Annotated in this window: 50 protein-coding genes and 1 other RNA gene (1 of these 51 running past the window's edge); 42 read left to right on the forward strand and 9 right to left on the reverse strand. The window is 37.1% G+C overall.

Features of this window, described 5'->3' with window-relative positions:
- From AC5KOD_RS16740 to AC5KOD_RS16805, 14 genes are all read left to right on the forward strand, one after another.
- On the forward strand, positions 1-354 hold a 354-nt coding region (locus tag AC5KOD_RS16740), incomplete at its 5' end, for a transposase (RefSeq protein ID WP_496915725.1).
- A 79-nt stretch (positions 355-433) separates the two neighbouring features.
- The gene (locus AC5KOD_RS16745; RefSeq protein ID WP_496915726.1) at positions 434-2,602 is read left to right on the forward strand and encodes a glycoside hydrolase family 3 N-terminal domain-containing protein; all 2,169 of its coding nucleotides are present in this window, start codon (positions 434-436) and stop codon (positions 2,600-2,602) included.
- A gap of 34 nt (positions 2,603-2,636) precedes the next feature.
- Positions 2,637-5,987 (forward strand): GH36-type glycosyl hydrolase domain-containing protein, encoded by a 3,351-nt coding sequence (locus AC5KOD_RS16750; RefSeq protein WP_496915727.1) that lies wholly within the window; start codon positions 2,637-2,639, stop codon positions 5,985-5,987.
- Positions 5,988-6,172: 185 nt separating this feature from the next.
- Complete coding sequence (locus AC5KOD_RS16755; RefSeq protein ID WP_496915728.1) at positions 6,173-7,120, forward strand: ABC transporter permease; 948 nt, start codon at positions 6,173-6,175, stop codon at positions 7,118-7,120.
- 15 nt (positions 7,121-7,135) lie between these two features.
- The gene (locus tag AC5KOD_RS16760; RefSeq protein ID WP_496915729.1) at positions 7,136-8,035 is read left to right on the forward strand and encodes a carbohydrate ABC transporter permease; all 900 of its coding nucleotides are present in this window, start codon (positions 7,136-7,138) and stop codon (positions 8,033-8,035) included.
- Between the two features lie 17 nt (positions 8,036-8,052).
- Positions 8,053-9,681, forward strand: coding sequence for a type 2 periplasmic-binding domain-containing protein (locus AC5KOD_RS16765; RefSeq protein ID WP_496915730.1), 1,629 nt, complete (start codon positions 8,053-8,055; stop codon positions 9,679-9,681).
- A 158-nt stretch (positions 9,682-9,839) separates the two neighbouring features.
- Positions 9,840-10,484 (forward strand): DUF624 domain-containing protein, encoded by a 645-nt coding sequence (locus tag AC5KOD_RS16770; protein ID WP_496915731.1) that lies wholly within the window; start codon positions 9,840-9,842, stop codon positions 10,482-10,484.
- Positions 10,485-10,509: 25 nt separating this feature from the next.
- Positions 10,510-11,466 carry a LacI family DNA-binding transcriptional regulator gene (locus tag AC5KOD_RS16775; RefSeq protein WP_496915732.1) on the forward strand — a complete coding sequence of 319 codons (957 nt, stop codon included), beginning with the start codon at positions 10,510-10,512 and terminating at the stop codon, positions 11,464-11,466.
- Positions 11,467-11,644: 178 nt separating this feature from the next.
- The gene (locus AC5KOD_RS16780) at positions 11,645-12,691 is read left to right on the forward strand and encodes an NAD(P)/FAD-dependent oxidoreductase (RefSeq protein ID WP_496915733.1); all 1,047 of its coding nucleotides are present in this window, start codon (positions 11,645-11,647) and stop codon (positions 12,689-12,691) included.
- A 182-nt stretch (positions 12,692-12,873) separates the two neighbouring features.
- The gene (locus AC5KOD_RS16785) at positions 12,874-14,355 is read left to right on the forward strand and encodes an aldehyde dehydrogenase family protein (protein WP_496915734.1); all 1,482 of its coding nucleotides are present in this window, start codon (positions 12,874-12,876) and stop codon (positions 14,353-14,355) included.
- A 277-nt stretch (positions 14,356-14,632) separates the two neighbouring features.
- The gene (gene pyrG / locus AC5KOD_RS16790; protein ID WP_496915735.1) at positions 14,633-16,234 is read left to right on the forward strand and encodes a CTP synthase; all 1,602 of its coding nucleotides are present in this window, start codon (positions 14,633-14,635) and stop codon (positions 16,232-16,234) included.
- Between the two features lie 215 nt (positions 16,235-16,449).
- A complete protein-coding gene (locus tag AC5KOD_RS16795) occupies positions 16,450-17,316 on the forward strand; it encodes a class II fructose-bisphosphate aldolase (protein ID WP_209527326.1) in 867 nt (288 codons plus the stop codon).
- Between the two features lie 1,193 nt (positions 17,317-18,509).
- On the forward strand, positions 18,510-18,980 hold the full coding sequence (locus AC5KOD_RS16800) for an RrF2 family transcriptional regulator (RefSeq protein ID WP_496915736.1): 471 nt from the start codon (positions 18,510-18,512) through the stop codon (positions 18,978-18,980).
- A 22-nt stretch (positions 18,981-19,002) separates the two neighbouring features.
- On the forward strand, positions 19,003-21,723 hold the full coding sequence (locus tag AC5KOD_RS16805) for a YhgE/Pip domain-containing protein (protein WP_496915737.1): 2,721 nt from the start codon (positions 19,003-19,005) through the stop codon (positions 21,721-21,723).
- Positions 21,724-21,916: 193 nt separating this feature from the next.
- On the opposite strand, the gene AC5KOD_RS16810 is transcribed toward AC5KOD_RS16805, so the two are convergent.
- A complete protein-coding gene (locus AC5KOD_RS16810) occupies positions 21,917-22,948 on the reverse strand; it encodes a lactonase family protein (protein ID WP_496915738.1) in 1,032 nt (343 codons plus the stop codon).
- Positions 22,949-23,190: 242 nt separating this feature from the next.
- Between AC5KOD_RS16810 and AC5KOD_RS16815 the strand changes: the two genes are divergently transcribed.
- Entirely contained in the window at positions 23,191-23,547 is a 357-nt protein-coding gene (locus tag AC5KOD_RS16815; protein WP_496915739.1) for a PTS glucitol/sorbitol transporter subunit IIA, read from the forward strand.
- A 16-nt stretch (positions 23,548-23,563) separates the two neighbouring features.
- A complete protein-coding gene (locus AC5KOD_RS16820) occupies positions 23,564-24,739 on the forward strand; it encodes an AI-2E family transporter (RefSeq protein WP_496915740.1) in 1,176 nt (391 codons plus the stop codon).
- Between the two features lie 50 nt (positions 24,740-24,789).
- Here AC5KOD_RS16820 and AC5KOD_RS16825 read toward each other — a convergent pair whose 3' ends face one another.
- The 3 genes from AC5KOD_RS16825 to AC5KOD_RS16835 all read right to left on the reverse strand — a co-directional run bounded on the left by AC5KOD_RS16825 (position 24,790) and on the right by AC5KOD_RS16835 (position 28,277).
- Complete coding sequence (locus AC5KOD_RS16825) at positions 24,790-25,410, reverse strand: FMN-dependent NADH-azoreductase (RefSeq protein ID WP_496915741.1); 621 nt, start codon at positions 25,408-25,410, stop codon at positions 24,790-24,792.
- Between the two features lie 149 nt (positions 25,411-25,559).
- Entirely contained in the window at positions 25,560-26,753 is a 1,194-nt protein-coding gene (locus AC5KOD_RS16830) for a GGDEF domain-containing protein (protein ID WP_496915742.1), read from the reverse strand.
- 21 nt (positions 26,754-26,774) lie between these two features.
- On the reverse strand, positions 26,775-28,277 hold the full coding sequence (locus tag AC5KOD_RS16835) for an AcpB/EbpR/MafR family transcriptional regulator (protein WP_496915743.1): 1,503 nt from the start codon (positions 28,275-28,277) through the stop codon (positions 26,775-26,777).
- A gap of 582 nt (positions 28,278-28,859) precedes the next feature.
- Here AC5KOD_RS16835 and AC5KOD_RS16840 point away from each other — a divergent pair.
- From AC5KOD_RS16840 to AC5KOD_RS16850, 3 genes are all read left to right on the forward strand, one after another.
- Positions 28,860-29,207 carry a zinc ribbon domain-containing protein YjdM gene (locus tag AC5KOD_RS16840; protein WP_496915744.1) on the forward strand — a complete coding sequence of 116 codons (348 nt, stop codon included), beginning with the start codon at positions 28,860-28,862 and terminating at the stop codon, positions 29,205-29,207.
- Positions 29,208-29,326: 119 nt separating this feature from the next.
- Positions 29,327-30,022 (forward strand): zinc metallopeptidase, encoded by a 696-nt coding sequence (locus AC5KOD_RS16845; RefSeq protein WP_496915745.1) that lies wholly within the window; start codon positions 29,327-29,329, stop codon positions 30,020-30,022.
- A gap of 61 nt (positions 30,023-30,083) precedes the next feature.
- Positions 30,084-30,419: a hypothetical protein gene (locus AC5KOD_RS16850; protein WP_496915746.1), complete on the forward strand. Its 336-nt coding sequence runs from the start codon at positions 30,084-30,086 to the stop codon at positions 30,417-30,419.
- A gap of 38 nt (positions 30,420-30,457) precedes the next feature.
- Here the strand turns inward: AC5KOD_RS16850 and AC5KOD_RS16855 are convergent, their stop codons facing one another.
- A complete protein-coding gene (locus AC5KOD_RS16855) occupies positions 30,458-31,321 on the reverse strand; it encodes a helix-turn-helix domain-containing protein (protein WP_496915747.1) in 864 nt (287 codons plus the stop codon).
- Positions 31,322-31,503: 182 nt separating this feature from the next.
- On the opposite strand from AC5KOD_RS16855, the gene tadA reads away from it, so the two are divergent.
- The 3 genes from tadA to ffs all read left to right on the forward strand — a co-directional run bounded on the left by tadA (position 31,504) and on the right by ffs (position 33,821).
- Positions 31,504-32,016 (forward strand): tRNA adenosine(34) deaminase TadA, encoded by a 513-nt coding sequence (tadA, locus tag AC5KOD_RS16860; protein WP_496915748.1) that lies wholly within the window; start codon positions 31,504-31,506, stop codon positions 32,014-32,016.
- Positions 32,012-33,673: a MutS-related protein gene (locus tag AC5KOD_RS16865; protein WP_496915810.1), complete on the forward strand. Its 1,662-nt coding sequence runs from the start codon at positions 32,012-32,014 to the stop codon at positions 33,671-33,673. The genes tadA and AC5KOD_RS16865 overlap by 5 nt, the downstream gene beginning before the upstream one ends.
- 60 nt (positions 33,674-33,733) lie before the next feature.
- Positions 33,734-33,821: signal recognition particle sRNA small type (ffs, locus tag AC5KOD_RS16870), an RNA gene on the forward strand.
- Between the two features lie 715 nt (positions 33,822-34,536).
- Here ffs and AC5KOD_RS16875 read toward each other — a convergent pair.
- The 4 genes from AC5KOD_RS16875 to AC5KOD_RS16890 all read right to left on the reverse strand — a co-directional run bounded on the left by AC5KOD_RS16875 (position 34,537) and on the right by AC5KOD_RS16890 (position 38,511).
- Entirely contained in the window at positions 34,537-34,941 is a 405-nt protein-coding gene (locus AC5KOD_RS16875; RefSeq protein ID WP_496915749.1) for a VOC family protein, read from the reverse strand.
- 404 nt (positions 34,942-35,345) lie between these two features.
- Positions 35,346-36,089 carry a TPM domain-containing protein gene (locus AC5KOD_RS16880; protein WP_496915750.1) on the reverse strand — a complete coding sequence of 248 codons (744 nt, stop codon included), beginning with the start codon at positions 36,087-36,089 and terminating at the stop codon, positions 35,346-35,348.
- Between the two features lie 38 nt (positions 36,090-36,127).
- A complete protein-coding gene (locus AC5KOD_RS16885; protein WP_496915751.1) occupies positions 36,128-37,252 on the reverse strand; it encodes a TFIIB-type zinc ribbon-containing protein in 1,125 nt (374 codons plus the stop codon).
- Positions 37,253-37,284: 32 nt separating this feature from the next.
- Positions 37,285-38,511, reverse strand: coding sequence for an SPFH domain-containing protein (locus AC5KOD_RS16890; RefSeq protein ID WP_496915752.1), 1,227 nt, complete (start codon positions 38,509-38,511; stop codon positions 37,285-37,287).
- Between the two features lie 254 nt (positions 38,512-38,765).
- On the opposite strand from AC5KOD_RS16890, the gene dnaX reads away from it, so the two are divergent.
- The 20 genes from dnaX to AC5KOD_RS16990 form a co-directional block, all read left to right on the forward strand.
- Entirely contained in the window at positions 38,766-40,511 is a 1,746-nt protein-coding gene (dnaX, locus tag AC5KOD_RS16895) for a DNA polymerase III subunit gamma/tau (protein WP_496915753.1), read from the forward strand.
- A 30-nt stretch (positions 40,512-40,541) separates the two neighbouring features.
- On the forward strand, positions 40,542-40,856 hold the full coding sequence (locus AC5KOD_RS16900) for a YbaB/EbfC family nucleoid-associated protein (protein WP_496915754.1): 315 nt from the start codon (positions 40,542-40,544) through the stop codon (positions 40,854-40,856).
- Between the two features lie 117 nt (positions 40,857-40,973).
- Positions 40,974-41,570: a recombination mediator RecR gene (recR, locus tag AC5KOD_RS16905; protein ID WP_496915755.1), complete on the forward strand. Its 597-nt coding sequence runs from the start codon at positions 40,974-40,976 to the stop codon at positions 41,568-41,570.
- A 68-nt stretch (positions 41,571-41,638) separates the two neighbouring features.
- On the forward strand, positions 41,639-42,280 hold the full coding sequence (gene tmk, locus AC5KOD_RS16910) for a dTMP kinase (protein ID WP_496915811.1): 642 nt from the start codon (positions 41,639-41,641) through the stop codon (positions 42,278-42,280).
- Positions 42,281-42,364: 84 nt separating this feature from the next.
- On the forward strand, positions 42,365-42,694 hold the full coding sequence (darA, locus tag AC5KOD_RS16915) for a cyclic di-AMP receptor DarA (RefSeq protein ID WP_496915756.1): 330 nt from the start codon (positions 42,365-42,367) through the stop codon (positions 42,692-42,694).
- Between the two features lies 1 nt (position 42,695).
- Positions 42,696-43,640, forward strand: coding sequence for a DNA polymerase III subunit delta' (gene holB, locus AC5KOD_RS16920; protein WP_496915757.1), 945 nt, complete (start codon positions 42,696-42,698; stop codon positions 43,638-43,640).
- 32 nt (positions 43,641-43,672) lie between these two features.
- Positions 43,673-44,515 carry a PSP1 domain-containing protein gene (locus AC5KOD_RS16925; RefSeq protein ID WP_496915758.1) on the forward strand — a complete coding sequence of 281 codons (843 nt, stop codon included), beginning with the start codon at positions 43,673-43,675 and terminating at the stop codon, positions 44,513-44,515.
- The gene (locus tag AC5KOD_RS16930) at positions 44,508-44,846 is read left to right on the forward strand and encodes a DNA replication initiation control protein YabA (RefSeq protein ID WP_496915759.1); all 339 of its coding nucleotides are present in this window, start codon (positions 44,508-44,510) and stop codon (positions 44,844-44,846) included. The genes AC5KOD_RS16925 and AC5KOD_RS16930 overlap by 8 nt, the downstream gene beginning before the upstream one ends.
- A gap of 155 nt (positions 44,847-45,001) precedes the next feature.
- On the forward strand, positions 45,002-45,883 hold the full coding sequence (rsmI, locus tag AC5KOD_RS16935; protein WP_496915812.1) for a 16S rRNA (cytidine(1402)-2'-O)-methyltransferase: 882 nt from the start codon (positions 45,002-45,004) through the stop codon (positions 45,881-45,883).
- A 351-nt stretch (positions 45,884-46,234) separates the two neighbouring features.
- Positions 46,235-47,074: a hypothetical protein gene (locus AC5KOD_RS16940; protein WP_496915760.1), complete on the forward strand. Its 840-nt coding sequence runs from the start codon at positions 46,235-46,237 to the stop codon at positions 47,072-47,074.
- A gap of 27 nt (positions 47,075-47,101) precedes the next feature.
- Positions 47,102-48,670, forward strand: coding sequence for a glucosaminidase domain-containing protein (locus AC5KOD_RS16945; protein WP_496915761.1), 1,569 nt, complete (start codon positions 47,102-47,104; stop codon positions 48,668-48,670).
- Positions 48,671-48,688: 18 nt separating this feature from the next.
- Positions 48,689-50,179 carry a hypothetical protein gene (locus AC5KOD_RS16950; RefSeq protein WP_496915762.1) on the forward strand — a complete coding sequence of 497 codons (1,491 nt, stop codon included), beginning with the start codon at positions 48,689-48,691 and terminating at the stop codon, positions 50,177-50,179.
- Between the two features lie 98 nt (positions 50,180-50,277).
- A complete protein-coding gene (locus tag AC5KOD_RS16955) occupies positions 50,278-50,979 on the forward strand; it encodes a GntR family transcriptional regulator (protein ID WP_496915763.1) in 702 nt (233 codons plus the stop codon).
- A 118-nt stretch (positions 50,980-51,097) separates the two neighbouring features.
- Positions 51,098-52,396 (forward strand): PTS sugar transporter subunit IIC, encoded by a 1,299-nt coding sequence (locus tag AC5KOD_RS16960; protein WP_496915764.1) that lies wholly within the window; start codon positions 51,098-51,100, stop codon positions 52,394-52,396.
- 55 nt (positions 52,397-52,451) lie between these two features.
- Positions 52,452-52,727, forward strand: a complete 276-nt coding sequence (locus tag AC5KOD_RS16965; RefSeq protein WP_496915765.1) for a hypothetical protein — start codon at positions 52,452-52,454, stop codon at positions 52,725-52,727.
- A complete protein-coding gene (locus AC5KOD_RS16970; RefSeq protein ID WP_496915766.1) occupies positions 52,724-53,806 on the forward strand; it encodes a DUF871 domain-containing protein in 1,083 nt (360 codons plus the stop codon). The genes AC5KOD_RS16965 and AC5KOD_RS16970 overlap by 4 nt, the downstream gene beginning before the upstream one ends.
- Positions 53,807-53,841: 35 nt before the next feature.
- The gene (locus AC5KOD_RS16975; protein ID WP_496915767.1) at positions 53,842-54,951 is read left to right on the forward strand and encodes an amidohydrolase/deacetylase family metallohydrolase; all 1,110 of its coding nucleotides are present in this window, start codon (positions 53,842-53,844) and stop codon (positions 54,949-54,951) included.
- Positions 54,938-56,035 carry a DgaE family pyridoxal phosphate-dependent ammonia lyase gene (locus AC5KOD_RS16980; RefSeq protein ID WP_496915768.1) on the forward strand — a complete coding sequence of 366 codons (1,098 nt, stop codon included), beginning with the start codon at positions 54,938-54,940 and terminating at the stop codon, positions 56,033-56,035. The genes AC5KOD_RS16975 and AC5KOD_RS16980 overlap by 14 nt, the downstream gene beginning before the upstream one ends.
- 23 nt (positions 56,036-56,058) lie before the next feature.
- On the forward strand, positions 56,059-56,799 hold the full coding sequence (gene dagF, locus AC5KOD_RS16985; RefSeq protein ID WP_496915769.1) for a 2-dehydro-3-deoxy-phosphogluconate aldolase: 741 nt from the start codon (positions 56,059-56,061) through the stop codon (positions 56,797-56,799).
- Between the two features lie 11 nt (positions 56,800-56,810).
- Positions 56,811-57,671, forward strand: partial view of a sugar kinase gene (locus tag AC5KOD_RS16990; protein ID WP_496915770.1) — the 5' portion only. The gene runs 150 nt beyond the window's last position; the window shows 861 of its 1,011 coding nt (coding positions 1-861); it begins with the start codon at positions 56,811-56,813; its stop codon lies beyond the right edge, outside the window.

The following is a 57,671-nucleotide window of genomic DNA, read 5'->3' on the forward strand; positions in this document are numbered from 1 at the left end:
CATTATACTAAAGACAAGCTTTCAAGTGAGAAAACGAAAGAAATCTATAAACAACGTAAAGTTGATGTAGAACCCGTTTTCGGAAATCTGAAGGCTAATTTAGGTTTCACTCGATTTCATGTTAGAGGGCACCAAAAGGTGACCAACGAAATAGGATTTGCCTTAATGGCACTAAACTTGAAAAAATTGGTCATAAATTGGCCTAATCTACTCAATGTACACAAAATATCTTGGCGATTATCAGTTATTCTGATTGTCACCAAGATATTTTTCTGTTTTAAGAGAGTTTTGTCCCACCCTCTTTTTGAGTTAGTTTATACAAATATAAGAGACACTCAGAAAATAAATTGTTGAAAAACGCTTGCAATTTAGTTGAATCTGGTTATAATAAAAGTATAAATCGAAACGTTTCGATAGATTGGAGAATAAGTTTATGGAGAAAAGTCAATTACAGGAGTTACTAAACGAAATGACTTTGTCTGAGAAAATTGGTCAGTTACAGCAAGTGACGGGGGATTTTTATACAGCGGATTCTGCTGAAATTACTGGCCCACTCAGCAACAATTTATTATCTCAAGAGGACTTGAAAAATGTTGGATCAGTTCTGGGCTTGTCTGGTGCTCAAGTAACTAATGAGGTCCAAAAAAAATATCTAGCAACGAGTCGTTTGCAGATCCCTTTATTGTTTATGGCGGATATTGTTCATGGTTACCGAACTATTTTTCCCATACCGCTTGCTTTGGCGACCAGCTGGAATCCAGAATTAGTTAAGGAAACGGCTAGAATTGCGGCGAAAGAATCTGCGGTTTCTGGTTTACATGTGACCTTTTCTCCGATGGTTGATTTAGTTCGTGATCCGCGTTGGGGCAGAGTGATGGAGTCGACAGGAGAGGACCCTTTACTGAATTGTTTATATGCTGAAAGTGTGGTTCAAGGGTATCAAGGACCAGGTAATGACCTTGTAAAAAATGGGGAGCACATTGCGGCTTGTGTGAAACATTTTGCGGCTTATGGAGCACCAGAAGGAGGACGCGAATACAACACGGTTAATATGTCAGATCGTGAGTTACGTGAAAATTACTTGCCTTCTTACAAAGCTGCAATCGATGCGGGGAGTAAGTTAGTAATGACCTCCTTTAATACAATTGACGGTGTACCTGCTACAGTGAGTAAGTATTTGAATCGACAAATTTTACGACATGATTTTCAATTTGATGGCGTTCTTATTTCCGATTGGGCTGCGATGGTTGAGACTATTAATCATGGTGTTGCAGAAAATCAGCGAGAAGTTGCTAAACTTTCAATTGAGGCGGGCGTAGATATTGAAATGATGACATTTTGTTATCATCAATTTTTAAAAGAATTAATCAAAGCCCATGAGTTTGATGAAGCATTATTAGATGAAGCTGTGGGGCGCATTTTAGAATTAAAAAACGCGTTGGGATTATTTGAAACCCCTTATCGTTCTGCCAGTACTACGCGTGAAACTGAACTGGTTTATTCAGAGGAGCATCAGCAATTAGCTTTGGGCGCAGCGGAGGAAAGTATTGTTTTATTGGAGAATAAGGACAAGATTTTACCACTATCCACTACTGAAAGAGTCGCGTTTATTGGCCCATTTGTGACAAGTTCTGATATTTTAGGGACTTGGAGTTGGAAAGGAGATGTCAATGAAACATCGTCAGTGGCAGATGTGCTAAGCACTAAGTATTCAGAGGCCAGCACTCTTATTAGTCCCATTTCAGATGTCTTTCAAGTAACAGCTGAAGAACTGGCTGCGGCTAAAAAGGCGGCGAAAGATGCTGATAAAGTGGTAGTTTTACTAGGTGAAACCTCTCAAATGAGCGGCGAGGCGAGTAGTCGTACGAGCATTAAATTACCTGAAGCTCAGTTGAGCTTAGTGGCGGAGTTGCAGACTGTAGGCACACCTATTGTTGTCGTCAGCTTTAACGGACGACCGTTAGATTTATCTGATTTGAGTCAGAATGTTTCTGGGTTGGTCGAAGCGTGGTTTCCAGGCACAAAAGGTGCGCAGGCCTTGCTTAACATACTTTATGGCAAGGTGTCACCTAAAGCTCGTCTAACAATGAGTTTTCCGAGAAATGTGGGACAGATCCCTGTTTATTACAATCATTTTAATACAGGACGGCCAATTAATTTCGATGATTTAGGTAATAAATACGTATCAAAATACTTAGATGTGCCGAACACGCCACTGTATCCTTTTGGTTATGGACTAACATATACGACTTTCGGTTATCAGAAATTTCAAGTAGAGGTTAAAAAAGGAAAAGTTCCTTCCATTCAGTGTCAGGTAACGGTCAAAAATACAGGATCAATCGCAGGAACTGAATTGGTTCAGTGGTATGTTCGGGATTGTGTGGGACAAGTTGTTCGGCCAGTTAAAGAGCTAAAAGGATTCGAGTCAGTCGAATTAGAGGCGGGAGAAGAAAAAACGATTGATATACTTATTTCTTTTTCGGAGCTGGGATATGTTCATCAAGATTTGAAGCGATACGCTGATGACGGCGAATTTGAAGTGATGGTCGGTAGTAATAGTGAGTCTGTTTTGACTAAGCGAGTAACATTATCAACGAAGTAAGCTCGGAGTATTCTAATGTGAAAAGGAGTGTACTATGAATAAGCTATGCCTAAAAGAAGGAATGACTTCTTTTGAATTTTTAAGTACAGGTGATCTAGCGCAAGCCAATGTTGGCCGTGCTCAGATTAATCAAGTAAAAGGGAATGTGTTTGACGGGGCAATGACGATGATTTATCTCCGAATTAAACAAGGGGACAAATTAATGAGCTACCCTTTAACGGGTGTTCGGTCAGCGAGTGTTTTCACAGTTGGTATCAATCAAGTCAAATGGCACGGACAAGTATCGGGGATCGATTATCGCGTTGTTTTCTCATTAGGGCGTGACAATACGTGGTTTTGGGATATTTATCTGACCGGTGAGGGGCAGTTGGTTGATGTTGTGATGGGACAGGATATTGGCTTAGCCAGTCAGGGAGCCTTATTATCAAATGAAGCCTATGTCTCACAATATGTTGACTATCAATTATTCACTGATACAAATCTAGGCTACGTCGTTTGTGCCCGTCAAAATCAAGATCAAGGTGGCTTTCAACCTTATCTTCAACTAGGTTCGTTAACAGGAGCCACTCATTATTCGACAGATGGGTATCAATTTTTTGGCAAAGAATTTATCGAAACTAATCAACCAAGTGCTTTAGCAGCTTCAACATTAGCAGATGAAATTTATCAATATGAATTGGGGTATGTGGCTTTACAAAGTAGCGAGCAGACCTTGTCTGGATCAGAATCGACACATATTAATTTTTATGGTTTAGCACAGGAAAATCATTCTGAAAAAGTATCTGACTTACAGTATCGAGACCAATTATTGAGTAGTTACGAAACGATTCGAAAGAATGAGGTTCGTACTGAACCAATTGATCAAACGATTCGCTCGAAAGAAGCCTTTAATGTGATTAATGGTTTAACATTAACGGCTGATGATTGTGATGAGTTGTATCCTGAGCGTCACTTGGTAGAAGAAGATGGTGGAGAGCTTTTGTCATTTTTTGGAAGCGACAATGAACATGTGGTGTTACAAGCAAAGGAAAGGTTGGTCGAACGCTCTCATGGTCATATTATTATGAGTGGCAAGCAAATCGATGCTCGTGATGAAGTGTTGACATCTACTTCGTACATGTATGGCGCGTTTCAAGCTCAAGTAGTTCTTGGCAATACGTCGATGAATAAATTTGTTAGTAATGTCCGCAATCCTTTGAATTTTTTTAAGACGACAGGTCAACGGATTTATGTAAAAACGGCTGACAGCTATCAGTTGCTTGCCCTGCCTTCTTCTTTTGAAATGGGCTTTAACTATGCTAAGTGGCTTTACAAATTTAAAGATGATTATTTAACTGTTACGGTTTTTTCAGCAACTAAGTCCCCTGAAATTCAATTAATGATTGAATCTAAGCAACAATTAGCCTATGATTTCATCGTGACACAGGAGATAATTTGTGATGATTTTCAAACATCAAACAAACCAGTCATCAAAGTTGATGAGGGTCACCTTGTTGCTCGACCACATTCTGATACGTTGGCCCATTCAAAATACCCTGAAATGGTCTATGAATTAAGCTGGTCAACTGGGGGCCAGTTGATAGATAACAGTAGATGGTTTACAAAATCGACGGCTTCAGCCCTTGAGTCATTGTCATTAATCACGCTTGAATTTACGTCTGTTACAAGTGCCAAAGTAACGATTCGCGGTAGTCTGAGCGGCGAGTTAGTCCCGTTAAGTAGGCAATCGTTTAAAGAGGCGAAAGAACTATACGGCGATTATCTTAGAAAACTTACGCATCATTTTAAGTTAACAAGTAATAACAGTCAAAAATCAATTGAAGTGGACCGGATTAACACGGTTGTCAATTGGTACACTCACAACATGTTAGTTCATTATCTTGTCCCTCACGGTTTGGAGCAGTTTGGTGGAGCGGCTTGGGGAACGCGAGATGTTTGCCAAGGACCGATTGAGTTTTTCTTAGCAACGCAAAACTATGAAGTGGTGAGAAAGATTATTCTGACACTATTTTCTCATCAGTTTGAAGAAACTGGAAATTGGCCACAGTGGTTTATGTTTGATGAGTTTGTCGAAATTACTGCAGATGAAAGTCATGGTGATATTATTGTTTGGCCGCTAAAGGTAGTGGCAGATTATTTAACTATTACAGATGATTTCTCGCTTTTAGAAGAAGAAATCCCTTATCTAAATGCGACAACTAAGCAGTTTACTAAAGAAAGCTATTCTTTAATTGAGCATATTGAGCGGGAAATTAAGTACATCGAAGATCATTTTTTACCGGGAACTCATCTTTCTTGCTATGGTGACGGTGATTGGGATGATACCTTACAGCCTTTCGATAGTCGCTTGAAACAGAATATGGCGAGCACATGGACAGTTGCTTTAACTTATCAAACATTGAGAAACTACAGCGAAGCGATCACCAATTTGCTTCCAGATAGAACTGATGAGTTAAGGCAGTTAGCCGAACAAATAGCAGCAGATTATCGCAAGTTCATGCTTAAGGATGGCATATTGCCAGGGTTTCTATTGTATGAAGATAATGATTTCGACTATATTATTCATCCAAAGGATACCAAAACAGGTATTGATTATCGACTTTTACCAATGACACGAAGCATGATTAGTGAGTTATTTACTGAAGAGGAAGTAGCACGACATTTGGACGTAATTAATGAGCACTTATTATTCCCAGATGGTGTCCATCTGATGAGTCAGCCTGCTAACTACAATGGCGGGGTTAGCCAGTATTTTAAACGTGCGGAACAAGCGGCTAATTTTGGTCGAGAAATTGGTTTACAATATGTTCATGCTCATATTCGTTACAGCGAAGCTATGGCAAAGTTAGGACTTGGCACTGAAATGTGGCGAGCCCTCTCAGTGATTAATCCAATTTTGATTCAAGATTATGTGCCTAATGCAGATATTCGCCAAGCAAATGCCTATTTTAGTAGTTCTGATGGTAAATTTAATACTCGCTACGAAGCGGCAGAGAAGTTTAAAGAGCTACAGACTGGTGAGCGACTGGTAAAAGGGGGCTGGCGAATTTATTCAAGCGGCCCTGGTATTTACATTAATCAATTAATTAGTCAGCTAGTAGGGATTCGTATTGAGCATCAGGCCTTAGTTATTGACCCAGTCGTAGCAGAAGAATTAGGTTCATTGACAGTGGAATATGCTTATCTTGGCCATCCCTTGACTCTTATTTACCATCAGGGAGATGAAGAGAGTGTAAGCATTAATGGCAATAAAATTGATCTAAGTGAGCTTGAAAGGCCGTCAAATCGCTATCGACAAGGTGGAATCATTTTAAAATCGGATGATTTGGCTACCTATATGGGCGAAAATACGCCACTGATAATTGACTATATTAGAGCTAACTAACACAATGGCGGAGGAGTGTAAGGAGATGTGGAATAATCTCTCCTTACATACGCCTGAGTGATCGTTTTGTGTAGTAGAAAAGACAAGAAAAAAATAGGAGAGAATGATTGAAAGCGTTCGCTTAATATGTTATTATCTTTTTGTAGAAACGTTTCGATTTCTAGGGATCGAAGAAAGGAGTTGTTATGAGAAAGTCGGCTGTAAAAACAAAAAGAAGTTTTAAAGAACGACTAGAATTATTTGTGAGTCAATGGCAATTGCAATCAATGGTTTTACCGGGGATGTTGTTTCTGTTTGTTTTTTCCTATATCCCTATGTACGGCTTAGTCATTGCGTTTAAGCATTATACAGTGATTGATACAATGGCTACGGCACCGTGGGTTGGGTTAGAAAATTTTAGAATTATTTTGAGCGACAAATATTTTTGGGAAGCAGTTGTTAATACATTGGGAATCAGTCTTTTAAAATTAGGAATCGGCTTTTTTATTCCAATAATTTTAGCGATTATGATTTTTGAAGTTAAGGCAGGCCCCTTTAAGAAAATTGTTCAGACAATTTCTTATTTACCCCATTTTCTATCGTGGATTATTTTAGGTGGCATGCTTATTTCATGGTTATCTACTAATGGTTTGTTTAATCAATTATTAATGGCTCTAGGTGTGATTGAAAAAGGAGCCAATCATTTACTTGATGCAGATAAATATTGGCTGATTGCAGTACTTTCAGATATTTGGAAGGAAGCAGGTTGGGGCACGATTTTGTACCTTGCAACCATGTCCAAGATTGATCCAACTTATTATGAAGCGGCTAAGATTGATGGCGCTAATAAATTTAGTCAGATCAAAAATATAACCCTTCCGATGTTGACGCCGATTATTTCACTGAATCTAATTTTAAATATCAGTGGGCTACTCGGATCTAATCTGGATCAAACATTGGTCTTAATGAATTCACAAAACTCATCTAAATCTGAAGTAATTAATTCATACGTTTACCGGATGGGGTTAACTCAAGGCGACTTTTCTTATGCAACAGCTGTTGGGTTAGGTATTTCAATTGTGTCGATTATTCTGTTGATTATCACCAACTTTTTGACTAAAAAAATGAATGATAATGAATCGGTTATCTTATAGGGAGGAGCATCGTGGATGGAAGAATCATCAAGAAAAGCAAGTAAAAAAGTTAAAGATGGCCGTCTGTTTAATGCGATTAATGTGACCTTGTTAGTTGTCTTTACTTTAATTATCATAATCCCGATTTGGAATGTTCTTGTGGCCTCGGTCAGCTCTGGCCCCGGGATGGCAGAAGGGGGAGTGGCGCTCTGGCCACAAGGATTTACGCTACAAAATTATCAAAAGGTTTTTGCGGATGAGAGTATCTGGCGTGCCTTCTTTATCTCTGTCAGCAAAACAGTCATTGGGGCATTTACTCATGTTTTGTTTTGTTCGATGGTGGCGTATGGTTTGAGTAAACGCAAGCTTGTCGGACGTGGCTTTTACACTAAATTTGGTGTTTTCACTATGTACTTTGGTGGTGGAATGATCCCCATGTATTTATTAATTCAATCATTAGGCTTGCTAAATAATTTCTGGGTGTATATTATTCCGGGACTATTAAGCTATTACGATGTGATTATTCTAATGAACTTTTTTCGTGATGTCCCGCAGTCGTTGGAGGAATCAGCCAAAATCGATGGTGCCAGTGATTGGACAGTCTTTACGCGGATATTTTTACCGCTATCTAAGCCAGCCTTGGCCACAATCACTTTATTTAGCGGTGTAGCTCAATGGAACGATTTCATGACCGCTAAGATGTATATTTCAGATAAAAACTTGTATCCACTCCAAATGAAAATATATGAAATTATCGTTAAATCTCAAACAAAAGCGTTAGATGCCCAATCTTCTGTTGATTTACTTGTTCAAACGAGTAGTAAAGGAGTTCAATTGGCAACGATAGTTATTACGACAGTCCCAATATTAGTGATTTATCCATTGCTTCAAAAATACTTTATTTCAGGAATGATGGCAGGAGCCGTTAAAGAATAAGAAAAGGGGAACGGAAGATGGTAATGATTAAGAAAAAAATAATTGTAGGTATGTCCTTGGTGGCTTTAGCGTCAGTGGCTCTTACAGCCTGTGGTGGGAAAGAAAAAGCTAAAGAAGTTAAAGAGGTGTCTTTGGAAGGTCGCTACGAGCTTGATGCGACTAAGCCAGCATGGCAACTAGATAAACAAAAGGATAATAAGTTAACATGGTACATTAATGCTGATTGGTTAAAGCTGGATTGGGGTGAGGATCTAGTCACAGCTAAGATAAAGAAAGACTTGAATTTAGATGTTGAAATCATCACGGGTGATGATACTAAATTAAACACGATGTTTTCAGGTGGTGATCTACCTGACATTGTTACCTTAACGGATTTTAATTCAGCTGCGGCTAAAAAAGCGGATACTTGGGCTCTCCCTTTAACCGATTTAGCTGAAAAGTATGATCCATACTTTAATGAGGTAGTGGCACAAGAAACAATGAATTGGTTTCAATTAAAAGATGGAAAAACATATGGTTATCCAAATTTCTCAAATACAACTCAGGATTATAAAGATAACATTATGCCGGTTAATACCAACTTTATTATTCGCAAAGATGTCTTTGAAGCGATTGGTGAACCAAAACTTGATACACCAGAAAATTTTCGTCAGGCAATGAAAGACATCAAGGCTAAATTCCCAGAACTTTTGCCATTTGGCTTCAATCCAGTGATTGAAAACACAGGGGCATTAGAAAAACCATTACAGGATTGGTTGGGAGTTCCACTTGAAACAGAAGACGGTGAGTTTTATGACCGTAATTTGGATGAGGACTACTTAACATGGTTAAAAACGATTAATGAGGTCTACCAAGATGGGAATGTCACAGATGATAGCTTTGCAGATGATGGTCCGACCTTTGATGAGAAGGTGAAGGCTGGTAAATATGCAACTATATTATTAGATGGAATCAGCGGTCAAGGTGGACGTTTACAAGAGTTTAATAATGCCAACAAGGGAAATGAGTACCTTCCGATTGATGGGCCTCAAAGTATTAAGGGAAATGAACCGACTCTTAATGCTACTGGGTTATCTGGTTGGATGATCAACTATATTTCCAAAGATGTGAAGGACCCAGCGAAAGCAATTCAGTTGTTTACTTATCTCATTAGTGAGGAAGGGCAAATTTTAACTAAGTTTGGGATTGAAGGGGAAACCTTCCAATACACAGCAGATCACAAAATAGAGCTGTTACCAGAAATTCAACAATTAGCGATAGATAAGCCTGAAGAGTATAGTAAAAAATACCGTTTAACAGAATTTTTATTATTTAGCCATGATCGAACTAATTTATTGGCAGCACCTAAAAAAGATTTCTCATTGAAAAAAATGCAGGAGTGGGGAGTAGGAAAATTAAAACCTCATTTCATTATTGAAAACATCAAACCAGAAGCAGGAACTGCCGAGGCTCGTAGTTTTGAAGCAGTAGAAAAAAATTGGCATACAAGTCTAATCAGCATGTTGCGCTCAAAGGATGATAAAGAATTTGAGAAAAATTTAGAGGCATATAAAAAATTCCGAGAAGACAATAGTTGGACTGAGATAGTCAAGATTCAAAATGAAAATATGGCAAATAATCGTAAAAAATTGGATTTATCAAAGTAAGAAGAGTGATTTAACGAAACGAAGACTCCCTATTCTAAGTTAGTAGTTATTTAGAATAGGGACTTTGTGGTTGAATTAATCACAGCCCTCGTTAAATAACGTATGAGTTTATGGTAATATTAAAGAGTAAAGCAATAGTGAAAGGCTGAGGTGATCTAATGGATGGTTTTTTTAGTATAAATGGGTTTTTCTTTTCTTTTTTGAATCGAGTAGCTAATTTGGTTATATTGAACGTACTATTTATTATGACATGCGTGCCTATTATTACGATCGGACCAGCTATTGGCGCGTTATACCAAGTAAGTTTATCATCAGTTGATGATGCTTATTTAAGAGTTTACAAGGATTATTTGAATGCTTTTCGAGAGAATTTTATCCCAAGTAATGTCCTATTCTTAGTTCATTTTTTTGCCATGGGATTGTTAGGCGTATGTTTACTTGCTGTCAGTCGCTTTAATTTACTCTTATCCTTTCCTTTTTTTATCTTAGTAGCAGGCTTTTGTCTGTACCTACCATATGCGTATTCACTTATCTCGCTTCAGAAAAATAAGGTGAGGGATACAATCAAAAGTGCCTTTTATTTTATGTTATCTCATGTAGCAGAATCAATTTTAATGTTTGCTGAAGCCCTTCTTATTTTAGTTGTTTGCCCTATATTTTTTCCAAAGACCTTGTTTTTTATCCTGAGTATTGGCTTTTCCTTTGTTTGTTATTTACAAGCTCTTACCTTAAAAAAAGTATTTAATCAAGGGATTTACCTATCCAGTGAGGTGCCCATAACACAAAATAAAAAGAGAACATAAGTGAAAAAAGTTAGGAGGAAGCCAAATGGCAGGAATTAAAGAAATCGCCAAGCGAGCGAATGTGTCAATTTCAACAGCATCCTATGCGCTAAATGATAGTCCGAAGGTCAAGGCTGAAACAAAAGAGCGAATTCTAGCAATTGCAAAGGAATTAAACTATATTCCCAATATGGCCGGTCGCACATTAAAAAAACAAAAAACGGATTTGATTGGGATTTATTTGACCAATTATGGCGGGGCTTTTTATGGGTCTTTAATGAAAGGGATAACGGATGGCTTAAATGCTGAAGGATATGACGTCATTATTTGTTCAGGAGAAAAATCTCATTTATTTGTTCCAGAGAAAATGGTTGATGGGGCAATTATCCTTGATTCCACCTTTCCAACTGAGGAAATCAAGAATTATGTTGACCGTGGTCACAGTATTGTGGTTTTAGATCGACGAATAAAATATAAACAGCTATGCAATATTTTATTGGATAACAAACGTGGCTCAACATTGGCTGTCGATCTCTTGTCTGAGGCTGATCCTGAGAAGATCTATCTAGTTTCTGGGCCTAAGGATACCTATGATAGTGAAGAGCGTTTAAAATATGCGATTAAGCAGTTGGATTATTTGGAGATTCCCTACGAGATTATTGATGGCGACTTTTCTAAAGAGAGTGGGACTAGAGCGGCCGAACTTATTTACAAAAAAGAACAAAAAAATCAGTTTGTGTTTTGCTTAAATGATGAGATGGCAATTGGGATGTACGATTTTTTTGCAGAAACAGATTGGAAAATCGGTCAAGATATTCAAATAGTGGGCTTCGATGATACGGAAGTTAGTCGATATGTGACGCCTCGCTTGACAACTATTCGTTATTCGAAGGAAAAGTGGGGAGCTATGGCAGCAGCAAAATTAATAGCAATGTTAAAAGGACAATCGGTTAAAAATGAGATAATTAGAACTCATTTAGTTCGTGGTGAGTCAGTTAGATAGCTAACTGGCTCTTTTTTTGTTTTTTTAATCAGGAGTATTTAAGCATTTTCAGCCTGTGTGTTGCATTCTTTCAGAAAGTTCTTTATAATTTTAATTGAGAATGATTATCATTCTTATTTACTAAGCTTAAGGTGGGGGACTTAAGTTTGGTAAGTTTCTGAAAGGAAAGAGGGAGAGCATGGATATTTTCGATGTGACGATTGTTGGCGGTGGGCCTGCTGGACTATTTAGTGCCTTTTATAGCGGCTTAAGGGAGATGAAGACGAAACTCATAGAGTATCATGATACTCTTGGTGGAAAGCTGAATGTCTATCCAGAAAAAATGATCTGGGATATTGGTGGCTTACCGCCACAACCAGCTGGCAAAGTGATTGATCATTTGACTGCTCAGGCCAATTTTTTCAAGCCCACCATTGTAACTGGGGAAAAAGTGGTGAGTATTGACCGTGAAGAGGGTTATTTTGTGTTGTCGAGTGAGTCTGGGAACAAACATTTTAGTAAAACAATTATTATGGCGATCGGATACGGTCTGCTAAATCCGATAAAGTTAGAAATTGAAGGGGCAGAAAAATTTGAAGTGACTAACTTGCTCTATACAGTTCAAGATCCCACCTCTTTAAAGGGGAAAAAAGTTTTAATTTCTGGTGGCGGAAATTCTGCTGTTGATTGGGCGAATTTACTTGAGCCGATAGCCTCAGAAGTACATTTAGCTTATCGAAAAGATCAGTTAAAGGGGCATGAAGCAGAGGTGACGAAATTACTGACGAGTCAAGTTAAGTATCATAAGAATCACACCATCAAATCCCTAATCGCTAACAACGCTGATGCCACAAAGATTGAGCGAGTAGTTTTACAAGAAACGGCGACTCAGCTTGATAAGGAGTTAGAAGTTGATTGTGTTGTGATAAATCATGGCTTTGATTATGAGAGCACCATTTTTGAAACAAATAGTGTGGGACTAGTGACAGTGGATGAGTATTATATTCAAACTGCGGCTACAAATTGTTCAGATGTTCCAGGGATTTTTGCTGCAGGTGACGTTGTTAAACACGAGGGCAAGCTTCATTTGATTGCTGGTGCTTTTCAAGACGCTTGTAATGCTGTCAATCAGGCTAAGAAATATATTGAACCAGATGCCTATGATTATGGGCGAGTTAGTTCTCATAATGATTCTTTTGCGGAAGAAAATAAGGAATTGGTAAAAAACTTCTTCGTTAATAGCTAATTGACTTTATAGAGAAGCAGCTTTCACAGCAAGCAACGAGTGATAGCTGTTTCTTTTTATCGTAATTAACTGAAATTTGGATTGGTATACATCCTTTTAATTAGAAAAAAAGACTTGCTTTTCTATTTGAAAGCGATACAATAATTAATACAACAATCTTTCTAAAAAATGGAGGTAATTAAATGGTTAAGAATGTTGAATTACAAGAATCATATGGTCTATTTATTAATGGTGAATGGACAACTGGAACAGAAGGCAAGCTTATTACGGCAGAAAGTCCTGCTAATGGTGAGCAGCTAGCAACATTCGTTGATGCAACAGACGCAGATGTTGACGCAGCTGTTGTGGCGGCTAATAAAGCGCTTAAAGAGTGGCGTCAGGTAAGTATTGAAGAACGAAGCAAGTTGTTGTTAAAAATTGTGGATGTGATTGAGGAAAATGCGTCACACTTGGCGATGGTTGAATCATTGGATAATGGTAAGCCAATCCGAGAAACGTCTAATATTGATATTCCTTTTGGTGCAGATCATTTTCGCTATTTTGCTGGTGTGATTCGCAGTGAAGAGGGAGCGGCTCAAACAATTAATGAAGACGTTTTAAGTCTGGTTCTTAAAGAACCGATTGGGGTAGTTGGCCAAATTATTCCGTGGAATTTCCCATTCTTGATGGCTGCGTGGAAAATTGCTCCTGCCTTAGCAGCAGGCAATGCGATCATTATCCACCCATCTTCAAGTACATCATTGAGCATTTTAGAATTCGCTCGCTTGATTCAAGGGATTTTACCTAAAGGTGTTTTAAATGTAATCACAGGTCGTGGCTCTAAGTCTGGCGAGTACATGCTACATCATGAAGGCATTCATAAATTGGCCTTTACTGGTTCAACAGAGGTTGGCCGTAATGTCGGCATCGCAGCGGCAAAACGACTTGTGCCAGCAACTTTAGAATTAGGTGGAAAGTCAGCTAACATCTTCTTTGATGATATGCCATTTGAAAAAGCGGTTGATGGGGCTCAACTTGGGATTCTATTTAATCAGGGGCAAGTATGCTGTGCGGGATCACGCATCTTTGTTCAAGAGGGCATTTATGACAAATTTGTTAACCGTCTAATTGAAGAATTTGGCAAAGTAACAGTTGGGATGCCTTGGGAAGAGACCACTCAAATGGGCGCTCAGATCAATGAAAAGCAAGTCAATGATATTTTAGCTTGCATTGAAAAAGGAAAGGCTGAAGGGGCAACAGTTGCTGTTGGTGGCCATCGTCTAGTTGAAAACGGCCTTGATAAAGGGTGTTTTGTAGCGCCGACATTACTAACAAATGTAACAAATGAGATGTTAGTTGCACAAGAAGAAATTTTTGGGCCAGTTGCAGTAGTGATTAAATTTAAAGATGCTAACGATGTTATCGAGATGGCTAATGATTCTATTTACGGCTTAGGTGGTGGCGTTTGGACTGAGAATTTAAACACAGCTTTAACGGTTAGTCGTCAATTAGAGACAGGACGTGTTTGGGTTAATACTTATAATTCAATTCCAGCTGGGGCACCTTTTGGCGGGTATAAGCAGTCTGGGATTGGCCGTGAGACGTACAAGTCAATGCTCGATGCTTATAGTCAAACAAAAAATATTATGATCAATACAAGTGAAAATGGCTCTGGTTTTTATTAAAATACCAACTTTTTAAATAAATAACATGGTTTTTGGTTGACCTGAAGGAAATTACCTTGTATTATTTTTATTGGGCACCCTTGAAAAAGGACTGTTCAAACGTACGTATTTTATGCTCCCTATTCAGTTAAGAATAGGGAGTTTTTTGTTGTTAAACTGACGAATAGAGCAGTTGGATGTTGAGCAATGGAGGTGGCCGGTGAAAAGAGGCTCTTTAGAATATGTTATGCTAGATTTTTGTTCCCCCCGGAAATAGTAGAAAGAGGGAGTTTTTGAAATGAAGACGAAGTATATATTTGTAACAGGTGGCGTGGTTTCGTCCATTGGAAAAGGGATTGTAGCAGCTTCGCTTGGTCGCTTGCTAAAGAATAGAGGATTGAAGGTAACGATTCAAAAATTTGATCCGTATATTAATATCGATCCTGGTACTATGAGTCCGTATCAACATGGAGAAGTATTTGTCACAGATGATGGGGCAGAAACCGATTTAGATTTAGGCCATTACGAGCGCTTCATTGATATTAGTTTAAACAAGTACTCCAATGTGACAACCGGGAAAGTCTATGAAGAAGTATTAAAGAAGGAGCGACGGGGAGATTATTTAGGTGCAACCGTTCAAGTTATTCCTCACATTACAGATGAACTAAAAAGTCGCATCATGAGAGCAGCAGAAACGACTGGTGCAGATGTGATTATTACAGAAGTAGGAGGAACTGTCGGGGATATTGAGTCATTGCCATTTTTAGAGGCGCTGCGTCAAATGAAACGGGATGTTGGGGCCGATAATGTGATGTATATCCACACTACTTTAATCCCTTATTTAAAGGCAGCAGGTGAGATGAAAACGAAGCCTACGCAACACAGCGTAAAAGAATTACGAAGTTTAGGGATTCAGCCTAACTTATTAGTTGTGCGAACAGAGCAACCTGTCCCTCAATCAACCAAAGATAAACTAGCATTATTCTGTGATGTTGAAGCTGAGGCCGTGATTGAGTCTTTAGATGTAGAGACCTTGTACTCAATTCCTTTGAATTTACAGAAGCAGGGAATGGATCAACTCGTTTGTGATCATTTGAAATTAGAGACTCCTGAGGCGGATATGAGCGACTGGCAAGCTCTTGAACAACGTGTCCTTAATTTGAAACGTCGCACGCGTATTGCCCTAGTAGGTAAATATGTGGCATTGCCAGATGCGTACCTATCAGTTGTTGAAGCTCTGAAGCATGCAGGCTTTGAGTATGATGCTGACATCGAGTTGGATTGGGTTGACTCGGAAACTGTAACAGCAGCTAATGTCAACCAATTACTGGAAAAGGCCGATGGGATTTTAGTTCCTGGTGGGTTCGGTGATAGAGGCTTAGAAGGGAAAATTGAAGCGATTCGCTACGCTCGAGAAAATAATGTGCCATTCCTTGGGATTTGTCTAGGCATGCAATTAGCTTGTGTCGAATTTGCCCGTAATGTTGTTAACTTACCAGATGCAGGCTCAGCGGAAACAAATCCAGAAGTAACGAATCACATCATTGATTTGATGACAGACCAAGAATCGATTACGGATTTAGGGGGGACCTTGCGTCTAGGATTATATCCGTGTCAACTTAAAGAGGGAAGTAAAGCGTGGCAGGCATACGGTGAACAAGGTGTTGTAGAAGAGCGTCATCGCCACCGTTATGAATTTAACAATGATTACCGCACGGTGATGGCGGAACACGGGCTGGTCTTCTCAGGGCTCTCACCAGATAATCGTTTAGTAGAGATTGTTGAGTTACCTGAACATAAATTCTATGTAGCGGCGCAATTTCACCCAGAATTGATTTCTCGTCCGAATCGGCCTCAACCCTTGTTCAAGTCATTTATTGGAGCAACCCTAGCAGATTAATGATGATGAGTTGATTAATTGAAGTTAATTATTAAAAATATTTTCGGAAAGTATCAAGAAAATCAACAGAATTTACTGTAAATGTGAAATGATTTTCAAATAAAGCGAGAATTTTCAGCTTTTAGGTAGAAATGTACTCTTATTTCTGCTAAAATATGTATGTCAGTTAAGTTCGACTTAACAAAAATTGTTTTCCACTATAGGAGGAATTGTAAATGGCATTAGTATCAGCTACAGAAATGTTAAAAAAAGCACGTGAAGGTAAATATGCAATTGGTGCATTTAACACAAACAACTTAGAATGGACAAAAGCTATTCTAAAAGGGGCTCAAGAGTCTAACTCTCCAGTCATGATTCAAACATCTATGGGAGCTGCAAAATATATGGGCGGCTATCAATTATGTGTTCACTTGGTTGAAGATTTAATTGAATCTATGGGAATTACAGTTCCAGTAGCTCTTCACTTAGACCACGGTGAATATGAAGATGCATTGAAATGTATCGAATTAGGCTATACATCAGTAATGTATGATGGCTCTCATCATCCATTTGATAAAAACCTAGAAGAAGCTAAAGATGTTGTAGCTAAAGCTCACGCTAAAGGTGTTTCTGTTGAGTGTGAAGTTGGTAGTATTGGTGGAGAAGAAGATGGCATCATTGGTTCTGGTGAATTAGCAGATCCAGCTGAATGTAAACAAATGTCTGACACTGGTATTGATTTCTTAGCTGCTGGTATTGGTAACATTCATGGTTCTTACCCTGAAAACTGGACTGGTTTAAGCTTTGATACATTAAAAGCTATTGCTGATGTTACAGATGGCAAACCTCTAGTTTTACATGGCGGATCAGGTATTCCTTTAGAGCAAGTTCAAAAAGCAATTTCTTTAGGTGTTTCTAAAATCAACGTAAACACTGAGTGTCAAGAAGTGTTTGCAGCTGCAACTCGTAAATACATTGAAGAAGGTAAAGACCTTGAAGGTAAAGGCTTTGACCCTCGTAAATTATTAGAGCCAGGAACAACAGCTGTAACTGAATTAGTTAAACAAAGAATTGAATGGTTTGGTTCAAAAGGTAAAGCATAATTAAAGTGAAACAAATAAGAAGTGGGGCTTAGGCTCTGCTTCTTTTTTTGACCATGATTAGCAATTTTGCACGTATTTCTTTTGATGATTGGTCAAACTGGCATTCTAAGTAGGTTATGCTTGGTGTGGTAAGGCTATTTAGCTCTCATTGTGTCATTTTCAACTTTCATTTAAAAGCCACTCATTCATGGAATTTAGTGGTATAATTGAGGGACAAAACTATGAGTATGCGATGATATTAAGTGTATTTGTGAAAAGTAATAAGTAATAAATTCGTATTGACTATAGCTTGTTCTCTTAATAGGCGACGATCAAGTTAATTGGATGTTATTATATGCGTGATACTATCACGCACAATTTTGGGTTTCTCTTTTTCAAAGAGTTAAATTAAACACGATAGTGACAACTTGAAAGCGAGTAATAGTATGAAAAAGAGGTGTTTTAAGTTGTTAACATAGTTTGTGAAAAAACAATGATGCGTGATGATTTCACGCATGACTTGATTTGTTTTTTTATGAGGTATAGCGAGCCATATAGCTGTTTTTAGATGTTTGGTTTTCTAGTTTTTATGAAGTAGAAAATCAGTTGTTTCATTATTGAGGGATGAATGAGCTAACTTAATGTTATTTTATGCGTGATACTATCACGCATGATTTTGGGTTTCTACTTTTCAAAGTTTTTTATAGAAATTTGTAAAACTCTTTTGAAAGTGAGCAGTAGTACGAGAAAGAGACGTTTTAAATCATTAAAAAAATTTGTGAAAAAAGGGTGGTGCGTGACGGTTTCACGCATTGGTTGCTTTGTTCTTTTAAATGGGGATTAGTAAGTCACATAAGTGTTATTATGAAGGGGAGATATAAAATCTTTTTGGTTCGATGACTCTTATTTCTAAGTGCTTTAGCGCATGGAAGTTAATGTGATCGTAACAAAGTGACGTAGTTTAGGACAACGAAACAACCTGTAGTGAGTCTTGTTCTTTTCAATAATGAAAAGAGGAGGCTTTTTTGTTTTAGAAAAAACTCATAGCAAAAAGTTGTGATTAGTTGTTTTTGGAAAGAGGATGAAAAGATTGTTGAAAATAATCAAAACACTTGCATTAGAGATAAAAAAAATCTATAATGGATTTTGTAAGTAGAGGATCTGTTTTCTTTATTAGTTGAATGATATATGTTTTAATGAAGGAGTTGACAACCATGAAATTAACGAATGCGACAGAACAGGCTTTAGCCATCATGGCGATGCTAGCCATGCAACAAAAAGAGGTACCTGTGTCATCTGAAAGTATCTATACGAAATTATCTGTCTCACAATCATATGTAAAAAAATTACTGCGTAAACTAGTAGTATCCAAGCTGATTGGTGGTGTTTCTGGTAATAATGGTGGCTTTTATTTAGAAAAGGATACCTCTGATATTTCATTACTTGAGATAGTTGAAGCGATCGAAGGTCCTTTAGAAACTTTTCCTGATATTGGGGTATTGCAGAGAGCGTTCTCAGAATTTGACGAATATGCTCAAAATGGTCATAATATAGTATCATCATTTTTTTCGGAAGCAGACCGTCTCTGGGAGGAGCGGCTAAGTCAAGTTTCTGTTAGAGAAGTCTTAGAGAAGGTCTTTGAAAAAGAAGTAGAAGTTCCAACACGAGATTGGAATCAGATTTAATAGTGAAGGAAGATGGTAAGAAATGAAAAAGAGTCTGAGACAGACTGCGGAATTATTTAAATTAGATTGGCAACGGATCTTTCATAATAAATTGACATTTTTGTTGATTATTGCGTTGATGATTATTCCATCACTCTATGCATGGTTTAATATTGCGGCACTTTGGGACCCATATTCCAATACAAAAGACATTTCAATAGCAGTCTATTCAGAGGATAAAACTGTTACGGTCTTGGATAAAGAAGTTAATATCGGGGATCAAATTATTACTAATCTCAAAAAAAATAAAACTGTTGGTTGGCGCTTTGTTGATTCTAAGGCGGAACTTGATAAAGGCGTTCGGAGTGGTAAGTACTACGGGGGAATTTATTTACCTGAAAACTTTTCGAAAAACTTGGTAAGCTTTATTGATGGAGACATAAAGAAACCAGAAATAAAGTACAGTGTTAACCAAAAAATTAATGCTATTGCTCCTAAAATAACGGATAAAGGAGCGGGTGCAATAAAAGATACGATTAGTAAAGAATTTATTGGCACCGTTAGTGACACCTTACTCAAAACGTTTAATACTTTAGGCTATGATTTGGATTCTAATATGGCAAGTATCAATAAAATTACAAGTAAAATCATACTTTTAGATGATAATTTAGATAAAATTGATGGCTATACTAAAGAAGTGGTAGAGCTCAATAAAAAGATGCCTGATTATAAAGAAAAGCTAGATAAGGCGAATGAATTTATAAAGTATCTGCCAGAAGTCAATAAAATGGGTGACAAGTTGATTGAGGTCAACAAGATGATGCCACAAATTAAGGAATCAGGTAAGCTGATTTTGACTTTACAGGATAAAATACCTGAAATTGAAAATGCAGGCCGTCAAATCAAAACGATTGACGATGATTTTGATGATCTTGTGGGAATTATGAATGATGCAATTAGTGAGGCTAAAAAGGGAGTTGAGATTGTTGAGAATGCTCAAACTGTCTTGCCTGATGTCCAAAAATTAGCTGAAACAGCAAATAAAATGATTCCAGAGGTTTCTGCTAGTATTGGTGAAGTCGAGAAAGCTCTGCCTCAAATTGCTGATGGTGTTGGTACAGGCTTTCAAATTATTTCAGCTATAGCACGCGATGTGGAAGTAAGTTCGCAAAAGCTGGCTGAATTACTGAAAGACCATGAATTAACACCAGAGAGTAAAGCAGAGATCAAAGAGGCTCTTGGTAATTTGACTAATAATTTGACGTCTCTCAGCCAAATGATTGATTCTACAGTGGGGATGTTGCAACAAATTCAAGAATTGACTGGTAGCACTAATTTACAGCCGATTATTGACACGCTACTTGGGGCACAGGGGAAAATTCCAGCGCTTCAGGCTGATATTGATTATGTGATTACTAATATTGATAGTTGGTCTTCTGAGGAGTTGCAACAGCATTTAACCGCAATTAGTCAAGAAGCTGGGGCTATTTCAGAGGCTTTGAGTGTGATTACACCTGAGGCAATTAAGGAAAAAGTAGCGCCTCTTTTAACACAATTGCAAGAATTACTGAGCTCTGCTCAAACGATTACAAGTAAAGTTGTGGATGAACAACTAATTAGTCAATTGGATACTCTTTTAACTAATACAACTAAAACAGTGACACAAGCGATTGGTTTTTTAGAAAAATACCAAGCTGAGCTTCCAGCTGTTAAAGAAGAAATTCATTCAGCCAATGAAATTTTAAATGGCAATATGACGACTATAGTCAGCGGAATTAATAAAGCGGCCGACTTGTACCAAAATGACTTGCCACAATTGGAAACGAAACTAAGTAAGGCAGCCACTTTTGTAGAAAATGACTTACCAAAAATTGAGGATGATTTGACTAAAACGTTAAATATGGTTAATCAAAAAATGCCACAAGTTGAGGAAGCCTTACAAATGGCTACCACAATGATTCAAGAAGATTGGCCAAATATTCGTACAGGCGTTCATAAGGCGGCTGGGCTAATTCGCAAGGGTCAAAAAGATGTGGATCTAAAGGAAATTGTTAGGTTATTAAAATCTGATGCAAACGCAGAAAGTGACTTCATTTCTAACCCAGTGGTAGTCGATCAAAAAGATGTTTATCCAGTCCCTAATAACGGATCTGCTAGTACGCCTTTTTATACAGCACTTTGTTTATGGGTAGGAGCCGTATTATTTTCTAGTATTGCCTCAACTGAATTTCAGTTGTCTGATGAGCAGAAAAAGAAATACTCCAAACGTCAACAATTCTTAGCTAGAATGGGCACGTATCTAATTGTAGGCTTTTTCCAAGCGTTGATTGTTAGTTTAGGAAATCATTGGCTATTAGGCACTTACGCTGTGAGCCCGTTATTAAGTATCTTATTTGCTCTCTTAGTAGGCTTTACCTTTATGATGATGGTTTACGTATTGGTGGCGATTTTCGGTAATTTGGGTAAAGGAGCAGCGATTATTATTCTCGTGTTGTCCATCTCTGGAGGTGGTGGGAATTACCCTATTCAAATGTCTGGGAAATTCTTCCAATTTATTAACCCGTTATTACCATTTACCCATGCAGTTAATTTGTTACGTGAACCTGTGGGAGGAATATACTGGCCAAATGCGTGGAAGGCTATTATCATTTTGGTTTTGATCACGATTGGATTCTTTGTCTTAGGAGTATGGATTTATCCTAAATTAAGACCTTTCTTCAAGAAGCTGAATAATCAGTTGCATGAAGGAAAAATTTTACACTAATATTTGTACAACGAGGGCGGGGCTGTGACATAAGTCACGCCCCAATTTTATTTCACGTATATTGTGCGATAAACGACTTTTGTCACAGCTCCATCCTCGTTGTTTTTTGTTGTAGGCTAATATCAAAATAGAAAGACGGGGGATAATAAAAAAGTAGCCCCCAACTAAATAAAGTGGGGCGCTACTTTTTTGCTTATTTGACGAAATAAGTACACACACATTCTGGCGCATATACATCTTTTTGAATCAATGATAGTTTACCTGAGTCTGCATCGCGAGAGAATAAAGTTAAATTATCTGATTCTTGATGAGCAACCACAACAAAGTCATCCGTGCTATTTAAAGCGAAATCCCGAGGGAAGTCTCCCTCTGAAGAAATTAACTGCACAAGCTCTAAGGCTTTCCCATCAGAGATTGTTTTGAAAACGGCGATTGAATTATGGCCGCGATTTGATGCGTAAACAAATTTTCCATCTTGCGAGATGCGAATAGCGGCACCACCACTGAAGTCGGTGAAGTCAGCAGGCAAGGTAGACACAGTATCAAGTGTCTCGAATTTACCAGTAGTAGCATCGTAACTCAAGGTAACAATGGTATTGGCTAATTCACCAAAAAGATAAGTTGTTGTCCCATTTGGATGAAAGACTAAATGACGAGGACCAGTACCTGGTGCAGCATGATAGACAGCAACTTCAGTTAGTTTTCCGTCTTCAGCAATATCGTAGGTATACACCCCATCATTTCCTAGGTCGCAGGCAACAAGACGTTTGTCTGGCGTCAAATCAGTGTAATGGGCATGAGGGCTTTTTTGGTTTTCGTGTGGACCACTTCCTTCATGTTGAATTTTATCAACTAATTGAATGGTTCCATCTTCCTGAACTTTATAGGATAACACTTGGCCCTTATGGTAATTTGCACCAAAAACTAAGCGTTTATCATTATCAATTCCAACATAACACGGAGGCGCACCTTCTTCAGTTACAGCATTTAGTAATGTGTAGCGGCCGTCTGCCTCAGGTCGATAAGCAGCCATTCCACCATTTCCATCAACAATAGTCATTGAATATAAATGATTATCATTGGCAATACCAACATAAGTAGGATTAGTTTCCGTAATTAGTGGACTAAAATCAACAAGTTCTTTCTTTTCGGTATCAAGAGAAATCTGATAGATTCCTTTACTTTCTCTTTTTGTATAAGTTCCTAAAATAATTTTTTCTAACATAACCGCCATCCTTTCAATCATTATAACCAAAGTATAGCATAGAATCGGTCTTATCTGAAAAGAAAGGAGTGAAAAAAGTTGTTGTTTTTTACAGAAAAACAAAGATTCACTTAACTGTGTAGTTTCAATCACATACCTCTGAGTGGTTTGTGGTACAATAAAAGAGGAGAGATGTTCTTTTTGAAGTGGTTTAATTGTTATAAAAGACCTTCCCATAGAAAAAATAGATTAGGAGCAGACACATGACACAAGGAATAGTTAAGCATATCGGTTCTCAAGCAATCGATGCTAAAGACAAAATGTTAATTTTATTCGGAAAAGATGCTACTGAGGAGTTGAAGCGAGTTTCGATTATTCAAGATCTCAAAACAGCGGCACAACCAATCGAATTGAAAGAGGGAGGAAAAATCTCCTTTGACAAACAAGACTATACCATTACTCATGTTGGACATCTTGCTATTAACCATCTTAATTCAATTGGGCATGTAACGGTTGTTTTTAAAGACGCACCAGCTGAGGATAGTTTAGTTAATGCCATTTATGTGACGCCTTTTGATATGCCTCATCTTACTGAAGGAACAATCATTACTTATCATTAGTTATTAGGAGGTCGCTATGAACAAAAAAGAAACAGAGCAAAGTAAGGCATCGTGGTTTTGGAAATGGTTTCTAAATAATCAAGTTGTGACAGGTCTTCTTGTTATTTTACTTTGCTTATTAATTATTTTAGTATTTACTAAAGTTTCATACTTATTTACACCAGTTTGGCAATTTTTTGGAATTGTTGGGTTTCCCATTGTTTTTGCCGGCATTCTTTTCTATTTTTTGAATCCATTGGTGAACATGCTGGAAAAAAAGGGTGTGAAACGGGTCTGGGCCATCACCTTAATTTTTATTGGGATTATTGCGTTGATTGCTTGGGGATTTATCATCTTGGTGCCAAAGATTCAAGAACAAACATTGAGTTTCTTGAACAATTGGCCTGATTATTGGAAGACGATTGAGAATCAAACCACTAAATGGTTAGGTCATCCGATGTTTGATCAATATGTGGATCAGCTGGAAAAAATTAGTGAAAGTCTTTTTGACAGTATTGGAAATATTGTTAAAAATTTATCTAAAACAACATTTAAGGGAATCGGAAGCTTTATTGGAACGATTGCCAACGTGGTAGTAACAGTGATTACGACTCCATTTATCTTGTTTTATTTGTTAAAAGATGGAAAAGATATGACCTCTTACTTTGTCCGATTTTTACCAACTAAGGCTCGCAAGCCAACGACAGATGTTTTGGTAGATATCAATAATCAAGTGTCTCAGTATATTCGTGGTCAACTGACAGTTGCATTTGCAGTTGCGATTATGTTTGTTATTGGTTTTAGTTTAATTGGTTTAGATTATAGTATAACTCTTGGAATTTTGGCAGGCTTCTTGAATTTGATTCCTTATTTGGGATCAGCATTGGCAACAATACCGGCCTTAGTTTTAGGATTAGTTGTAGGGCCTTCTATGTTAATTAAAGTGATTATCGTTTTCTTTATTGAGCAAGTTATTGAAGGGCGGTTTGTTTCACCTTTAGTATTAGGCAGTCAGTTAAAGATTCATCCAGTGACGATTATTTTTGTGTTATTGACAGCTGGTAAACTGTTTGGTGTAGTTGGGGTAATTATCGGTATTCCAGGCTATGCGGCGCTTAAAGTAGTGGTGACACATGTGTTTGACTGGTATCGGGATAAATCAGGTTTATACGAAGAGGAGCCTGTTGTCGAAACACACGAATTAGATGAATAAATAGAAAAACAACGTTTTGTCAATTGACGAAACGTTGTTTTAATTTGTGCTTAAAAGGAAGTGCCAAGTTCAGCAGCACTATCTAATGCCGTTTGTAAAATTTCTTCTCCGCGTTCGGGATGGTGATCGACACCTTCAATAAATAATTGATGGTAGTCTTCAACACCAACAAAGTTCATAATTCCTTTAACATATTGTGAAGCAAAGTCTTGCCCATTGTATTCGCCACCGTTTGATTGGATGTGCAATACTTTTTTACCTTCAGTCAAGGGAACAGGGCCGCTTTCTGTATATTTAAATGTTTTACCAGCTACATTGACAGTGTCAATCCAAGCTTTTAAGCGAGTAGGAACGCTTAGATTCCATAATGCATTTGCGATGACGATTTTATCTGCTGCTAAGAATTGTTCTGTCAATTCATTGAATCGACTAACGGCAGTTTGTTGTGCTGAAGTTAGGTCAGCAAAGTCTGTTCCAGAGCGCAATAGGCCCCAAGCGGATAGTAACGTATGATCAATTTCAGGGATTTCTGATTCGAAAACATCAAGAACTTCAACAGTGTCTTCCCCGTTAGTTTGTTTGTAGGCTGTAATAAATTGTTCAAGAGCTTTCATTGATTTTGACTCTCTTGGAGTTAATGGGTGTGCTTTAATAGCTAAAAGTTTTGTCATTGGCTTCCTCACATTCTATTTTTTGAACCAGTCTTATTTTACTAAAAAATAGTAAGTAAGTCTAGTGTATTTTTTCGTTAATATCAAAAAGTAGAGGACTGATACTAAAAGAGCCAGAAGAACGTGAGAGTTGTCTCGCGTTTTTCTGACTATGTCATTGAATAATTATGAGTAATAACTAATTGTTTTTTGCCATTATTTTTAGCTTGATACAAAGCATTGTCGGCTTCTTGGAAGGCTCTTTCTATGTCAAATGCCCCGTTGATATCAAAATGAGTGAGGCCGACGGATAACTCTATATTAATAGGATCATCTTCAAAAGTGAACGGTGACTGTTCTAATATGTCAAAAATTTGCTTGAAATACCCCTCTGCTTCCTCTGGAGATTCATTATGAATGATAGCAAACTCGTCTCCGCCTATTCGACAAATATAATGTCGATATTCTATCTGTTCTTGGCTTAATACGTGAGCGACGTATTTCAGGGCTAAATCACCAACAGGGTGACCAAAATTATCATTTATTTGTTTAAAGTTATCTACATCGATAACAGAGAGTGATAATCTTCCACCTTGATCTTTGGAAATTTTATTTGCTACATAGTCTAAAAAGAAGTGAAAGGATTCTTTATTATAGACACCTGTTAGGCTATCGTAAATAGCCGCAGTTCGATAGACGTGAACGGATTGAGAAACGGAGACCGCGGCATTAATAATGAACGTAGCAAGTAAGAAAATAACGGAGTAAAGGACCAAATAAACGCCAAATTCAGTTAGTTTACGTGTTTGAAAGAACGGATGAAAATAAAACGAAAATAGAACTAATCGAAGAATCATAAAAACAATCAGAAAAATGAAATGGGCGGGCCAAATAGAAATTTTTTTATGACGCATATAAATACATAAAGCCAATAGTAGGATTGTAAAAACAAGATTGTTAAAATACTCTGTAAAGGTGATAGAGGACATCGTTTTGACATAGCTGACATACTTTAAACCAATTAAAGTGATGGAGGTCAAAATACCTAAAACATCCGATCCATAGAGAACAGCAAAGAAAATCATAACGTAGCGCATATCTACGCCATTGCTTTCACCGAAGAGAGTAATGCGATTAATGGATAGAATAAAACTGATAATTCCTAAAGAGAGGCCAACAATTAAATTAGTGCTGAACGTCCCTCTAGTGAATAGATTACCAGAAACAAAGGTTAAATTTGAGCGGTTCTTTTTTGTCGCTACATGTAAAGAGACAAAATAGTATGATAATATCGTACTGATAATAAGGGAGATATTAATCAATATCGCATTGATAAGGGCTAGTTCTTTTGGTAATTGTTGCAAGAGAACATCTCCTTCTTTAGGCTAGGTATTTGCTTTTAAATAATTTAATACTGCAGGGTCAATTTTATTTATTTTATTGATAGCGCGCCTAATTTTAGCCCAATCCTGATCAGAGGGAATGGCGTCAACCACGATAATTTTATCGGCAGGAATAATTTCTTCGAAAAAAGTAGTAACATAGTAATCATAACCGTCTAATTGACTTCTATCTTCATCTTCTAAAAAAATGATCGATCCTTTATAGACACTTATTTTAACCTTAGTTCCAAAGTTTTTGATAATCATCTCAGCTAATAGGTTGGCATGTTCTTCTCCCAAATCACTAAAAATCATTAAATTAGCTTTTTCTTTCTTATTTTCGAGAATGGTTGGCAATCTTTTCCATTTAACCATAATCCAATAGATGACTTTATTTTTAAACCGACTTAACCAAGGAAAGTCCATTTCTTCTTCCATATCTTTCAAGCCTTTTTCTACCACTTTAGTGAATGCTGGAAAATTATTGCGGATGGCAGTTCCGTTAAACTCATAACGATCAAATAAAATAAAGTCATCGAATGGGTAAACGAGATGTTCTAAATAGGTAAAGGTTAGGACATTTTTGATGTTCAAGCGACTGTGGTCATCAATTTCAAGATCCAGTGCCTCTTTTATTAATTCTAAGAAATGAGCCAGTTTTTTCTTAAGTGTGTGTATGTCGATTTGATCGATCATCAATGCTTTAATAAAATAAATTGAATTAATTAAATCGTCTAAAACTTGATTGTTAAGTTTTAAATCAAGTACGGCAATAATATCGTTAATCTTATCCTCAACTTGATAGAAGGGCTCGCGATGAGCATCTGTTATTCGTTCAGGATGTGAGATGGTTGTATAGAGGCCTTGACTAATTCGCTCAAGGCTAACAGCTAAAATATAGGCCAGATTTAAATGCATCGTTTCATCTACTTGGTAGCCGGATTGTTCAAAAATTTCTTGAGCCATTAAAACTGTTTTTCGACGATCAATAGCAAATGGCCAATCATGGATGCCGTAAACCTCTGAAAAGAATGTTGTATAAAAATAGCGGACGTATAGCTCATTAATATTTGCTACGCGACAAGGTCTTTTTTGTAACACTAAATCGTAATGTGAGAGGGAGTTGATTAGCTGATTGGAAATCCTATATAGAGATGATTCGCTGATAAACATTTCTTCCTCCCAGTCTTCAAGGTTGATATCTGGATTAAAAAAAATTTTTTCTAATAGTTGAAAGGCTTCCGAATTCTCAATTACATTGTTATAAACAACAGAGGCGTGACTACTTGGTGGGGTACTTAAACGAACGCCATTTTTCTTTGAGGTCTCAATAATTAAATGCGGAAACCAATTCTCTTTCAAGAAATGAACATCACTATTGATGGTTCTTAAAGAGGCTTTATTAGTGTTAGCCAGTTCGTTGGAGCTGATCCAATCTGATGAACGGTTAAGTTGCTCTAAAATTTCAAGTCGTCTTTTTGTTGATGAGTCGAGTAATTCTCTCATAATATCCTCCTTAGACAAATGTAATAGTTTGTTATTTAATGGCACTTTATTCAGCAAGTATAGTTTTTTTTATTGTGTAATTGATAACATCAAATTGATGGAGAAGCGGTATAGAACTCTATAAAAAAGTGCAAGTTTGTTAACACGTACTTTTTAAGTATAACATTATTTAAAGGGGAAATGTTAATATTAATCTTTAAATGAACGATAATATTGTTTATCAATAATTTTGAAAAGGGTAGTAAAATGAACGATAATAATTGGAAATTTTTGTTAGTTAAGGAGAGTTGAAGATAGAGATAGTTTAATTTTAGAATAATTTGTTATATAACTAGATTTTTGAGAGCAGTGTTATACAAAAAACCTTTTTTTAGGATGTTTTTTTATTTTGTTGATGGAACTAGATGGGAAAAGCGAGGAGCAGTAAAAATAATAATCTTTTTTTCAATTTCATTTTAAAAAAAGGCGGCTTTTTTAGAATATATTAATTAAATTTTTATCATTTTCCGAAGGGATTTTGCATTTTTTCTCAAATATGATACCCTGTTTATAGTAAATGATAAACGAATAGGAGAAATTATAATGTCAATACCAAATTGTCCAGAGTGTCAGTCAAGCTATGCCTATGAAGATCGTAATTTATATATTTGCCCGGAGTGTGGGCATGAATGGTCTACCGATGAAGTTATTTCGGAAGAGGTCGTATTAGTTGTTAAAGATGTAAATGGCAATAAGCTAGAAGACGGCGATAGCATTACGGTTATAAAAGATTTAAAAGTTAAAGGAAGTTCAACGGCAATTAAACAGGGGACGACTGTAAAAAATATTCGATTAATTGACCCGAATGATAACTCTGATCATAATATTGAATGTCGTGTGGGTAGTTTCGGACAAATGAAATTGAAATCTGAATTTGTGAAAAAAATTTAGAAAAGAAGCCTGAAAAGGTTTCTTTTTTTTCGTAAAGCCTTCACACTTATTTCAAGTAAGATTTGGAAAATCATGATAAACTAATAGTATCAGAAAGAAAATTAAAGGGGGATTATGAGATGTTTATGCCAATGGGATTTTATTGGGACAATACATTTATTTTAGTTATTATTGGAATGTTATTATCACTTGCAGCATCTAGTTATGTTAATAGCACTTTTCAAAAATATGCAGAATATAGTAACAAAAAAGGGTATACAGGTACTCAAGTTGCCCAGCTGATTCTACGGGCTGCAGAGGTGGAAGGCGTGGGTGTTCAGAAAATATCGGGTGATTTAACGGATAACTATAATTCTCAAAATAAAATTTTGAGTCTGTCTGAAACTGTGGCGGATTCGACCTCTGTAGCGGCTATAGGGGTAGCGGCTCACGAATGTGGACATGCAGTTCAAGATAGTCGAAGTTATCTACCATTAAAATTGCGTTCTGCTTTGGTACCAGTTGCTAATATTGGGTCAACTATTTCAATGCCATTGATTATTGCTGGCTTGTTTTTTGGAAAATTTTTAATTACGTTGGGAATTGTTTGTTTCTCGGTGGCCTTTATTTTTCAAGTGGTGACATTACCAGTCGAGTTTAATGCCTCTCGTCGCGCGTTGGCTATTTTACAGAGTAATCACTTTTTAGACGATGAAGAATTACAGATGGCTAGAAAAGTTTTAGTGGCAGCTGCTTTAACTTATGTAGCGGCTGCAATTGCGACGTTCCTTCAATTATTGAGATTAGTGATGATTTTTGGAAACCGGAGGGATTAGTGGGAGAATTTGGCAGATAGTGCTATAATTGTATTAGAAACTAATTAAAGGGGCTGAAAAAATGAAAACATCAACTAAAGTGTTACTTGGGTTAAGTGTTACCGCGTTAGTAGGTACAACAATGGCTGTGGTTGTCTCAGAAAAAGTCATTAGAACCATAAAAGAAACGCAAAATCGTCACAAAGTTAAAAAATTTGTCAATGATAAATTAAATGGTAGCGAGAAGCTACTAAACATTGTCGATGACTTGTCAGATGAAGAAATAGAATCAGTGGTCGGTATTCTGAGTAAAGTAAAGGACAGCCGAAATAAAATTAGTGTGACAGGAAAAAATGTTCGCGAAGTGACTGAGGATGTTAAAGATCATTTAGTTAATTTTGTTGAATCATTTGCTTAAAAAGATGCCATCTCGATTGAGGTGGCATCTTTTTTGTTTTAGGCAACTAATAAATAACTTAAGACTAAATCGTCCATACTTTTAAGAGAGAGGCCGGTTTGTTCGTGAAATTTTTCTAGTCGGTATTGAAGGGTATTTCGGTGCATAAATAATTCTTTTGCGGTTGAACTAATATTACCTTGATTGTTCCAAAGAGCTGTAATAATGTCTTGCATCTCACCATCAATGGACAATTTCTTTTTAAATATTTGCATGATTAAACTTTTTTTCACCATATTTTTTGTGAAGAAATGAAGAGCAACTTGGGAGAGCGAGAAAGCTGATTTGCTCTTGATAGTTGGTAGTTCTTCTAAAAAAATTTGCTTTTCTTCTTGGAAAAAACGTGGGAAGCCGTCACTTACATTAAGAAAGCTACCAAGAAAGGCTTTTGTTTTAAATATAAAGTCACTTTCTAGAGTCAATAAAATCCCTTCTAATTCTTCAAGGGAGTAGGAGCTTTTACTTTTTTCTTCAACTATAATCCCATAAGACTCGGTTAAGAAAAAGGCATCCGCTACTTTGTTAAACATACTAGAAAAGGCATCGAGCCACTCTTGGCGCGATTGTTTTTGATTTGTATTAATCAGGTTAAATTGAATAATTCGATAAGAGCCAGCTACATTTTCGATAGGTTTACCTTCGAATAAGAAGCCGTACCAAGGATGTTGCTCGTCATTGATTGTGACATCATTTTTTTCAAGAAAGAGGGCCGTTAATAAATTAATTTCTGTTGCTGTTAGTTGAGCTTTTGGTAAAGCAAACCAGTTGCCATCTAAAGGAATATTTAGATGGAAATCGTTGTCCAGTGGTGAAGGTACGATCTCGCCAAACGTATAAATATCTTGTAATTGAATTTTATCCATATTATCACCATTCGTTTATTAGTTTATAGTGTTAGTTTAACACAGTATCAATAATGGAACAGCAAAAAAAGTATAGAGGTTATTATTTTAAATCGTGAAGGTTAAATAAAATGAAGAAAAATATCTGAAAAAGCTTGGCTTTTGGTATAATAGAGTAAACGAGTGTTAAAGTGAGGGGAATTATGGAACGAACGTCATCAGTGAGTCAAGAAGATAAAATAAGATTTATGGAGGAAGCGTTAATAGAAGCTGAAAAAGCTCGCAAGTTAAAAGAGGTTCCCATAGGCGCAGTAATTGTTCATCAAGGGAAAATTATTGGCCGTGGTCATAATCTAAGGGAAACAAGTCAAGATGCGACGACTCACGCTGAAATGGCGGCCATTCAAGAGGCTTGTCAAAATTTAAGCAATTGGCGTTTAGAGGACTGTCAGTTATTTGTCACATTAGAACCTTGTCCGATGTGTGGTGGCGCGTTGATTTTATCACGAGTAGCAGAGGTTTATTATGGTGCAGCTGACCCTAAGGCGGGAGCGGCTGGAACGCTATTAAATCTTCTAGAAGATCAGCGTTTTAACCATCAGGCATATGTAGAGAGCGGGATACTAGAAGAGCGCTGTGGCGCAATATTAACGACTTTTTTTAGAGAACTTAGAGAGGAAAAAAAGCGTAAAAAAAAGGAGCAATTAGATGATTAATGAAGCCATATTTATGAGTGGCGCGATTATATTTGTGATTGTTTTAATTATTGTTTTGGGAATTCGGGAGCGGTTATTTTTAAAACGACGAATCGCAAGAGACTGGCAAAAAGTGCCAACTATTACACATTTTGATAAGGAAGAAAGTTTAAAGGAAGCTTGGGAAATTTATAGTAAGCTGCATCCGAGCGATAGCTTGATTGACGATATTACGTGGCACGATTTAGACATGATGAGAGTATTTGAGTTAATCAATGCGACGAAATCGAGCATAGGCGCTGAACGACTGTATCAGAAGATGCGAGGTTTTAGTCTAAATGAGACTGAAAATCAAGAGTTTGAAAAATTAATTACTTATTTTTCTGAGAATTCTCAGGCGCGTGCGGACATGCAATATCGTTTGGCAAGAACTGGAAAGCGTGATAAAAATTTTGTTTGGCATTACTTAAATAACCCTCGAGAGAATGAATTAGGAAACCCTCTAATCTATTATTTTTTAGGTGCGTTACCAGTTCTTTCTATGTTGCTACTACTTATCACTCAGATGGCCTCGTTTGCTCTAGTGGCAATTGGAGCTATTGTTGTAAATGTAATTGTTTATATGCAAAAGAAGCAGCATCTAGAACGTGAGTTGATGAGTATGAACTATTTAGTGGGAGTCGTCTCTCAAAGTGGCAACATAGCCAAAGTGTCTCAACCGCTGCAAGAAAAACTTCAAAGGTTGTCGAAAGAACTAAAGCTTATTACTAATGTTGGCTTTGCGTTTCGATTTAAGAGCAATTCGGAAGCAGAACTATTATTTGAATATATTAATATAGCGTTTATGTTGCCATTTATTTCATATAATTTAGTCTTGAAGAAATTAGATAGTCATCAGCAAGCTGCAATTGAGTTGTTGGAAACGATTGGTAATATCGATGCAGCGATTGCGGTTTTGAATTTCAGAAGCTTGATGCCGTATGGGTGCAAGCCCCAGTTCAGCCAAGAGACTCAGGTGAGCGGGGTAGAGATGTATCATCCACTGTTGAGCGAGCCGGTTGCTAATCCAGTTGACTGGAAGCGTGCGACTTTAGTGACTGGTTCTAATGCTTCTGGTAAATCAACCTATATCAAAGCGGTAGCGATTAATGCCTTATTAAGCCAAACGATTGGATTTGCTTGTGCTAAATCTTGGAAAATGAAGCATGGTCACATTTTAAGTTCCATGGCTCTAGAGGATGATATTTTTAAAGGCGATTCTTATTTTATTGCAGAAATAAAATCGGTTAAACGAATTATTCAGCAGGTAGAAAAGGGGCAAACTAGCTATTGTTTTGTGGATGAGATTCTGAGAGGGACTAATACCATCGAACGGATTGCTGCCTCATCTTCTATTGTTGAATGGTTATCTGATAGTAAAGGATTGGCATTTGTGGCTACTCATGATATAGAGTTGACGGAAATGTTAGATGAGAGCTGCGATAACATTCATTTTGAAGAGAGTGTGACTGAAGGTGAAGGGATTGAATTTGATTATGTGTTGTACCCAGGACCAGCTAAGACGAGAAATGCGTTAAAACTTTTAAATGTTTTGTCATTTCCAAAAGAAATTGTTGTAGAAGCAGAGCAAAAAGCTCATCATTTTGAGACTTCGCGAAGCTGGGAAATAACTCATTAATTTTTTTTTAGAAAAAGCTAGCTATAAATAAAAAAATAAGGTACAATAGTATTTGCCGCAAGGCTAGGGCAATGGTGGGCTTGGTAAGCGTGTCAGATCTGGAAGGAAGCAGCACATATTAGGTGCCGCCATGTGCCTCTACTAAATAGTAAGTTGACAGTGTTCTCAAATGATTGAGAGCACTGTTTTTTTGATTAAAAATGAGAAGTAGGAATAATTTAAAACAATAATTTTTAGAAGTTATAAGAGTTTTTCCACTTGTTATTTAATTTTTCGATCAGTCCAACTTTTTGTTTCTTAGCTCTCATTGTCACTTCAACTCTATCTAATGAATCTACTCCAATAGTCGTAATTTTAACAGTAACATTATTAGTGTTTGGAGTGATTTTGATAGCTAATAAATTTCAAGGGCCAACTTTTTTTTGAATAGGATTTTCAACTGAAGAACGAAAATTATCTTCAATAACAGATGGGGAAAAATAATCATCGAGTTCCCCACTTGATTCTATTGGGCTCTCTTGTTCGTCAGAAAATGTATTACTTCCTTCTGACGTACTTGTAGTAAAGATCTGTTCAGCCTTTGCTAATATAGTCGCTCCGAGTGATGCTGAAATCAATAGACTAAAAGATAAAACCTACTTTACAATTTTTTCATGTGTATAACATCCTATTTTTGAAATTTATTATACGATGTTAACCTAAATTAATATGATAATTTTTATATATGAAAATGTATTATTTCTTTACAAAAAAATAAACCAGATGTCAATCAAGTTGATTGGTATCTGGTTTATTCATTAAGACTTACGCCCCAAGTTCGTTTAGGCGGTGTTCAATTTTGCAAATTATGGTTAGTTTAAAATCTAAATCAAATTAAACGACCAATTAATACCAAACTTATCCGTTACCTGACCAAACAAGGCTGACCATTCTGTTTTTTGTAAAGGCATGACATTTGTTGCAGATACAGATAGCTGTGTGAAATAGTCTGTCAATTTATCCGGATCAGTTAGTTCTATGACCAAACCAACATTTCTACCATAAGGAATTTTATTCATAAAACTTGGTGTGTCAGAAAACATAATTGTGTGTCCTTCAACTTCAATACTAGCATTCATGACCATCTTTTGACTATGCTCATCTAAATCAGGTATTTCTAAGGTAGCATAAGTGACTAAATCAGAACAGGTTGCTTCAAAAACTTGTTCATAAAATGTAATCGCTTCTTTTGATTGATCTTCAAATGTAAAATATGTTGCAATTGGCATTGTGGATTCCTCCGTTTTTATTTTAAGTATAACATGACAATGAATTGAATTAGAAATATAGTTACTTCTAATAGAGATTTGTTAAGTCTTGAAAAGCCATCTTTGCGATAGGCTTACTCATTATTCTTTATTCATTATCATACAAACGTTCGTCCTTTTTTCGAGGGCGAGATATTCTATTATGTTATTTTAATTTATTAATTCTAATTTTAGCAAGTAGGTATTTTATAGTAAGTTGACAGTGTTCTCAAGTGATTGAGAGTACTGTTTTTTGGTTATAGGATGATAGTAAGGAAACCTCCTTAACCTTTGACTTTTATGTTTAGATTAAAATAAAAATAGAGCCAAATCATTAATTGATTCAGCTCCATAAATTTTAGTTACCTTTATTTAATTATTTATTACTAAAAACTACGGCCACCGCCACCGTGACCGCCACCACTACTACCATTACCACTGCCACTATTATTGCTTGGTTTAGGAATATGTCGAGTAGTTGTAAACGTGTCGATTAATTGGTCCTCTTTTTGAGTAAGGTTAAGGTTTCCTTTTTCTCGGTAGGAATACTTATAGGTAGAGCGTTTTAAATTGTAACTTCCGTAAACTGATGAATAGCTAGCTATGCCAGCTATTACTGCTGCGATTACAGCGATTAAGGTTTTTAGTGGAGTTAGCTTGTAAATGCGTTTAAACTCACCTGAAGCGGCATCGTATTGATAGCGATCACTATACTTAATTCCATCTTTAAGAACGCTCAGAGCTGCGAGATGGTAATTGCCATCAACCATGTCATCTTCGGCATGATCTAGCATTTTGTCAATGCGTCCATCGGTGAGTAGTTCTTTCATTTTTCCCATAGTTGAAATATAGTATGTCCGGTTGTCCATATCAATTAGAAATAAGAAGCCACTGCGATTTGTTCCGACTCCTAAGTTATGTTGATCATAGAAATCGTCAGCGTATGCCTGGGCAGATTTGCCACCTGTATCATTTGTTGTAACCACAGCACCATCCATACCTGTATTCTTTTTAAAGGTTGCTATTTTTTCTTCAATCTCAGATTTTTGGCTATCTGAAAAAAGGTTAGCCAGATCAAAAATCGTACTTTGAGCCTGAACTGATTGACTACCTACGACTAATAGAATCATAAGCAACAAACTTCCTATAAGGAATCTAATTATGGATTTCATATAAAGTAACCTCCTAATAGGACAAGGAGAAAGACTGCTATTCCAACTCCACAAGCGAATAGACTTAATTTGGTTTTATCGATTGGCAGTTTGCCACTCACCTTACCAGTCTGGCCATTCATAGCAAAGTAGAACAGTTTTTTTGAATCATCTGTCCCTTTGTCGTTACGATAGGTTAGTAACCAGACAGGGAGAAGAACGTATTGATGGGTTTCAGTCTTTAAATCTAAGTTAACTTGTTGATTATATACTGTTGTATAGCCTGAAACGGTATCCTCAAGTAAATTTTCCCCATATTGCTTTAGTTCAGTGTAAATTCCTTGTTGCAGAGCCTCAAATTCTAGATCACGTTTCTCGGCTTGAAAACCAGATAAATAGTGACTGTTGAATTTGATGGCTTTTTCCATAGGGAAAGGCTGTACAGATTCAACCATGTTAACCTTCGCGTTTTTTTGTAAGGCATTTTTGACCAATTCTTTGAATGACATCTGGCCTTTACGGAAAATTCGATATTTTTTAGTCTGTGTGTATTCGTAATCCCCTGTCCGCCATACAGTTACAGAGTTAGCGTTAGCTTGGAATGACCCACTCAGCTCAGCGTCGACAACCCAGTAAGGGAAATAAATACCAGTTAATTTTTCTACTTGATTTTTATTGAAAAAGTCTTTTGGAATAAACTTTTTCTTTCGTGCCCAGCTTAAAAATTGTGTGACAGCTTGTTCTTTTTCAATCGCAAAGGGAAGAACTGACTGTGGTAAAAATTTGCCACTGATTCGTCCGCTTAGAACAACTGGATTGTGACAGTAATAGCAATAGGTTGCGGCAGTTGTTGTCTCAGTAACAATTTCAGCCCCACAACTAGGACAGGAAAAAAGATCCATAGGGATGTCTTCGTCGGAGGCGTAATCTGAGTTTTCTGAATCGCTACTCACAGTTTTACCGACATCCTCTTGAATGGTATCCGTTTGGTTGTTTAGTTGTGCCAATTTTTTTTCATAGGTGTCAACTTCAGCTTCAGTAAAAATACTCAAGCAATACTCACAGTGGAATTTTTGGGTTTTGGGGTCAAACAAAAGTGGTCCGTCACAGTTTGGACACTTATGTGAAATAACCTCACTCATAATGTTGCTCCCTTCTTAATATTGTACCCTAACTATAGAGGGAGACCTCGGAATGGTTGCCCACACTCTGGACAAAACTTCGGCATTGTTGATGTAATAGTGACAACCTCTCCACAGGCACTACATTTCATTTGAATTCCAGTTGGAGTTGGAGCCGGTTTTGCTTGGCCACAATCGGAACAGAATTTTCCAGTATTTTGAGTGCCATCATTTGGGCAAGTCCACGCATCAGCAGATTGAGCCGCTTTTTCAGCCTGATCTTTCATCTGTTGTTGATTTGTTTGGCTAGCTTGTCCCATAAAGTTTCCACCAGCATTCATACCAGCTCCCATCCCCATAAAGGCAGTTGCGCTACCAGCAGAATTTGAGCCAGCAGCTTCAATTCCACTAGCAATAGAACCTTGAACGAAGCCTTCACGGATAGATGGATCATCTAACATAGCACCCTTGTTTCGCATGTTAATCAAAGCTTTGGATTCGTCATCGTAGGAGATACTTGCGACACCAACTGAGACAACTTCCATCCCACGGTTTCCACGCCATTCTTCATCAAGAACGGTTGCCATAAATTTACTTAATTCAGTACTTTTAGATGTGACAAATGAGATACGTTCACCAGCAGCAGACATTTGATTGATTGATGTTTGTAAAGCAGTCAAAAATTCTGCTAGATACTGTTCATTGATCTCGCTAATATCCACACTTGTTTTGTTACGAGGAATTGCTTCTGCATAAAAAAGAATTGGGTCGGTAATACGGATGGAGTAGTTACCATGTGCTCTTAAAAAAAGCTCCGCATTATAAAAATTATCAAAGTAATTGATGGGAGTCGGCGTACCGAACTTAATCCCTGTAATTTCTTGTAAATTAATATAGATGACTTTTTGTGATTGAGGTGTAACGCCACCAAATTTAAAGCGGTCAAAAGATTCAGCAATAGCTGATTTTAAGTTACCACCAAACATGGAAGGCGCGCTGTCATTTTTTACCGTGTAATAGCCTTCTTCAGAAGAATAGTCAATGATTTTACCACCATCAATTAATAGCATCATTGTATTGGGGTAAACATGAATCACAGAACCATCAGTGATAACGCCACTTGTTCCCTTTTTATTTGAGCCACGACGATCATCTTTACGGACAGTTACCCCTTCCGTCATGACAGTCTGTTTGCTCATTTCCCCTGGTTCAATAATTTCTAGCCACTGATCTGCTAATCCGCCACCAATAGCGCTTGTTGCTGCTTTGATTAATCCCATTTTAATCGCTCCTTCTAATTTATAGTGATTAACTTACCATTTCTTTTCTATTGTTAAAGAAGTGGGTTTTTTATAACTCGTTTTTCACAACACTTATTTCTGTATTTATTGTATCATAGATAGGGGTTAAACAATGTAAAAAATAATCTAAAAGGGGTAATGATTTAAGGCAGACACTTTGACTAAAGAGTGGAAATTTTGGTAGTTCTAACGTATAATGAGAACTAGCGATTTTTGAGAGGAGTAGAACAGAAATGACATATCAAGCTTTGTATCGAGTGTGGCGTTCTCAACGTTTTGATACTATTGTGGGACAAAAAACCGTTACCCAAACACTCAAAAATGCGATAGTCCAAAATAAGACCTCTCACGCCTATTTATTTACAGGACCTCGTGGGACTGGGAAAACAAGTGCGGCTAAAATTTTTGCGAAAGCAATTAACTGTCGCAATAGTCAAGATGGAGAGCCCTGTAATGAGTGTGACACGTGTCAGGCAATAACAGAGGGCCGACTAAATGACGTTATTGAAATAGATGCGGCGAGTAATAATGGTGTGGAAGAGATTCGTGATATACGGGAAAAGGTGAAATACGCTCCGACACAGGCTGATTATAAAGTTTATATCATAGATGAGGTTCATATGTTGTCAACAGGTGCTTTTAATGCGTTATTAAAGACCTTGGAAGAGCCACCTAAAAATGTGTTATTTATTTTGGCAACAACAGAGCCCCATAAGATTCCGTTGACGATTATTTCGCGGACTCAGCGTTTTGATTTTAAACGCATAAGTACGCAAGATATTGTGGACCACATGGCTGAAATTTTGAAAAGCATGGACATAACATTCGAAGAACAAAGTCTTTTTGTCGTTGCTAGGGCGGCTGAAGGTGGGATGAGAGACGCTTTAAGTATTCTTGATCAAGCTCTGTCTTTTGGTGATGAAACGCTAACGGTTAATGATGCTTTGCAGGTAACCGGTAGTTTGACTTTTGAGATGATGGACACTTTTATTAGTAATTGTGCCAATCGACAGACTGAAGAAGCTCTGGTTGTCTTAAATAGTTTATTAAATGAAGGAAAAGAAGGAAGTCGCTTTTTAGAAGACTTACTTTTGTATTGTCGGGATCTTCTTATGTATAAACAGGCGCCTAATTTATTAGCTAATCAAAGTGGTCAACTAACGACAGGGTTTAAGGCGTTGGGTGAGGAACTGCTTACGGAGACCATTTACCAGTATATTCAAATTTTGAGTGAGACTCAAAATGAGATACGATTTACGAATCACCCTAATATTTATTTGGAAGTTGCTACAGTGAAGCTATCCACTTTGAGACAAGTGGCAGCTCAGGCTGAGAGTGATAATGACGTATCGATAAATGTTGGGGAGTCAGGTGACTTTATTCAATTAAAGCAAGAAATCGACCGCTTATCTACAGAATTGGCTACATTGAAAAAAGAAGGGGTTGCAACGAAGGAGGCATCTGGGACAAGCAGTAAGCCAGTTCCTAAAAAGTCAACGTATCGACTGCCGACTGAGCGAGTTTATCAAGTTTTGCGAGAAGCAACTAGAGACCAGTTGCAGCAAATTCAAGACGCTTGGGAAGAGTTGTTACAATTGCTGACAGTGACTCAGAGAGCGATGCTGAAAGCGAGTGAACCAGTTGCGGCTAGCAGCAGTGGATTGGTCATTTCATTTGATTATGAAATTGTCTGTCAACGTGCTAGTGAAGATACTGAGTTGCACGAAAATGTTCGCTCAGGCTTTAATCGGTTGATGCAGTATCAGCCAAATTTAATTTGTATTCCAAATGAAAATTGGACAGGATTAAGAAGAGATTTCCTGAGTCAACATCAGGATGAGATGGTAGCTAATTCAACGAATGATAGCTTACCTATGGGGGAAGTTGAATTAGTTCCTCCCGAGGAAGATGAAAATACAATTGTCAACGAAGCAGTCGAATTATTCGGCGAAAGCGTTGTTGAAGTAGTAAATGACTAACGATAATTTATTAATAGGAGTGAATATAAAATGATGCGTGGTATGGGAAATATGCAAGGCATGATGAAGCAGGTTCAAAAGATGCAAAAAGAAATGGTGGTCGCTCAAGAAGAATTGAATGCAAAAGAATTTAAAGGGGAAGCGACGAATCAATTAGTTGAAGTTACGTTTACTGGAGACCGTAAAATGGTTGATTTAACTATTAAGCCAGAAGTGGTTGATCCAGAAGATGTTGAAATGATGCAAGACTTGGTAATTTCAGCAGTTAATGATGCATTGGTAAAAATTGAAAAAGAAACGGAAGCAACGATGGGGAAATATACTAAGGGGATGCCTGGGTTCTAAAAAAACGGGAAGGAAACTTCCCGTTTTTTTACACTAAAGTATCGAACTAAGCAAGAATAGGCTTAACTATTTACAAAGAAATTATGACAGGTTAAGTTGTTAGAAAGAAGGGATTTAATGCACTATCCGACACCCATTGCTAAATTGATTGAGAGTTATATGCGACTGCCAGGAATTGGTGCTAAAACGGCTGCACGTCTGGCTTTTTTTACCTTAGATATGCGTGAAGAAGATGTGAATGAGTTTGCTAAATCACTCATTAGTGTTAAACGCGATTTACATTATTGTACGATTTGTGGCAATATTTCTGAAGAAGAAACCTGTGAGATTTGTCAGGATAACAGTCGTGATAAGAGCGTGGTTTTAGTTGTTGAAGAGCCTAAAGATGTTATGTCGATGGAAAAGATGCGAGAATATCGTGGTCAATATCATGTATTACATGGTGTCTTGTCGCCAATGGATGGGACAGGCCCAGACGATATTAACATAGCGCCACTTATTAAACGACTGCATGATGATGAAATTCAAGAAGTGATCATCGCGACGAATGCTACTACTGAAGGGGAAGCGACTGCAATGTATCTGTCTCGATTGATTAAGCCTGCTGGAATTAAAGTGACACGTTTAGCTCACGGCTTGTCAGTGGGAAGTGATATTGAGTATGCGGATGAAATTACCTTGTTAAAGGCGGTTGAAGGTCGTAGGGAAATCTAGCGTGTTATTAGACACTTAGAAGAGAATCAAGTAAAATAGGAATATGATAGATGATGGAGGCAGATGAAGTGAAGGGGATTTTCATAACAATAGAAGGGCCTGATGGTGCAGGCAAAACGAGTGTCATAAAGGAATTAGGACCACTACTGAAAAAAGAGTTGCAGGTTCCGTTAGTTGTGACGCGTGAACCAGGAGGAATTCCAATTGCTGAGAAAATTCGCCAAATTATTTTAGATCCGAAAAATATGGAGATGGATGAGCGGACAGAAGCCTTACTATATGCGGCAGCTCGCAGACAACATTTGGTAGAAAAAATTATCCCTGCAATCGAAAATGGTAAAGTTATTCTTTGTGATCGTTTTGTTGATAGTTCTTTGGCTTATCAAGGTGCTGGGCGCAAAATAGGAATTGAGGCAGTTGAATCAATTAATGAATTTGCGATTGAAGGTCTGATGCCTGATTTGACTCTGTATCTAGATGTCGACTCTGACACTGGTTTAAGCCGTATTCGACAAGGTCGTTCTCTTAATGAGCTGGATCGTCTTGATACGGAAAGTTCAGTTTTTCATCAACGAGTCCGTCATGCTTATCTAAAAATTGCGGAAGAAAATCCTGAACGAATTATTATGATTGACGCCCGCGAGTCGTTGGAACAAGTTATTTCTTATTGTTTAGCAGCGATTAAAGAGAATTTTCCTGAACTATTCTAGAACTTAATAAGAGCTTGTCTGTTGTTAAGCGCAAGTATGGTTAGTTTCTGTTCAATTGTGCATAATATAGAAGGAGGAATTATGATGAAATTAATTTTAGCCATTGTCCAAGATAAGGATAGTAACCGTTTGTCAAATGAATTTATTGATGCTGATATTAGAGCGACAAAATTATCTACTACAGGTGGTTTTCTAAAAGCTGGGAACACCACGTTTATTATTGGGATTGAGGATGAGCGAGTCAATGAAGCACTCGATTTAATTAAAGATGTGTGTCAATCACGTGAGCAATTTGTTACAGCGCCAGTAAGCTTAGACGCTACAATGGATAGTCATATGTCTTATCCGATTGAGGTACAGGTTGGTGGGGCGACTGTCTTCGTTATGCCAGTTGAAGGGTTCTATCGTTTTTAAGATGTCGATAGCAGAAAAACAACCCATCGTTTTTAGACAATTAGCGGCAAGTGCTGCTAGAAATCGTTTGGCCCATGCTTACCTTTTTGAAGGGGAAGCGGGGACTGGAAAAGTGGCCATGAGTCTGTGGCTTAGCCAACGAATTTTTTGCTTAGCAGAAGCAGATCAACCATGTGGTGAGTGTTTAAATTGTCAACGGATTAGAAATGGCGAGCATCCTGATGTAAATACGATTGTGCCAGATGGTCAAAGTATTAAGGTGGATCAGATTCGTGATATTAAAGAAGTTTTTATGAAAAGTGGCATGGAAACGCAACAAAAAGTTTTAATCATCGAAGATGCTGAAAAAATGACAGTGAGTGCTGCCAATAGTTTGTTAAAATTTATTGAAGAGCCTGATGGTCAAATTGTTATTCTATTTTTAACAACTGCTAAGGCGAGGATATTGCCGACGATTCAGTCTAGATGTCAAGTATTGCACTTTTTACCACTCTCTGAAATACTTCTCGAAACCGAGTTAGTGGCTCAAGGAGTTACTGAAAATGATGCGAAACTATTGTCTCAGTTGACTAATAGTCTCGAAAAAGCTATTGAAATTTATCAGCAGGAATGGTTTAATGAAGCTAAAGATACTTCTATTAAATGGGTTACTTATTTAGTAGAAGATAATCCATTTGCTTTTGTCTATGTTCAACAACAGTTAATTAAGGTATTTAAAGAAAAATCACAACAGGCCTTGTTATTTGAGTTGGTTTTGATACATGTGAGGCAGTTTTTATCTCAGAGTATCAAGGGGATAAAATCTCAGACAGTTAAGAGTAAATGGTCTCGTAAGAAATTGTTAACTGGAGTCGAAATGATTTTAGTGAGTCGCAGGAAATGGGAAGCAAATGTAAGCTTTCAAAATGTTTGCGAGCAATTATCGCTTAAGTTGTTAGATGGATAGGATTACTTGTCCTATTAGTAAAGGAGGGCACAATGGTAGAAGTTGTTGGTGTTAGATTTAGACCTGCTGGCCATATATATTATTTTACTCCGGGAAAAGAGGAGTATTCATATAATCAAAAAGTATTGGTGGAAACACAACAAAGTAAACAAATTGGGTTAGTCGCTATCCCAAAAAAAGAATTCGAAAAAAATGATTTACCTGATGAGTTGAAACCTATTCTTAAAACGGCTTCGGATGAAGATATTCAGAAAGAGCAGAAAAATGTGCACGATGCACAAGAAGCATTTGTCATTGCTAAAAAGAAAATTTTGGAGCATGAACTTGAGATGAAGTTGATTCAAGTCGAGTACTCGTTTGATCGTTCGAAGATGGTTTTTCAGTTTACTGCAGAGGGACGGATTGATTTTCGTGAATTGGTTAAGGACTTGGCTTCTATTTTCAAAACACGGATTGAGTTACGCCAAATTGGTGTTAGAGATGAAGCTAAAATTTTAGGTGGAATTGGTCCTTGTGGCCGCCAATTATGTTGCTCGACTTTCCTTGGTGACTTTATCCCCGTATCCATAAAAATGGCGAAGGATCAAAATTTATCGTTAAATCAAACCAAGATATCAGGCTTATGTGGCCGATTAATGTGTTGTCTAAAGTATGAGAATGACATGTATGAGGAAGCTAAGCGTGAATTACCAGACTATGGTAAGGAAGTGCTAACACCTGAGGGGCGTGGTAAAGTTATTGGATTAAATTTGCTTGATCATGTGATTAAGGTTAGATTATTCGGGCGGGATTTGACTGTCGATTATGATTATGAAGAGATTAAAGAATTTGCTAAACAACAAGTGAGTGATAAAAAGGAAGAATCTGATGGATAAACGGACATTGTATGATGAATTTGGTCATTTAGAGACAGAAGTTAAAAATATATTGTTACGTTTGAGTGCTATGAAAGACGCTATTGATGAACTGACAGAGAAAAATGTTAATTTAGAAATTGAGAACCGCCATCTGCGAGCGCGTTTAATTGAGCTTGAAGCTATTAGTAGTGGCCCAGATGAAAAACAAGAATTATCTAAATCTCGACTGAATTTAGAAAAAATATATGAAGAAGGATTTCATGTATGCAATGTTTGTTATGGCTCTAGACGCGAAAATGATGAAGAATGTGCATTTTGTTTAGATGTCATTTATGGCGAACGAAAATAGGGACTTGACGAGATAATTAGTGTTATCGATAGAAAAATATGACAATTATAGAGACGCAGGAAGCTGATTCCCGTCTCTTTTTAGTTTAAAGCTATTTCTGGTAAACTAGACGTACTAACTGTTAACTAAATAAAATAAAAGGACTATTAATAATGATAACTAAACAAAAAAGCTTCGATAAAACGAATCAGAATGGTCGTTTGTATTTAGTGCCGACCCCTATCGGTAATTTACAAGACATGACGTTCAGAGCGATTGATACATTAAAAGAAGTCTCAATCATTGCAAGTGAAGACACACGTACTACTCAAAAACTGCTTAATCATTTTCAAATTGCGACCTCACAAATTAGTTTTCATGAGCACAATTATAAGGAGCGAATTCCGAGATTAATTGAACGCCTACTTACAGGTGAAAGTATAGCTCAAGTGAGTGATGCAGGAATGCCCTCAATTAGTGACCCAGGCCATGAATTAGTAGTTGCTTGTCTCCAAAAAAATATCTCTGTAGTTGCTTTACCTGGCGCTACAGCTGGCGTGACAGCGCTAATTGCTTCAGGGATACTGGCAGAGCGGTTTACTTTTTATGGATTCTTAACTCGAAAAAAAAGTCTGCAACTAAAAGAATTAGATGGGTTGAAACATCGATCTGAGACGCTGATTTTTTATGAGTCTCCTTATCGACTAAAAGCAACATTTGCTAATATGATCACTGTTTTTGGAGAAAATAGATTAGCAAGTCTTTGTAGAGAGCTGACTAAAATACATGAAGAGTATCTTAGAGGAACTTTATCTGAAATATTGTCTTATTTACAAGAGAATGAGATAAAAGGAGAATGTTGTATTTTAGTTTCGGGGTTTGATGGAGAAGTGGTTGAATTTGAAGAAAATGATTGGAGTTCATTATCTGTTTTTGATCATGTTAATGAAGAAATGAGCCAAAAACAACTGACTTCTAAAGAGGCAATTAAGCAAGTCGCCAAGTTAAGAGGGTTAAAAAAACAGGAAGTCTATAAAGAGTATCATCAAGATATATAGAAAATCTTAAAAAAATAGTAGATTAGTTTTGAAAAATTAATGAATTTGTTGTATACTTAAAAGGGTGGTTAAATGAAAAGTTGAGTAAAAATAGGTTGCATAATCGGCTAGGTATGCTATAATTTTAAGTGTGTATTTGTAGGTTTTGGTGGAGAAATTTGTTTGTATTCTTGCCTTTAGAGAAGAACTTCAAGTAAGTATTCATTTTTTTTTGAAGTCTTTACTATACACAAGAAAAATAACTCTCACAAAACTAAACAAATTGGAGTTATTGACATAACATTTATTTTAAACAACTTAAGCAATGAATTAAGTATGTACATTGCTGACTATTAGAGAGGTGGAGTAACTGTGTTTAGAAAAAGAAAAAAAGCCGATGATTATTATGACGACTATTATTATGATGATGACGATTACTACGATGATTATTATTATGAGGATGATGAAGATGATGTACCTGAAAAATCAAATTCAAAATCATCATCAAGTTTTTCTGGAAATAGTAACTTAGAAAAAGAGCTTGCTGAAAAGAAAAAAGAAATTGAACAATTGCGTCAAGAAAAAGAAGAGTTGGCATTAAAGTTCTCATCTGTTCAAGCTCTACCTAAACACTTCCAACAAGTTGAGGAAGATAATGCAGTGATTCAAGCCGCATTGGAAAAAAGTCGACAAGAAAATAATGAGTTACTTGTTAAAGTACAACATGCGAACGAAGTGAGTGCACGTGCTGAGGCAAATGCTCGTCAATTCCAACGCGAAATTAATGTTAAGCAGACTGAAATTGATCAGTTGACTGAAAAATTATTGAATGTCCAAGCAGAGGTTCAACCAAACCAAGAGTTTGAACAAGAAAAAGTTGCTTTATTGCAACAAATTAAAGAGTTAAATAACGAATTATCTAAAGCAAAAGAACAGTTATCTGTTAAAGCAGACGATGATGGTATTTCAAAAGAAGATATCGCTGAAGTTATGCTAGAAGCGAAATCTAAAGCTAGACAAATTGTTGATCAAGCTAATTTTGATTCACGTCGTATCGTGAGTGATGCTGAACGTGATTTGCAAAATATTTCTCAGGATGCACGTACTTTGTATCAGAAGATTTATTCAACTAAGAGTGACTCAGAAATGATCTTTGAAGAATTATTAAGAAAATTAACCATTCTTTCTGACATTGAAAGTAGTGGTGAATAGGAACTACAGAAAAGAGGAACATAGGACATGTCGAACAAAAAAACAAAAGGTGCATTGCTTCGAGAACTAGGTGCAAAAGCTAGTGTAGGAATGTTAGTCATTTCTGCGTCTACGCCAGCGTTAGAAGTATATGCTAACCAAACAACTGAATCTTCATCTAAGGCGGTAGCGTCTAGCTCGGAGAAAACGGGATCAAGTACAGTTGAGGTACCTCCAATTGAGAGTTCGTCTATTCCAACTCCTAGTGAAAGTAGCTCTGAAGTACCGGCGCCGGAGCCAAGTACTAGCTCCAGCTCATCAGTTACACCAAGTGAAAGTAGTTCATCAAGTACAGGCCAAACTAGTAGTTCTAGTTCGACATCAACGTCATCTAGTTCTACTAAACCAACTATCCCGCCTTCAAGTAGCCGTCCTGGTTCCTCAAGTAGTGTTAAACCAGGAGGAGCAACATCAACGACTAGTAGTTCAACTAGTGCTAAGTCCACTGGAACCAGCTCTTCGAGTGGGGGAGCTATTAAAGATGGTTCAATTGTTTATAGCAAAAATCAAAGTACTGAAGAATTTATTAATAAAATTGGCAAAGATGCTAGTCAGATTGCCGATAAAAATGATATTTATGCCTCTGTAATGATTGCACAGGCTATTCTAGAGAGTGCTTCTGGTAACAGTACTTTAGCACGGGAACCTAACTTTAATCTTTTTGGAATTAAAGGATCTTATGAAGGGGCTAAAGTGGGAATGCCGACTCTTGAGGATGACGGCAAAGGAAATATGTATACTATTACCGCCAACTTTAGAAAGTATCCTTCTTATAAAGAATCACTAGGTGACTATGCTGAACTAATCAAGGGTGGCGGATCAGCCAATCCTTTGTATAAAGGAACTTGGAAAAGTGAAGCTAAAACTTATCGTGATGCTACTCTATTTTTAACTGGACGTTATGCGACTGATACGCGTTATAATCAAAAATTAAATGGCTTGATTGAGACCTATGATTTACAACGATTTGATAATGTTGAAAAAGTCAAAACAAAAGTTAAAGTTACTCGCCATAAAGTAGCGAAAGATGAAACTTTATGGGAAGTCTCTAAAAAATATGGTGTAACAATTGCTCGAATTAAAGAATTAAACAAGATGAGTGAGAAGGATTCTAGTTTGACTCCTGAAAGTTTAATTGTAGTTAAACGAGAGAAGTATGAAGAAAAAGAGGCGACAACTGAAAAAGAAGCAATTGCTAAAAAAGTAGCGACTGCTGCGACAACAAAATCATTGTTAGCCCAAACAAAACTAAAAAAAGAATTACAACTTGAAAAAGAAGCAAAACAGTTAGCTTTATTAAAAGCTAGCCAGATGGGAACGGCTATGTCTAACGCTGTGCCATCCGCTTTATTTGAAAGTAAAACATTTAAAATAGCTGGTAAACAAGTGAAATCAGATAAAACTCATTATGTAGAAAAAAATGAGTCAATTACGGATATTTCTAAAAAAGTAGGTATTCCAGTAGCTAAGTTAGTAGCTTGGAATAATTTACAAGACAGTATTTTAACAGAAGGACAAGTCTTAATTATTGACAGTCCATTGAATAGTCAAATTTAAGACGAGAGGATGAGGTTGGTGAACAATAGAATAGAAATATCCGTCTACCAACATCCAACGTTTGAGGAAGGAATTGTTTTATTCCAAGAAGATACCCTATCAAAGTTATTAACGCAATGTGAGACTATCTTCTTAAAAACGAATCCGAAAAGTAAATACCCTAGAGCTGAAGTTGAGAGACGCTTTTCTCAGCTTCTTCAGGCTGTGTCTTTGGAAAAGAGCTTGAGAATTAGGTTGGAAGACGATAACCTAGCGTGGGATGGTCTATTAGCTCAGCTGACACGTTACTATCCTCAAATGGTCTGGACACTTGGTAAGAAGATCGCTGAGTCAGAATGCGAGTACTCTTTTGAATTTATACCTTTAGTCGTTAATCAGAATGGTTTTCCTTTTGGAACAACGTTATCACAGTCATTGATTCAACAGGGTGTGCCAGAAGACGGGGATATCATTGAAGAATGGGAAAATGATTTAGCTTATATTGTTGATGATTTCTTAAACAGTGATGATCAACTTGAGACAAGTGATGCGTGGGAGGACGAGAATCAAGAGAGTGATTCGACTTTTTCTGAGTCGGATGATTCATATAATTATTACGACGTTCAAACAACATCTGATTACAGTAATCAACAAGAGATAACTAGTGAACCAGAGTATGTTGAAATCTCTCGGGTAGCTGAGCCGATTTTTGTTGAACCAGAAGTAAATTATGAATCAGAAGAATTCGTGACGATTGAAGATGCGACAGCTGATGATCTTTCTGAAACTAATGAAGAAGCAATGCTTAAAGCTGAAAATGATCATTTGAAGTTGGAACAAGAACGCTTAAGAGCGTCTAATGTTAAACTACAAGAAGAGATCACTGCATTGAACGAGCGAGCAAATGAAATTCAGAGCCAACATAATGTTTCTACGACGACTACAACGGAATTAAACAAACAGGCGCTATATTATGAAGAGGCGTTACGTCGTGAGCGAGACTCAAAAGAGCGAATGCGTGTTGCTAAAGACAAACTTGAGCACTTAGTAAGCCGTCTAGAACGTCAAGTGACTGAAAATAGTTTAACAGTAATTGAAGGGGAAATTCCTTATGTTGAACGAAAAGATGATTGGTATAAGAAAAAACAAATTGATGTTTTGGAATACGATCAACTTTATCAGAAGGCGCGTTATTTAGAGCATACTTGGCAAATTAATCAACGATTAATCGTTATTAGCGAGCGCTTGACGATTGATGAAAGTGAAATGAAATACGAGCGTGAGCGTGTTAATCGTTTGAAGCATTCAACTAAAGACATTGAGTTATTTGTCATGATGGATGAATGTAAAATGATCAATGAACGTGTGAAAGTTCGACAAGGCTTTTTGTGGGTTAAGCCACGTGTTACTATTATGACGGCTGATTATGAAAATTTGGTAGAAAAAGCGGCTTATTTTGATGTCATTCAATCTGAGAATCAAATACTTGAGCGAATCATTGAAGAGCACGTTGAAACATCGGATTCATAGGAGTTGGCAATTTAGAGAGATTAAATCTCTCTTTTTTTGTATAATAGAAAGTGACAGATGTCATGTTAGATAATAAAGGGATGGTATGAGGATAAAATATGAAACGTAAAAGTGTGCTTTATATTGATATTGCTGATCAAATCAAAAATGATATTCAGAATAATGTATACCCTGTCGGCAGTATGTTGCCGACTGAGAAAGATTTTGAGACGACGTTTGAAGTTAGTAAAATAACAATTAGAAAAGCGATTGAAGTGTTGGCTTTACAGGGCTATGTAGAAAAAAAGAGTGGTAAAGGAACGACGGTTATTAGTAATCGTTTATTTAATAAACTTTCAAAAGGTGATTCTTTTTCTTCAATTTTAGAAAAAAAAGGACTGATACTGGAAAAGAGAATCGTTGATATCGAAAAAGTTACATTAGACAGTCATCATAAATTTGCAGCCATTTTTGGTAGTCGAGCTACAAAGGTTACGAGAATGTATTTAATTAATCAGGTACCTTACATTATTTTTAATCATTATCTGCCCGCTAAGGTAACAAAAGCTATGAAAGATAAGATTGAAAAAGCTTCGATGTATCGAATATTGGCAGAAAATGATTTTTTGGTTGATCACTTTAATGATCAATTTTCTGTAAGTATTTTGGGGGCAGAGGAGAAAGTTCTTTTAGAGACAGAGGAAACTCATGTTATGAAGCGTGTCAGAACCTCTTATGATGAAAATGATCAAGTAATTGAGGTGTCAGTTTCACTTTATAATACTGATATTCACCCTTATGAAATAGAGTTTGAAATTTAGGCTTAGAATCAGAAAGCGAAAAGGAAACTTTTTGCTTTTTTATTTTACTTCTAAACATTATAATGTTATTATAAATATCGTAGTATTGTGAAATTATTATTTTTAAAGGAGAGCAGTTATGAATAAGTTAATGGATTTCTTAGAAGCAAAAGTAATGCCAGTTGCCAATGTTATTGGCTCACAAAGACACATGATGGCAATTAGAAAGGGATTAATTGCCACGATGCCGCTAATTATTGTTGGCTCATTTTTTACAATTTTTCTTAATTTCCCAATTCCGTCAATTGCAGCGATGATTGAGCCTTATAAGCCAATGTTAGATACGCCTTTTCGTTATACTGTCGGTATTATGTCTCTTTACGCTACATATGGAATTGCGACTAACTTAGCTAATAGTTACAGTTTGGATGCAATGTCCAGTGGTTTCTTAGCAGTTTTAGCCTTTTTGATTTCTTCTGTTAAGCCAATTCAAGTGATGGAAGAAGTGCCTGATGTTATTGGCGCAGGCCGTTATATTAATATCGCGAACTTAAGTGCAGCTGGTTTGTTTGGTGCAATGGTATCGGCTATTATAGCAGTTGAAATTTTTAATTTTATGAAAAAGCGTGATATTACCATTAAAATGCCGCCAGGTGTACCACCGGAAGTATCAAACTCATTTATTGCGTTATTACCAGCTTTAGTGGTTATCATTTTCTTTTGGTTTATCCGCTATGTCCTAAATTTTGATATTAGTTCTTTCTTAAGTAATTTGTTGATGCCAGCTAAAGCGATTCTGGCTGGAAATAGTTTATTTGGTGGTTTATTGACAGTCTTTTTGATTACATTCTTCTGGGTATTAGGGATTCACGGGCCAGCAATCATGGGTCCTGTTATTCGACCATTCTGGGATATCTCTATTGCTGAAAATATTGAAGCTTTTGCAGATGGTGCCAACGCGCATAACATGCCAAATATCTTTACAGAACAGTTTTTACAATGGTATGTATGGATTGGTGGAGCGGGAATGACGCTTGCACTAGTTGTCTTAATGATGTTTTCTAAATCAGATTCTTTAAGAAGTTTAGGACGTTTATCGTTCTTACCTGGATTATTTAATATTAATGAACCTGTTATTTTTGGTGCACCGATTGTTATGAACCCAATTTTAGGAATACCTTTTATTGTTGCCCCATTAGTAACAACAACTCTATCTTACTTCTTAACAATTACTAATGTTGTTCCAATGATGGTCAATAGAATGCCATTTACGATTCCTTCGCCGATTGCAGCTTGGATGAGTACCGATTTTAGTATTCCAGCGGCGATACTGGTTATTGTCAATTTTATTATTAGCTTAGTCATTTATTACCCATTCTTTAAAGCGTTTGAAAAACAACAATTGGAAATAGAGGCCGAAGCGGCGGCTAACGCGTAAAAAAATAGTAGTTTTAGTGTATAATAATGAATGATTCTTAACGAGGAGGATAACGATGACTTATTTGGGATTTATTTTATTGATTGGATATTTTGGTGGTAGTCTGTATGTATTGGAAAAGCGGCCAATTAAGCTAAAATTTTTAGAGATAATGGATAAGAAACGTTATCCCCTAGTTATTTTAATTGGAATTGGTTTGATTTTCATTTTCGCTTTAATAGGTGCAGTAGCCCCTTTTCTTAAATTGTTTAGTAGTGCAGGGACTATTTTTATTGCGAGTTATTTGGTTTATAGATATCGTCAAGGAATAGATAGGAGGATGAAAGGATGAAAAGACGTTTAGGAGTTTCTATTTATCCAGACCATAGTGAGTTTGAACAAGATAAGACTTATTTAGAGAAGGCTGCTAAATTAGGGTTTTCACGAATTTTTATGAGTATGTTAGAGGTGACGGACGGTAAGGATGCTGTTAGAGAAAAGTTTCAACGGATTATTAATTTAGCAAAATCATTAGGTTATGAAACGATTTTAGATATTGCACCAGCAATCTTTGAAGAGTTAGAAATTTCTTATGATGATTTAAGCTTTTTCCATGAATTAGGAGCAGATGGCATTCGCTTGGATGTTGGTTTTGATGGCAATAAGGAGGCAATGTTAACATACAATTCATTTGGGTTGGCAATCGAATTGAATATGAGTAATGATGTGGCTTACTTGGATAATATTTTAACCTATCAGGCTAACAAGCCATTTTTATACGGGTGTCATAATTTTTACCCACAAGAGGGAACGGCTTTACCTTATGACTTTTTTGTTAAATGTAGCGAACGCTTTAAACGTCAAGGCTTAAAAACGGCTGCGTTTGTCAACTCCCAAGTTGGAGCAATTGGTCCTTGGGATATTAACGATGGTCTGCCAACACTGGAAATGCATCGTCATTTACCAATTGAAGTTCAAACGAAACATTTATTTGCTACGGGTCTCATTGATGATGTGGTAATTGGCAATGCTTATGCCTCTGATGCAGAGTTAGCAGCAATGGCTGCTGTTAATCGGTATCAACTAGAAGTAAGTGTTGACTATGTTGAAGCGGTTAATGAGGTGGAAAAAGAAATTGTTGAAAAGCCTCAGCATTTTAGACGTGGGGATATTACCAGTCAAGTGATTCGTTCAACAGAGGTTCGTAAAAGATATGCTAAAGAAGCTAATCCAGCTCATGACAATCAACAGGTATTTAATCGTGGAGATGTCGTTATTGGGAATGATGCATTCGGTAAGTATAAAAATGAATTGCAAGTTGTTTTAGAGAGACACGCAGATGAACGGAAAAATTTAGTTGGAACAATTGCGGAAGACGAGTTGATTTTGTTAGATTTTATCTTGCCTTGGAGTAAGTTTCGCCTAAAATAAATTGTAAGAAGAGCTTAGAACAGGGAGTGAGGTAGATGGACTACGATTTACTCGTAAAAAATGGTAAGTTGATTGACGAATCGCCGATTGAAATTGGAATAAAGGCCGGAAAAATTGCGGCAGTAGGACCTTATCTTACAGGTGATGGGCAGGAAGTTTTGGATTTGAATCGGCAAAGTTATGTATCTGCTGGTTGGATTGATGGACATGTTCATTGTTATGAAAAAATGAGTTTGTACTATGATTTCCCAGATGAAATTGGCGTGAAAAAAGGGGTAACTACTGTGATTGATGCGGGGTCTACTGGCCCTAAGAATATTGGTGATTTTTATGAGTATGCTCAGAAAGCTAAAACTAACGTTTTGGCTCTAGTCAACATTTCTGAGTGGGGGATTATTGAGCAGGACGAATTGGCTGATTTGTCTAAAATTAATGAACAATTGATTCATGAGACATTGGTCAAATTCCCTGATTTTGTGATTGGAATGAAGGCTAGAATGAGTCGAACAGTTGTTGGGAATAATGGGATTATTCCATTAGAGATGGCAAAAAAAATCCAACATAACAATCATGATGTTCCATTAATGGTTCATATTGGTTCTGCTCCACCTGAATTATCTGAAATTTTATCTCGTTTGGAAGCTGGAGATATTGTCACTCATTGCTTTAATGGCAAGGAAAATGGCATTTTAGGAAGCGACGACATGATTAAAAAATTTGTATGGGATGCTTATAATAAAGGGGTTATATTTGATGTTGGCCATGGCACAGATAGTTTTAATTTTCATGTGGCAGAGGTTGCCCTTAAGGAAAAAATGACTGCGGCCACAATTAGTACAGATATTTATCATCGTAATCGTGAGGATGGTCCGGTTCATGATTTGGCGACAACAATGGAGAAGCTATTAGAGGTAGGTTATGAATTGCCAGATTTAATTGAGAAGGTTACGTCTAAGCCAGCAGAATTTTTCCATTTGAAACACAAAGGTCAGTTGGAACTTGGTTTTGATGGTGATTTGACTATCTTTACTTGTGAGAGCTATGATAAGACGTTAACAGATTCTAATGGTAACCAACGAGTGACGCATACAGAGATAAGACCAGAAAAAGTCGTTATAGGAGGAATTGTTTATGACAGTGAGTAGTTATGAGAAATACAAGTTAAAAGAAGTCATTAATGCCTCAGGTAAGATGACGATACTAGGCGTGTCAAAAGTGTCTGAAAGAGTTCAAGAAGCACAACGTTTAGCGGGTGAAAGCTTTTATGAAATGAGTGATTTAGTTGTAAAGACTGGTGCGTATATCTCTAATTTATTAGGAACTGAGGATGCTGTTATTGTTTCGAGTGCTTCAGCAGGGATTGCTCAAAGTATTGCAGGCATAATTGGGCAAGGAGATGCGTATCATTTATATCATCCTTACGAAGACCGTGGAGAAAAGCGTGAAATCATTTTGCCAAAAGGGCACAATGTTGATTATGGGACAGGTGTTGATGTAATGGTCGTCCAAGGTGGTGGTAAGCTGATTGAAGCTGGTTACGCCAATATGTGTTCGCCAGAGCATATTGAGATGATGATTACTGAAAAAACAGCGGCGATTCTTTATATTAAGAGTCATCATACCGTTCAGAAGAGTATGTTGTCAGTCGCCGAGGCTGTGGCAGTTGCTCATAAGTATCAATTGCCATTAATCGTCGATGCAGCCGCAGAAGAGGATCTGAAAGTTTACAGCCAATTAGGGGCGGATCTTGTTATCTATAGTGGAGCTAAAGCAATTGAAGGTCCTAGCTCTGGTTTGGTTGTTGGAAAGAAAACTTACATAGAATGGGTTCGACTTCAAAGTAAAGGACTTGGTCGTTCTATGAAGATTGGAAAGGAAAATATTTTAGGATTTACCCAAGCTATTGAGGACTATCTAGCTTTTGGTTCTGAGAGTGGCGATTCTATGAAAGAGCGTCTAGTTCCTTTTTTGAGCGCTTTAAATGATGTTCCTAATCTATTAGCGAAAGAAGTTCAAGATGGTGCAGGACGTGCTATTTATCGCGCTGAAGTGATTGTTTCTGGAAAGCTATCTGCTAAAGAGGTAATTGATCAATTAAAGGCACAAAGTCCAGCTGTTTATACTAGAGAATATCGCGCAAATACTGGTATTATTGAATTTGATATTCGTGCAGTGAATCAAAAAGAAATGTCGCAAATTGTGAAGCGACTTTCTGAAATTATGTCGTAGTTTAAAGAAAGAGGGAATAATTGATGAAAAAAACACCCAATTATTATAAGGATCGAATTAGTTTAAATGTGTTAGCGAATTCAGTTGAAAACGCGGCGGCTTGCTATAAAGCGGCAGAAGGCAATGTTATTTTAGGCGTTTTATCTAAAAATTATGAGTCTGATGAAGCGGCAATTACAGATATGAAAAACTACCAAGAAGCAACGGATAATGCTTTATCAGTTGGACTTGGTGCGGGAGATCCTAATCAAAGCGATATGGTGACACGTATTTCAGGTGTTTTACAACCTCAGCATGTCAATCAAGTTTTCACAGGGGTAGGGCCATCGCGAGCGTTGCTTGGCCAAGGAGATACAATTGTTAATGGATTAGTTTCGCCAACAGGCAAGGTCGGTTATGTCAACATTGCGACAGGACCTCTTAGTAGCCAAGCGCCAGCCGCAGAGGTGACAATTGAGACTGCGATTACAATGCTAAAAGATATGGGAGGAAGCTCTATTAAATATTTCCCAATGAAAGGCTTGGACCATAAAGAGGAATATGTAGCAGTGGCTGAGGCGTGTGCTAAACATGATTTCTATTTAGAACCAACAGGTGGGATTGATTTAGAAAACTTTGAAGAAATTGTTCAGATTGCTGTTGATGCAGGGGTGAAAAAGATTATTCCTCATATCTATAGCTCAATTATTGATTCAGAGTCTGGTGATACTCGACCAGAAGATGTGGCTACCTTGTATCAAACTGTAAAAAAAATATTGGGTTAAGAGGCTAGCTGATGACAACAAAAAGGATTTTAGCTTTTGGTGAAGTCATGTTACGAATAGCAATGGATAACCACCAATTGCTTGAACAAACAAAAGATGCTCGCCTTAATTTCACTGGAACAGGTCTGAATGTTTTGAGTGGTATCAGCCATTTTGAACATGAGACAAGTTTGTTAACTCAGTTACCTGCCAATCGATTGGGAGATGCTGCTAAGGCCGAAATTCGCAAATTAGGTCTGTCTGATCGCTTGATAAAGCAAGATGGTAATCATATGGGGATCTATATTTTAGAACAAGGCTTTGGTAATCGTCCATCCGAAGTCACATATCTTGATCGAATTCACAGTTCCTTTGGCATTAGTCAATGGTCTGAGTTAGAAATAGAACAGGCATTGATGTCTCATGATTTGGTGCATATCTGCGGTATTTCTTTAATTTTGACTGAGCAATCGAGACGCGCAGCGTTTCATCTGGCTAAAGAGGCAAAAAAATTAGGTAAACAGGTTTGTTTCGATTTTAATTATCGACCAAGCCTCAATACTCAGCATGATTTAGCATGGGTTCGTGAGCAGTATCAGCAAATATTGCCTTATGCAGACATTGTCATAGGTGCTGATCGTGATTTAGTTGAACTGTTAGGAATTGATCAGGAGATTGGCTCAACTGATTTTGATTTGTTGTGTCAGACGTTTATCAATACCTATGATATTACTTATTTTGCTGGCACTTTCCGAGCTCATCGCGATAATCAACGTTATTTAAAAGGATTTGTTTGCTCTAAAATGGGTCTCGTCTATTCACAGGAGTATCCAGTTTACGTATTCGATAGAGTAGGAACGGGAGATGCTTATGTAGCTGGGATTATTGTGGCA

The organism is Vagococcus sp. WN80Y (assembly GCF_059621045.1).

What these genes read in the sequence shown, in the direction of transcription:
- AC5KOD_RS16745 (WP_496915726.1), top strand. Translation starts at nt 434, where the DNA reads ATGGAGAAAAGTCAATTACAGGAGTTACTAAACGAAATGACTTTGTCT.
- AC5KOD_RS16750 (WP_496915727.1), top strand. Translation starts at nt 2,637, where the DNA reads ATGAATAAGCTATGCCTAAAAGAAGGAATGACTTCTTTTGAATTTTTA.
- AC5KOD_RS16755 (WP_496915728.1), top strand. Translation starts at nt 6,173, where the DNA reads ATGAGAAAGTCGGCTGTAAAAACAAAAAGAAGTTTTAAAGAACGACTA.
- AC5KOD_RS16760 (WP_496915729.1), top strand. Translation starts at nt 7,136, where the DNA reads ATGGAAGAATCATCAAGAAAAGCAAGTAAAAAAGTTAAAGATGGCCGT.
- AC5KOD_RS16765 (WP_496915730.1), top strand. Translation starts at nt 8,053, where the DNA reads ATGGTAATGATTAAGAAAAAAATAATTGTAGGTATGTCCTTGGTGGCT.
- AC5KOD_RS16770 (WP_496915731.1), top strand. Translation starts at nt 9,840, where the DNA reads ATGGATGGTTTTTTTAGTATAAATGGGTTTTTCTTTTCTTTTTTGAAT.
- AC5KOD_RS16775 (WP_496915732.1), top strand. Translation starts at nt 10,510, where the DNA reads ATGGCAGGAATTAAAGAAATCGCCAAGCGAGCGAATGTGTCAATTTCA.
- AC5KOD_RS16780 (WP_496915733.1), top strand. Translation starts at nt 11,645, where the DNA reads ATGGATATTTTCGATGTGACGATTGTTGGCGGTGGGCCTGCTGGACTA.
- AC5KOD_RS16785 (WP_496915734.1), top strand. Translation starts at nt 12,874, where the DNA reads ATGGTTAAGAATGTTGAATTACAAGAATCATATGGTCTATTTATTAAT.
- pyrG (WP_496915735.1), top strand. Translation starts at nt 14,633, where the DNA reads ATGAAGACGAAGTATATATTTGTAACAGGTGGCGTGGTTTCGTCCATT.
- AC5KOD_RS16795 (WP_209527326.1), top strand. Translation starts at nt 16,450, where the DNA reads ATGGCATTAGTATCAGCTACAGAAATGTTAAAAAAAGCACGTGAAGGT.
- AC5KOD_RS16800 (WP_496915736.1), top strand. Translation starts at nt 18,510, where the DNA reads ATGAAATTAACGAATGCGACAGAACAGGCTTTAGCCATCATGGCGATG.
- AC5KOD_RS16805 (WP_496915737.1), top strand. Translation starts at nt 19,003, where the DNA reads ATGAAAAAGAGTCTGAGACAGACTGCGGAATTATTTAAATTAGATTGG.
- AC5KOD_RS16810 (WP_496915738.1), bottom strand. Translation starts at nt 22,948, where the DNA reads ATGTTAGAAAAAATTATTTTAGGAACTTATACAAAAAGAGAAAGTAAA.
- AC5KOD_RS16815 (WP_496915739.1), top strand. Translation starts at nt 23,191, where the DNA reads ATGACACAAGGAATAGTTAAGCATATCGGTTCTCAAGCAATCGATGCT.
- AC5KOD_RS16820 (WP_496915740.1), top strand. Translation starts at nt 23,564, where the DNA reads ATGAACAAAAAAGAAACAGAGCAAAGTAAGGCATCGTGGTTTTGGAAA.
- AC5KOD_RS16825 (WP_496915741.1), bottom strand. Translation starts at nt 25,410, where the DNA reads ATGACAAAACTTTTAGCTATTAAAGCACACCCATTAACTCCAAGAGAG.
- AC5KOD_RS16835 (WP_496915743.1), bottom strand. Translation starts at nt 28,277, where the DNA reads ATGAGAGAATTACTCGACTCATCAACAAAAAGACGACTTGAAATTTTA.
- AC5KOD_RS16840 (WP_496915744.1), top strand. Translation starts at nt 28,860, where the DNA reads ATGTCAATACCAAATTGTCCAGAGTGTCAGTCAAGCTATGCCTATGAA.
- AC5KOD_RS16845 (WP_496915745.1), top strand. Translation starts at nt 29,327, where the DNA reads ATGTTTATGCCAATGGGATTTTATTGGGACAATACATTTATTTTAGTT.
- AC5KOD_RS16850 (WP_496915746.1), top strand. Translation starts at nt 30,084, where the DNA reads ATGAAAACATCAACTAAAGTGTTACTTGGGTTAAGTGTTACCGCGTTA.
- AC5KOD_RS16855 (WP_496915747.1), bottom strand. Translation starts at nt 31,321, where the DNA reads ATGGATAAAATTCAATTACAAGATATTTATACGTTTGGCGAGATCGTA.
- tadA (WP_496915748.1), top strand. Translation starts at nt 31,504, where the DNA reads ATGGAACGAACGTCATCAGTGAGTCAAGAAGATAAAATAAGATTTATG.
- AC5KOD_RS16875 (WP_496915749.1), bottom strand. Translation starts at nt 34,941, where the DNA reads ATGCCAATTGCAACATATTTTACATTTGAAGATCAATCAAAAGAAGCG.
- AC5KOD_RS16880 (WP_496915750.1), bottom strand. Translation starts at nt 36,089, where the DNA reads ATGATTCTATTAGTCGTAGGTAGTCAATCAGTTCAGGCTCAAAGTACG.
- AC5KOD_RS16885 (WP_496915751.1), bottom strand. Translation starts at nt 37,252, where the DNA reads ATGAGTGAGGTTATTTCACATAAGTGTCCAAACTGTGACGGACCACTT.
- AC5KOD_RS16890 (WP_496915752.1), bottom strand. Translation starts at nt 38,511, where the DNA reads ATGGGATTAATCAAAGCAGCAACAAGCGCTATTGGTGGCGGATTAGCA.
- dnaX (WP_496915753.1), top strand. Translation starts at nt 38,766, where the DNA reads ATGACATATCAAGCTTTGTATCGAGTGTGGCGTTCTCAACGTTTTGAT.
- AC5KOD_RS16900 (WP_496915754.1), top strand. Translation starts at nt 40,542, where the DNA reads ATGATGCGTGGTATGGGAAATATGCAAGGCATGATGAAGCAGGTTCAA.
- recR (WP_496915755.1), top strand. Translation starts at nt 40,974, where the DNA reads ATGCACTATCCGACACCCATTGCTAAATTGATTGAGAGTTATATGCGA.
- darA (WP_496915756.1), top strand. Translation starts at nt 42,365, where the DNA reads ATGAAATTAATTTTAGCCATTGTCCAAGATAAGGATAGTAACCGTTTG.
- holB (WP_496915757.1), top strand. Translation starts at nt 42,696, where the DNA reads ATGTCGATAGCAGAAAAACAACCCATCGTTTTTAGACAATTAGCGGCA.
- AC5KOD_RS16925 (WP_496915758.1), top strand. Translation starts at nt 43,673, where the DNA reads ATGGTAGAAGTTGTTGGTGTTAGATTTAGACCTGCTGGCCATATATAT.
- AC5KOD_RS16930 (WP_496915759.1), top strand. Translation starts at nt 44,508, where the DNA reads ATGGATAAACGGACATTGTATGATGAATTTGGTCATTTAGAGACAGAA.
- AC5KOD_RS16945 (WP_496915761.1), top strand. Translation starts at nt 47,102, where the DNA reads ATGTCGAACAAAAAAACAAAAGGTGCATTGCTTCGAGAACTAGGTGCA.
- AC5KOD_RS16955 (WP_496915763.1), top strand. Translation starts at nt 50,278, where the DNA reads ATGAAACGTAAAAGTGTGCTTTATATTGATATTGCTGATCAAATCAAA.
- AC5KOD_RS16960 (WP_496915764.1), top strand. Translation starts at nt 51,098, where the DNA reads ATGAATAAGTTAATGGATTTCTTAGAAGCAAAAGTAATGCCAGTTGCC.
- AC5KOD_RS16965 (WP_496915765.1), top strand. Translation starts at nt 52,452, where the DNA reads ATGACTTATTTGGGATTTATTTTATTGATTGGATATTTTGGTGGTAGT.
- AC5KOD_RS16970 (WP_496915766.1), top strand. Translation starts at nt 52,724, where the DNA reads ATGAAAAGACGTTTAGGAGTTTCTATTTATCCAGACCATAGTGAGTTT.
- AC5KOD_RS16975 (WP_496915767.1), top strand. Translation starts at nt 53,842, where the DNA reads ATGGACTACGATTTACTCGTAAAAAATGGTAAGTTGATTGACGAATCG.
- AC5KOD_RS16980 (WP_496915768.1), top strand. Translation starts at nt 54,938, where the DNA reads ATGACAGTGAGTAGTTATGAGAAATACAAGTTAAAAGAAGTCATTAAT.
- dagF (WP_496915769.1), top strand. Translation starts at nt 56,059, where the DNA reads ATGAAAAAAACACCCAATTATTATAAGGATCGAATTAGTTTAAATGTG.